The organism is Nitrospira sp. Vd2, assembly GCF_979581665.1.
Map to the genome: position 1 here is coordinate 1 of NZ_CEFZSK010000004.1, position 57,671 is coordinate 57,671.

The window sequence follows — 57,671 nt, forward strand, 5'->3', positions numbered from 1 at the left end:
GAGGACACCACCAATGCACAACTTATTCCACGTACTTCAGAGACAGGACACTAGTATGAGAGGGCCGTGCGCTCCTCCTGGGCACGGATGGTCTTCCAGAGTTTCTCGCTGAGTTTCTGTGCCTCGTGGCGTCCCGCCTCGGTGTTCGGCATCTCGCCGATGATTTCAAAAAGAGTCGTTAAATCGGCGTTGATTCGGTCTTGGTCCCCTTTACCGAGGTCCGCCCGAAGCTGCTTGAGTTGGGCGAGGAAGTGTTCCTTTCCAGTATGGTGTGAGTCGCCGCCGGGTGTCGTGGCGTTCGCCGGACTTCCTGCATGCCCGCGGCCCACGCCTGCCATAAGCATGAGCGAAATCGTTAGCAAAGCCGCGACCCACCCTATGGTTTGTTTCGCGGACGCTGTGTTCATCCCTCACCTTTGATCATCCTCATCCCGTGGCGTGCTTAATAATGAGGAGGTGTGTCCCATGGCGGACACACCTCCTGCTCCTACAGTTAAAAGGAAGTTCCGGCACGCTCATCTTGAAGCCGAATCACTTGCATCATCTCCTCGCTCAGTGACATGTCTTTGGTGTCCGGCGCACTCATCGGTCGCTCTTCAAGAATGCCGAGCAAGGTGACCACTTCATGGTTGACCTTTCTCTGATCGCCCGCACCGATCGCGGCGCGAATCTTGTCAAGCTGTGCACGGTAGGTTGGAGAATCGTTTTGCGCGACAATCATTGACCCTGTTGGTTTCTGGTCCTGCCCAGCGGCATGGGCCACTGTTATCCCAAGAGCGCCGATGACCGCAATCGCGGTGATTGTGATGTGTCTCATAACGCCTCCATTTGCCTAATGCTGATGGTCATCTTATGCGTCCTTATAGTGAGGGAGGCTTCAACATGCGTGCCAACAGCAAAACGGGCCATTCATCTGAGCACAAGAGTTAAATCTCACCCGTGAAGGGGACGCCCTCTACTCCATACAGGGCATCCTTCGATGTGTGGGGAACCAGGAAGCCAAGAATAGCTTCACCAAGGCGTATCAAAGTCGATACTGCCTGTATCCTTTGAGAGTCATCTCGGCGTGGGGACCTTGGCCTTACGTCTCTTGAAGCATAGCGGTCGTTGCCGTTCTCACCGTAATGTGGCCGGTATTGATCGAGAGCCCCATATTCTTGCCCAAGGAGGAGACCATGCACAATGCTGGACGGGCCGCCACAACTTCCATGGTCGATTTCCTGCGCACGTGGGATATTGAAATTTTCCTCGTCAAGGTCCTTGCCGTCGCTCTTCTTCTCTCAGCTCTTCTCACCGCAACCGGCGTCGTCTACACTGCAGCGCTCTATGCTCGCCACTTCTTGAGATTCGGCTAACACGCACGGCATCGTCTCGGCGTCCCCCTGAAACGAAAGGGACTTGGGTCGATGACTGGAACGGCCACCGGGCCGGCTGATGCCCGTGGGGGCAGAGCTTGCTCGCTGCGGGATGTGTCGTCTTCCCAATGGCGACCTCCATAGATTGAAAAAATGAGGGAAAGGCGCTCCGCCGCGCCTTGGCGCCCGAGGGAACTGCTCGCTACTCCGAACCCGAGGAGTAAGGCGAGGAGTAAGGATGGGGGCGGGGCGTAGGGCCCGAGGGTTAGAGAAACTTTTTAATTGAAGAGCGTTCCTTGACTTTTTGATAGGCCTGGGCTGACAATGACAAGTGGTTCCTGGGACGCAACGGCGCCTGGACCCGGTGCTCGGGTGGTGTCTTGCGGCCTAAGAGGAATTTGACGCCCAGTTCCACGTTCTTGGCTCACCTTCCTTCCTACTCGCCTCATGGCACCTCATGATCCTTAGCCTAACGGCGCACCCGTCCCCTTGGTTCAGACGAATTGGTCGGTAGTCGCTTAAAACGCAATCAGGCATACCACGTCCAATACTCAGAGAAACGGTGAGAACCACGACAAGGAGCAGCCATGGCTATCGACCGAGCAGACCATCGAGCGAAAAAGCGAATGCAGAAGCCAAAGATCAAATGGCAGCAATTAGGGCTGCTGGCGCCGAAGAAGGACTCGGTGTCCATCGAGGAAGTCCGTCGGCAAGTGGCGTGTGTCGCGAGCCGAGGGTTGGTTACGTACTGAGCAGGGAGATTCATCCCAAGGAGGTGTCGATGCACGCTGCAGTGACGACAGACGGCATGTCATGGCGGCGGATTCCGGATGGTGTTCGAGTCCGGCATCTGGCGCACGGCGAGGAAGGCCTCATCGACGGGCTGACGGAGATCGTAGAAGGACGAAGGCGCAATCCTGATGGGGCGACCCAATATCGCATCGACACGGGAACCGACATGCGGAGCTTGGCTGCGGAAGAAGAGTTATTGATCCTTGTCGACGAGGAAGGCCTCGTCATCATGCGGAAGGAGCCGGTCGAATACCGGAAATTTGTGACCGATCGCCTGCATGGCACGTTTCCCCATGACCGTTTTGTCCCACGCAAGAAGAAAAACGCACCGGAGACAAATAGCCGCGCACAGTCGTCGCCACATGCCGAGGGCGGCCCTCCCCCGGATACGAAGAGCTGATGCTCTAGCGGTCCGTTCGGGGCCCCATCAACAGATTGCGTTGAGCTTTTCCCTTTCCTATGATAGGGTCGGTTCACGTAACTCCACGAGTCAGGAACATCACCCGCACAGCTCGCCGCTTTCTTGCGGGGTGAAAGGAGATTGGTTATTCCAAGGCCAAGCAAAACAACCGCCCTCAAACGTGCCCGCGAAGTCGCCAAGCAAACGAAGCAGAAAGAGAAAGAGGCGCGCCGGAAACAGCGCAAAGAGGAGAAGGCGACGCTCACTCCGCCCCGGGAGGGAGAGGATCCCGATCTTGCCGGGATGCGCTGGGGCCCTCAACCCCCGCTCTACTGATGGTAGCTCAGTACCTGCGAGCGCTCAAGGAGCGCTCGCCTGCCGATTGCTGACGGCAAAATCACGTCATGGCAAATCAGTTCCTCCACCTTCTGAATCGGCACCGCCCCATCCTTGCTGGCGGCCTTTAGGGCGCGAAAGGCCGCGATCTCTTTTGCATCCAAATTCAGTTCATCGCCAGGTTCCGCCTCCAGGTAGCGTCGCGCTTCCTTTTGTCCGTTTGGAGCCAGCTTTACCCCTGCAAAGTCCGCCACCGATCCCTCGCCCTCAATCTTGCCATACGCAATGATCGAGGAGACCTTCTTGAACGCGGCCGCCTCACGAAACAGCGCCGCAAGACTTTCAGATTGCACCTTTGCCAACATCACCATGCCGAGGGCAAGTTCTCGCTCCGATCCCTCGGTGCTGCTCCACGAGACAATGTTGCCCTCTCGGATGCTGTGGCGGTCGCTGTCCGACAGTTCCAACTCCTGCATCAGTTCCTCGGCAGACGGCAACGCCGCTGCCTGGACCACGGGACAACAGAAGGGCAGGCCCACTAAAAGGCTCACCAGGGTACGGGTGATACCCCGAAGGGTGATGACACGCTGAGGGAGGCCGGCAGACCGGGATATGGTTGTTGGCATTCTTAGTTCCATAGAGTCCTCATCTTGGGCTGCCCTCACCGCTGGTCGTTGCGACCAAAAGGACGGCTTTTTGGATCGAGGATGACACAAGCCCATGCGATGAAAGCGGCAACCTCATCAACAGTGTTAACCCTCATCGCACCATCTCAAAGATGCACACTCTATAAACTCCGCACTCATACGAATTAACTGTCAGTTTTGACAGTTCCAGGAAGGAGCCACCGTCCAGCGGAAGGCCAATGGCATACCAAGGCCCGAGCACCAGCCGACGCAAGGAGCCGCCGCTGCTGCTACTTGCACCATCGTTGCTGCCCGAGTGGGCAGAAACACGATAGAGGAGCGACAATTGGGATAATGGTTGATACGGTTGACCAAGCACGTCTTCGCGCTCGTCGTGTAGCAAAATACAGAGTCGGTACAAGAGAAATAATCAACACGAGAAAGAGAATGATGAGGACGACAGACGCCATATCAGCTCTTAGGGTCCTGCCACATCGACCACGAAAACTGAACCCCACGAATGACCAATGCACTCATTCGCGCATGGCTCAGCGAACACCAATTTCATACTCGGCGGGCCTCAGCCCTGGCGTGGCGATTCGGTTACGCAGGAGCCGGCACTGAACGCAGGAAACGCGCGGTGAGGAGCATCGTGGAAGGCAGGTACAGCATCACGCCCAGGCTCCCAAGGAACGGTTCGCCGATCCAGAATGTGACGCCCAGCATGAAAATCACCACGCCATAGTACAGGCCGCAGCCCGACAGGAGTCCACTCACCCGGCTGCTCGCCGGGTAATCCTCGCCCCTTGCAAGAAGCCGGCGGTCGATTGCGAAAAACACAGAGAGCGCGATGATCGCGACCGTCGCCCAGCCGACGAAATTGACGAGGGGGACTCCAAAATAGAGACCCGGATGTGGGTAGCCGTAAATTAGGCCGAGAAACCAACGATCGCCTCGTAAGGTCACCGGATCGATGACAACGTCAATGAAGGTATGAAACAGCACGGCGAGCGTGAAGACCGCGGGGGATGTGCGGACGACTGGGTCGAAGATGAGGGTGACGTGCTTTCGGTGGTCCCGCGCGGATGGCAGGACAAACGCGAGTGCCACGCAATAGCTGGCGAAGAGCAAGAACGTAAATGACAGGGACGCCATAAGGGGTATGTTCAGAAGATACAGCTCCTGCCCGACTGTCGACCCATTGTAGTAGTAGTCGCCGAACGGCACGCCGATATGCGTGGAGGAGAACTCACAGACAAAGCCGGTGATCCACGCGATGAGGAAGAACAGGACGGTGCGCCGCCAGCCAAGAAGTAATCGGCTGGCGATCACAAAGACGGTTAGAAATGCGAACACATAGGGCCGAAGGAGGATGGTATTGACCAGCAGTACCGGCAAGTGGTCGATCATCACTCTGGAGGCTCGCGCTGAGTCAGTCCGGTACGAGGTCTTCCTTCCCTTATTCCCTCTTGAAGCACTCTTATCACCCGCGTCTATGCTCGTTCAAGTCCATGCACCTGCGACTAGCTTTGCGAACGTCATGGTCGCCGGACGTTGCTGAAACGTTCGACAGGTCTATCAGACACTCCGGAAGCTGGACCATGCCACGGCAAATAAATACTACAGCAACGTAATTGGTCCCAGGCAAAGGGGACTGACGCTAAAAACGTCGTGCCTGATAAGCGGTCGGCTTATTAGTGCGTTGAACTCTGGAGACCCACGTCGATGTATGATCTGCCATGGCTCACCTCGCTTACAGCGAGGTGAAGCACGTAGCAGGCCAAGGAATCGAGACGAGGAAAGTCTTGTCGTTTCAGCACACCCTATTTTGGTCATCGTACTCGTTTTGATACGGTCTCTTCAAAAAGAGATACAGTCGCCGTTGTTATGGCTACAAGCAAGCCACCGTGGGCGAGAGTGGCGCCATACATTCCGACTAAAGGGGACTACCGCTACGGCGAACCGAGACCCGTCTTGTTGTCGTCGCTGTTGCCAGCCCTGTCAACAGTGACAGTGCATGACCATTTTACAATTTAGTAGTGTATGACTTAGCCACGGTCTGAAGGGGCGGCAGCAGGGGCCATATCAGCTGAGAGCTAGGCACGGTAGGAACGACCACTTCTCGCGCGCTTGAGGCAGCGATCTGATCGTCTGCCCGGTCGGTGGAAACAAGTGTCGCTCTAAAAGGGGAGAAGCGCCCCGAACGGAAACTGATATGGGATGGTTTGACTTGTTCGTTCTCACAGCGCACGTTTGGCGCGAATGGGTTTTGGGTTTCTTGATCCCAATATTCTTTATCTGCCTTGCGTCTGTCTTCTATGCTACCTGGAAGGCCCACAAGCAGAGGCCGCGACATCGGTAGGCCGAGTGACGTGAGCCTTCAGCCAGCATGAGTAATTCGCTCCGAATGAGCCTGTTGTGATCTTCGAACTGCTGCTGAAAATAGTCTTCGCACCCGATGAGCGGGTCACGGTTCCGTCACGGTTTCGAGCAGGATCAGGGATGAAAAAGTCAATCGCTGCCTGTCTTACTCCCATCCTTTGATTTCTCTGCCATTCGTGCGGCGTTTATAGCACTAATCGCAGTTCCCTTCACGGTCCCTCATATCCTCAATAAATAGTGCTACTCATCCGTGGACTGCGTCGTCGTGTGGCCCTTGTCAAAGCCTCAACCTTTATCGAGAAAGGAAGCCCGTGATCAACCTAAGCACTCATTGTCGGCGGACCAAGATGGCGACGGCATCCTCGGTCCATTCCAACTCGCTGAGGACCAGGCGGCGCATCAGATTCAGGAAGGAGATTGTTGGAGGGGCTGAGCGTGAGTGAGAAGCTGTGCGCATCTCTTTGGTCTCGGATTGCAACGAGGGTGGCAGCGGCGTCTTCGACGCGACGACGCGCATCAGTTCGGCGGAGATCTGCGTGCTGGCGGGAAGTCGCGCGACCGCGTGGATGCCGCGCTCTCGTAGGGATTGCGAGGGATACGACCACGGGATGCCGGCTCTTAGCAAATTGTCCTGATTGTAGTCGTTTGGGAATAACCATACCGCATTCGAATTCAGATCGACGTTGTAGAGATAGATATAGGCGTCGCGAGACGTCGTGACCGTAATGATCGCTTCATCGCCGTCGACATAATTAGACCGATTGAGGGACAGGTGAACCCGAAAACTTCTGTCATGCTCGTCGCGTTCGGAGGCGATGCACGTTCTGATCTTGGGCGTGTATCGGCACGCCGTACAGCGGACATCATCGGTCAATTCGCTGAAGATCACCTCTTCCTTGACTTGTCGGCCCTGATGGCTTGCGCGGAGCAACGTTTCTGTCAGGCTGGTTTCGCCGCGCAGGGATTGCTCCTGCTGAAAATCGAGAAACCGGTGTTCGAGCCGAACGCCTAGGACCTGTTCCATTGCCGTTCGCCGGGCATCCGCGATTGTCTGCGCTCTTGCTTGATGTTTGGTGTCCTGGTCTCAGCTCGTCCATGGTCACTACCACTACGTAACGTTGATTTTGGAGTCGGCGTGGAACTAGCGGAAGAAAAGATAATTTGGTGGTGCCCCCGACACGAATTGAACGTGCGACACGCGGTTTAGGAAACCGCTGCTCTATCCGACTGAGCTACGGGGGCCCTGCGGGAACGATAACCGACAGGGTTAGGAAAGTCTAGAGAGCGGCAGTCGACGTGCGGCACGGGACGGCCGGAACGGCCGTCCCGTGTTCGCTCGGATACGCGACGGCTAGAAGCCTTTACGCGCTTCTTCGTCGCGACGGCAGCTTTGCTCGGCGATCATCCGCTGGCCGGCACTGGCCTCGCTCGGGATGCGGGCCAAGCAGGCTTGCAGCGTATCTCCCGGCGCGCCAACGGCGACCGACCGCGTATCGCTCTTGCCAAAGTCGCGCTGACAGGTCAGCTCGGCGAGCGCGCGCTGCCCGGGCGTTGCGTTCTGCGAGATGCTCGCCATGCAGGCGGACAGCGGGTCGGTGGTCACCGCCGGTGGCTTCATGGATTGTTTGCCAGCTGGTGTTCCCGGCGTCGACGTCGACATCTCGGTTTTCTCGCTGCTGGCACATCCAGCCACGATAAGCGCCGCGCACACGATCGGTAAAAATGTAATAGATCGTAGAATCATCTGTCCCTCCTTCAACGAGTCCCACCACTATAGGTGATGCCTTGCGACGTTGGCAATAGGACGAGTACTTACGCGCCCTCACGCCTCGCGCTGAGCTCCTGACGGCTGGGGATTTGCGTCAGGAGGTCGGCTCGGGCTTGAAACACGCCGGGTAAGCCTTTCCCCATCGCATAGACCAGCCCGCCGGTCTGTGTTCCAAGGACCAACCGACCTTTGGCCTGTCCGTCTTTGGTCGTCGCAACAAATTCGGCACTCGGCGTCGTGAGCCCGTACGGAGCCAGCGCACCGACCTGCTTGACAACGCGCAACTCCGCCGGCAGATCGACAACACGGCTCACGAACAGGGCCACCTTTTCTTGGTCCAGGGGCCGTGACGGGTCTTCTTCAAGGACCCAAGTCTGGTTTTGGCGGATCAGCGTGTAATGCTCATCTCGCGCCCGCACTTCCAACATTGCGATCTCGTCCGCCTCGACGCCCAACAGCCGCTTGTCTTGCAGGGCAAACAAGTCCTTCGTCAGGTCCTTGATCGTCATCGGATTGATCCGATAGATGGGCGCATCGGGCGACGTCACGGCAAACCCTTCGCCGCTCGTCGGGTCCGGCTGATACAGCTTGACGACATGATCGGTGTTGCCGGCATGCACGGTTACCTTGATGTCCGGCTTGGTCAGTCGTTTCATCTGCTCGTCGTAGTGCGGGCCCGGATCGATAAAGCCCAAGGCCTTTAAATCTTCGAGCTTCAAGAGCAGGGTCCGGACCTCGGGTTGATCGGCCAGCACTTCAATCGGATAGCGGATCATCCACTTGGGCTTATCCTTCGCTTCCGTGCGGTACAGGACGATCTCGGTTTTGGGGTAGGTGAGCCGTATGCGGTCGACCTGAGCGTGATCGACCGGCACCACTTCCTTTTTCCGGAAGCTGAGCAGTGACTTGTTCAAGAAGTCTTTTGGCGCGAGGTCTGTCAGCAACACTTTGTTCTCGTCATTCCGTCGAATGTAAAGCGTTGAGGAGATCGGTCCGCTGTCACCGATCGCGATGGTCTCCTGTCGACCGTCGGCGGTCAGCGTGAGCACCATCGTCGGATGCTCCAGCCCGAACGGGCTCAGAGTCGTCGCCTGCTCCTCTACCACTCGCTTCACCTTTCCTAACACGAGGGCGCGTATCAACCCCTCGACCGTCCGCGTGTCGGCATCGGCTTGAATGGGCGACACAATGCGCCAGCGTTGATCCTTGCGAGCGAGGGTGATGTCGCCAGAGGGCGCGCGGACGGTGATGGCGGTGATGTCTCGATCCGACACGGTCAGGAGCTGCGTTTCAGCGGACTCTGCGGACGTCTTCGCCTGCTCGGCCGGCAATTCGATGAAGTAGACGTAGAGGCCCAGACCGACCAGCACGAGGAGCATAGCGATCAGCGCCCAGTGGCGTCTCATGGTGACGCCTCCCGGAGGCATCGGCTTGCGAAACCGGAAGTGAAGAACACCCGCCTCATCTCGTTTTTTCGCATGGCTGCCGGACCGTCAGAGCCGGCGTCGCTTTCGCCAGATCGTCATGCCGACGAGGAAGGTCAAGGATGGGAGCAGCAGCACCTGCACATACAGCAGCGCGCGCTCCTGGACGGGGTTTGGAATGAAAGGACGGAATGCCGGTTCTTTTGGCGTGATGGAAATCAGGTCGCGTTCCTCGGCGAGCCAACCGATCACGTGCAGGAGAAAGTCCGTGTTGCCGGGAAAATTGACATAGGCATTCGTGGCGAAGGCAGAGTTGCCGATGACGACGATCGCCGGGCGAGGCTTGCCGGCTTCGGCCGGCTTCTTTGGCGTGAGCGCGAAGGCGAGTGGCAGCGGCCCTTGCACGTCCTGATCGGCGCTAAAGCTCACGACGCGGCCCTTCAAATCCGTCTCGGCCCAGCTTCGAGGCGACGTGCGGGCCAGCGGGACGTGCTCCCAGTCTTTGCCCTTCTCTTCGTTGAAGACCAAGTGGCGGGCGACGGGAATGAGCACGGCGGCGGTCAGGTCTTGCGTGATCTCATGTTCGGTGAACGTCCGCACAAGCAGGGCCGTCAGATCACCCTGCGCGATGCGATCCTGCAGATCGACCAAGATCCCTTTTCCGGGCTCCACGCCCCACTGCGCGAGCAGAGGCTCGAGATCGGTCTTCACATCGGGATCGAGCATCACGAGCACGTGGCCGCCAGCTTCGACGTATCGACTGATCCGATCCCGTTCCTCCGGCGTGACCGTGCGGCGCGGGCCGCCGATCACGAGCACGGCGGTGTTGTCGGGCACGGCAGTTTCTTGCAAGAGCGAGACGGTCGCGACGTCATAGCCTTGCTTCGTGAGGGCGTCTTTGGCGAGCGAGTACCCCGTTCGATCCGTGTCGTTGACGGCATGTTCGCCGTGGCCTTCCAAGAACACGACGCGCTTCTTCGTCGTTCGCGACACTCGGACCAGCGCGCCGGTAAGTTCCGCCTCCGATGGGGCGGACACCCGGGTCGATTGCGCGCCGCTCTCCACGATGGCCTGATCCAGCCGATTGATGCCGTATTGCCGGGCCACCGCCGGCTTGCGCTCCGGATCGACGAACTCGACCTTCACTTTCTCGCTCGCCTGCCGGTATCCCTCGAGCAGATCACGATAGCTGTTATAGGAGGGACTGCGCTCCTGAGTGAAGACCGTGAATTTCACATCGTCCTTGAGTCCGCGCAGCACTTGGAATGTTTGGGGCGCCAACGTAAAGTGTTGCGTCTCGGACCAGTCCCACCGCGCGGAATGGCGGGCGGTCAGAAAGTTGATGATGACCAGGATCCCGATGAACAGGATCACCATCAGGATGCTGTTGAACCCGAGCCGCGTCGACCGTCGCGCGGAGAAGGCCTTGACCGTCTCGAAGTGCGCGATGAAGAACGCCACGAGGCAGACCAGGGCAAGGCCTTCCAACAGTGACACCAGCCAGAGCTTCTCCGGCGCGAGCGAATAGAGGACGATTCCGCCGATGCCCAAGAGGGCCCCAATAATTCCCAACGCCGGTGTCAGCCGATTCATAAATCTTTCTTCCACCTGCTATGGAGGTAACGGTACTGGGGGAAGTCCCATTGCGCGCATCGAACGAGCACATTCCTATCGTGCGCGTTCTGCGAGCACAGGACTTTCCCCAGTGCCGTTACCTCCATCTTTCACTTTCCACCACGCGATAGGCGAGGAATAGCAGCAGCACGACTGCCGAGACGTAGTAGACGAGGTCCTTGGCTTCGATGAGTCCCCGCACGAGCCGGTCATAGTGCTCGATGAACGAGAGGTAAGAGATCGTGTTGCCGACCGGGGTATCGCCAATCACGCTGCCGAAGGCGCCCAACAACCAGACGAGGATCAGTGTCCCGAAGCTGATGAAGGCCGCCACGATCTGATTCTCGGTCATCGCCGAGGCCAGCACGCCGGCGGACAGAAAGAGGGCCCCGAGAAGCGCAAGCCCCAGGTAGCCGGTGAGGACCGGGTTCCAGTCGAAACTGCTGAAGAGGGAGAGAATGACCGGCACCAATCCCGTCAGCGAGAGCAGGCCGAGATAAATCAGGTAGACGCTCAAAAATTTGCCGACGACGATCTCGTTGAGCCCGATCGGCGACGTGAGGAGCAATTCGAACGTGCGCAGTTTTCGCTCCTCGGCGAACACCCGCATCGTAAGGATTGGCAGAATCAACAGGAGGACCAACGCCATGCTGTAGAACGTCGGCCGAAAGACGAGGTCGTTCAAGTTGAGCTGTGCGGCCGCGCCTTGGATCTGCATGAGCCGGACCGCCTGGGCACCCGCACTGACGACGGCGAGATACGAGAGCACGCCGAAGATCAACAGGAAGACCGCGCTGACGACGTAGACGATCGGCGAGACGAAGTAGGATCGCAGCTCCTTTCCAATCAAGGCGTAGACGGGCGTCATGACCGGGTCTCCTGCTGTGCGACCGCTTCGGCCACGCCTTCCTCGTGCTGCGTAAGTCGCAAGAACACGTCTTCCAGCGTCATGCTGATCGTCTTCAGCTCCAACAGCCCCCATCCGCGCGTCACAACAAGCCGGGCGATCTCGTCCCGAATGTCGCGGCCGAGCTCGCACTCGACGAGATAGTTGCCGGCTTCCGGCTGTTCAAAGACGGAGACGACACCCGGAAGACCGCGCAGCGTCTCGGCGGCTGTCACCGGTGCGCCCTTCACGGTCAGGCTGATTTTCTCCGACCGGCGGAGCCGTGCCGAGAGGCGTTCAGGAGTGTCTTCCGCGACGATGCGCCCGCCATTGATGATGACGACGCGTTGGCAGACGGCGGTGGCTTCCGGAAGAATGTGCGTGCTGAGAATCACCGTGTGCGAGCCGGCCAGGCTCTTGATCAGATCGCGAATCTCGATGATCTGTTTGGGGTCCAATCCGACGGTCGGCTCATCGAGGATCAGCACCGGAGGATCGTGCACGAGTGCCTGCGCAAGGCCCACGCGCTGCTTGTAGCCACGCGAGAGATTGGCGATGAGCCGATGCCGCACGTCGCCGAGTGACAGCCGCTCGACGACCTGATCGAGACGCGTGCGAAGGTCGGCCGCGCTCATGCCTTTGATCCGACCCACGAACGTCAAATATTCCGTGACCGTCAGCTCTTGATACAGCGGCGGCGTTTCCGGCAGGTAGCCCACACGCCGCTTGACCTCCTGCGGCTGCTCGAAGCAATCGAATCCCGCCACGCGCGCCGTGCCGTCGGTCGCCGGCATGAAGCACGTGAGAATGCGCATCGTGGTCGTTTTCCCGGCCCCGTTGGGACCCAGAAAGGCCAAGACCTCGCCTTTGCCGACCGTGAACGTAACATGCTCGATGGCGGTTAAGTCGCCGTAGCGCTTGGTGACGTCGATGACTTCGATCATCAGGAAATGGCGGCGGTCGGTCGGAAGGCGTCGTTCATAGCAGAACCCGTCCGCTCAGGATTCGGCGGACGAGTTCGGAACGGATCATAACCATCGGGTCGAAACCAGTCAAGGGCACGTGGTGCCGCTGCGGACGGAGTTGCGTCCCTAAAGGAATTTGATATAGTATCTGCCCTTAGTCTGGATGCATCGTCTTGATCGTTGACCGTTTCACGACTCGCGGAGAGCGACTCGAAAAGGAGGCGACCGTGACATTCTGCGCGCGTTATCTTGCCGGGGTTCTGGCCGTGCTGCTTTGTGCCGGCTGTGCGGCGAAAGGGGAGGTCGTGCCGATCAACCTGATACCCGTCGTCCAAACCAGTGCCGCCAAACCCGATGCGCTCGTCGTAATCAAGCCGTTCGAGGACACGCGAGCCGAGGGCGCGCGTCTCGGCACACGCGCGCACTTCTGGGGAGGACAATCGTATTTTGAAATCCCGAGCGGGAAGGCGAGTGATGCGGTCGCCAAGGCGCTTCACGACTACCTGAAGGCGAAGGGATGGAACGTGCAGATGGCTCGCGAGGGAGGGGAGAAGCCTGACGTGGTGCTGACCGGCAAGATCTTGGCGCTTTCAGTCGATGCACAGAGCAAATTCATGAAGACGGAGATGAACGCGAAGACAAAGCTCGCCGTGCAGGCGCAGAACACCGCCGATGACAGTACCGTGCGGATGACGCTGAACGGCGCCGGCTCGCAAAACGTCTTCTGGTTCGATCCCGAGGATGCCGAAAAGCTGCTCAACGACGTGTTGGCCGAAAGCCTGGAGAAGCTGACCACCGATACGAAATTCGAGCATCGCATGCTGCGGTTGAAGTAGCCAACACCGAAGAGGGCCGGCTGTTCGACAAATCGAAGGCCGGCCCTTGATCAATCAACGCCCGCTCCGGCCTTCCCCGCTTCCCGTTAATATCCGGCGCAGCCCTTCCAACGGAATACCAAGCCAGTCCGGCCGGTTGTTGAGCTCATACTCCACTTCGTAGAGGACCTTGTCGAGCAGGAACAGATGTAACAGATCGTCAAAGCGCCGCTCGGTCCGCGGCAGGAAGATGACGTGACCCGGTCGCGCCCGTTCCCGATAGCCCGAGAGGAAGGCTGCTTCCGCGTAGCCGACCCACGACTCGATCGCGCGGGTGGCTGTCGCGCTCGCCTCTCCACGCTCCCGGACAGCGACGTGGCCCGCATAGTGAAATGACCGCAGCATTCCGGCGATGTCTTTGACCGCAGGGAGCTTGGCACGCCGTTCGGGCAATGGGCGCGCAGGTTCGCCTTCAAAGTCGAGAATCGTGAAATCCGTGCCGCTTTTGATGACCTGTCCGAGATGGTAATCACCGTGGATACGGATCTTTGCCCCGTACTCGCTCGCCGTATCGGTTAGCCGATGAAGTTCCGTACGGCACGCCTCCTTGATCTCCTCGATGGGCATCGGGAGGTTCCTCCGCGAGGGCAGGGCGGCAATCAGGGTCGACAGTCGCGTCTCGACCGAACGATGCCATTCCACGAGATCGGTATCCGTAATCCTCTCGGGCAGGAAGGCCGGCGCGGCACCATCGGACGCGAGCGCAGCATGAAGGTCGGCAGTGATGGCGCCCAGTTGCCGCATGGCCTGAAAAAAGTCTTGCGACGCGGCCGCGACAACGGATTCAGCGTGACTGTCCCTCGAGCCGGGCTCCGCGACCGCGCGAAGTAAAGAGCGCGCATTATCAACTGCCAGACGCCACGCGTCTCCGTCGTTAGGAATGAACGTCTCACCCATGGCGAGCGTGCCATCGAGGAGTCCGGATGAGTCGCGCGTGGGTCCTTCATATTCGATCCAGCCGACCAAGATCGGGACGTGCCGGTAACTGGTCCGATCGGTCAAGAAGTCCAGGATCTCCCGGTCGGGATTGAGACCCGGCTGCAGTCGCCGCACGAGTTTGAGAATGATCCGATCGTCGTAGCGCAGCGACGTGTTGCTCTGCTCACCGGTCATGCGCCGTACTTCACGGGGCGGGTCGGCCAGAATCGCCCGACCCTCGTCAGTCGTGCCGCACGTTATGGTGCCCTTCGCCCCCTTCCACACGCACTCGTTCTTGATTCCGTCGAGAAGCGCCAGGGCCGCCCGCTCGTCGGCAGTGGCATCGACCAGCCGAATCGGCTCTCCGTTCACGGAGAGGCTCACCCCGGCGGTCCTGTCGCCCTCGGTATCGTCTGCTTCGACCAGCGGGACGAAATACAAATCCTCACTCTCGTCGGCATACCGGACGGCAAAGATCGGCAGGATGGTCGGCGATGGGCCGGTGGAGAGCGTTGCGCTATCGTGGAGAGACAGGCCGACGATCGTTTTGCTTTTGGCGCCGAACCAGCGCTGACAGCGGAGATAGGGGAGCAGGGCGGCCGGCTCACGGCGGAGCGCGTCGAGGATGGCGGCCGTCCGCCCCGGCATCGTCATCTCCGCCCGCCCCGCGGCGGTTCGATGCGAAACCAAAAGTAGCCGTACGGGGTGAGGCTGAGCTGGTAGGGATGCTCGGCGACCTTCGGGAACTTCGTTTCGCCCAGCAACTCGATAATCTCCGACCCGATGAAGCGGCGCAGGTCGAGCTCAACCGGCTGTGCATGTCCCGCCAAATTGTTGACGATGAGCAAGGTTTCGCCTTCGTACTTCCGCACATAGGCCAGGATCGCGCGGTTGGAGGGTTTCAAGAATTCAAGCGTGCCTCGGCCAAACGTTTTATGGCGCTTGCGGACGGCCAGAATTCGCTTCGTCCAGTTGAGCAGCGAGTTGGGCACGCGTAGCTGCGCTTCGACGTTCAACGCCTGATAGCCGTACACCGGGTCCACGTTGAGCGGTAGATAGAGCTGTGCGGTGTCCGCGCGCGAGAAGCCCGCATTGCGGTCGCCCGTCCACTGCATCGGTGTCCGGACACCGTTGCGGTCGCCCAGGTAAATGTTGTCGCCCATTCCCAGCTCGTCGCCGTAATACAGCACCGGCGTCCCGGGCATCGTGAACAACAAGCTATGGAGCAATTCGATCTTGCGCCGGTCGTTGTCCATCAGCGGCGCGAGCCGGCGTCGGATGCCGATATTGAGCCGCATCCGCGGATCCGTGCAGTACTCCCGGTACAGATAGTCGCGCTCATCGGCCGTAACCATCTCGAGGGTCAGCTCGTCATGGTTGCGGAGGAACAAGGCCCACTGGCAGTTCGGCGGAATCGGCGGCGTCTGATTGAGGATCTCCGTGATCGGATGGCGATCTTCCTTCTTGATCGCCATGAAGATCCGGGGCATCAGCGGAAAATGGAAGGCCATGTGGAATTCGTCACCGTTCGCAAAGTAGGGACGCACGTCGGCCGGCCACTGGTTCGCCTCCGCCAACAGCATGCGATCCTCGAACTCGACGTCCAGCGCTTTGCGGATGTCCTTGATGATCTCATGGGTCTCGGGGAGGTTCTCGCAGCTCGTGCCTTCGCGTTCGACGAGATAGGGCACGGCATCCACCCGTAAGCCGTCCACGCCTTTGGCCAACCAGAACTTCATGATCTTCAGAACCTCTTCCCGTACTTTCGGGTTGTCGAAGTTCAGATCCGGCTGATGGCTGAAGAAGCGGTGCCAATAATATTGTTTGGCGTCGGGGTCCCACGCCCAATTCGAGCGTTCGGTGTCCGTGAAGATGATCCGCGTATTCGCATACCGTTTGTCGGTGTCGCTCCAGACGTAGTAATCGCGATAGGGTGACCCCGCGTTCCGCCGCGCGTCCTGGAACCACGGATGTTGATCGGACGTATGGTTGATGACCAGCTCCGTGATCACCCGCAGGCCTCGGCGATGTGCCTCCTCGAGGAATCCCTCGAAGTCCTTCATCGTCCCGTAGTCCTGATGGATGTCGAGGTAATCGGAGATATCGTACCCGTCGTCCTTCAACGGCGACGGATACATCGGCAACAGCCACAGTGCGGTCACGCCCAGGTCTTGAATGTAGTCGAGTTTTTCGGTCAGGCCGCGAAAATCACCGATGCCGTTGGCGTTCGTGTCCAAGAACGCCTTGACGTGCAGTTCGTAGATGATCGCGTCCTTGTACCAGAGCGGGTCGCCCATAGGGTGAGTGATGCTGCGAGGAGTCAGTTCATGTTACATGAAGTAGTCGAAGTCGTGCTCGCGGCGACTCCATCGACGCACGGTCCAGATCGCGGCCGGCTCCGCCTGAGGATCCAATCGCACGGGATAGATCGCGCCGGTCACGAGATTGCGCTGCCCGGTAATGAGCTCATGGAGTTGATACGTCTCATCGGGCGCGATCCCGAGATCGCTGATCGGAATCGTCAGTCGTGCCGCCTGCGCTTGGAACGGGTTCAAGTTGACGGCAACCAACACGCTGTCACGCCCGTCCAGCGTCCGCTTTCCGTAGAACAGCACGTGGTCGTTGTCCGCTTCATGGAACCGCAAGTTTTCCAATTCATGCAGCGCCGGGTGCTCCCGGCGAATCGTGTTGATCGTCGCGATGTAGTCCCTGATGTGCCCCGGTCGGTCCCAGTCCCAGACCTTGTATTCATACTTCTCCGAGTTGAGGTACTCCTCGCTGCCCGGCAGCGCGCGGTTCTCGCACAATTCATAACCGTTGTAAATGCCGTATGACGGTGACAGGGTGGCGGCGAGCACGAGACGCAACTTGAAAGCGGGACGGCCGCCCTGCTGCAAAATCTCGGGGAGAATGTCCGGCGTGTTGGTGAAGAAGTTGGGACGAAAGTATTCCTTCATCTCGCTCTGAGACAGCTCGAGCAGATAGTCGGTCAGCTCCTGTTTTGAATTGCGCCACGTGAAATAGGTGTACGACTGCGTAAACCCCGCCTTGGCGAGCGCCCGCATCATCTTTGGTCGCGTGAAGGCCTCGGACAAGAACAACACATCCGGGTGCCGTGATTGGATTTCCCGAATCAACCACTCCCAGAACATCACCGGCTTCGTATGCGGGTTGTCGACGCGAAAGATCTTCACCCCGTGGTCGATCCAAAACAAAATGATCCGCCGCATCTCCAGCCACAGGTTGCGCCAGTCGGGGCAATAGAAGTCGAGCGGGTAGATGTCCTGATATTTCTTCGGAGGGTTCTCGGCATATTTGATCGTGCCGTCCGGCCGGTGATAAAACCACTCGGGATGGGCCCGGACGTACGGATGGTCGGGCGAGCAGTTGATCGCAAAGTCCAGCGCCACTTCCATGCCATGGGTCTCGACGGCCGCGACGAAGCGATCGAAGTCCTCGATCGTCCCCAAGCTCGGTTCGACGGCGTCATGGCCGCCGGACTCGTTCCCGATGGCATAGGGGCTGCCGGGGTCCTTCGGTCCCGCGTTCAACGTGTTGTTCGGGCCCTTTCGGTTCGTTGTGCCGATCGGGTGAATGGGTGGGAGATACAGGACATCGAACCCCATTGCGCGGATCTCCGGCAAGCGGCGCTCGCAGTCCTGGAACGTTGCACTGCGGCCGGGGATCGTACCCTGGGATCGCGGAAACAGTTCGTACCAGGCGCCGACTCGGGCACGGGCGCGGTCGGCAATCACCTCCAGCTCAGGCTCATAGATCGTCATTCCGAGGCGCGGCTCGAAGGCCGTGACAACGGCGTGCAGGTCGTCGCTCAAGGCGAGCCCGAGCTGCGCGTCCTGCGATCCGGCCTTCCTCCATTGGCGGCACAGGTCTTCTAGCCGCCGCTGCTCGGCCGCCGGCGCCCGACGGGCTGCTTCTTCGGCCAGCGCCAGGCCCTCCAGTAATTCGCTCTGCAAGTCCGACTGGCTCGCACGTTTCTTGATGACTTCCTGGCGCCACGATTCGAAGGCCGATACCCAAGCCACGATTGTGTAGCGATACCGACTGTTCTCCGTCAAATCGAACCAGCCCATCCAGCGGTCGTTGTCAATGTGGACCAGTGATGACTCCCGCCATGCTGATTCCGCATCGGTCCGATACCGCACCGCGGCGAACACGACGTCGTGCCCCTCTTTGAAAATGTCGGCGGCGACTTCCAGCCGGTCACCGACCTCCCGCTTGACCGGGTAGCGGCCGCAGTCGATCTGCGGCCACACGCTTTCAATGATGATCGTCCCGAGGGTGGACGGGAAGGGGACGGTCGAAGAAGGGTCGAGGTTCGAGGATCGCTGTTCCGAAGGCGAAGGACGTTCGAGGTTCGAAGTTCGATGTTTACGATCCATGATCGTCTAGTCCTGACTTGTCAGATCCGATCCGAGAACCTCAAACTTCGAACCGTTTCTAAGACCGTCCGAGCAGGATGATCAGCGACAAGTAGTCTTCGAGATGGCGCGTGATCAAGAAGCTCTGGCGGACGCGGGCATGCCCCCGCCGACCCATCTCTTCGGCGATCGTAGGGTTATTCAAGAGATATCTCGCGTAGAAGGCGGTCCCTTCCACCGAATTCGCCGTGTAGCCGGTCTGTCCGTACATAATCTGCAGCGTGATGCCGCCGGTTTCGCTCCCGATCACCGGCTTGCCCTTCCACATCGCCTCGGCCACTGCGAGTCCGAACCCTTCCCGGAACGATTTCTGGATGACGATGGTCGCGGCCCGCTGGAGCGCGTTGATTTCCAGCGACGCGTTTGGAGCCAGCAGGACGATGTGGACGTCCTCGTCCTTCGCGGCGGTCTCGCGCACTTCACCGAGGATCACCTGTTCGTCGAGGTCGTCGCTCGCCACGCGCCCCGCCAGCACCAGTCGACAATCGTAGTGTGACTTGATCAGCCGGTAGGCGGCGAGCACGCCGCGGGTGTCGGTGAATCGGGTGAAGCCGCCGACCTGCAGCAGGATCGGCTTGTCGCGGGGAATGTGCAGCCGGTCCAGCACGCTTTGGATTTCCTCGGGCGCAAGCTCCCGGTTTCGTTCGCTCAGCGGGTCGATCGATGGATAGATGAGAAACTGCGGCAGCGGCAGCGGCTGCGCGAATTGCGGGAGCGAGAACACCGCGGCGTCATACCGCGCGATGTACGGCCGGATGAAGTTCCAGGCGCGACGGTGCGGCCGCGAGACGTCCAAATAGCACCGCCACACCCACCGGGAGTCGGTCGGGGCGTAATCGATGAGGCCCAACGGGTGCGGGTCGTGGGTCATCACGACATCGGCGGCCAGATCGATCGCCGGGACTTGCAGACGGATCGCTTCGCGGTAGGCCTCCATCAGGGTATCGGGAATCTTGGTGTCTTCGCCTTGGAGCCCGTTCCTGAACGCCCGGACGGCATCGAGAAACGACTCGCTCGATTTCATGACGTCGCATCGCGCGTTGACGCCGACCTCCCGCAACAAGGGGATCAGCGCGTGGAGCATTTCAGCCGCTTCGCCGGCGTCCGGGTCGGAGACGACATGGAGCATGCGTTTCCCCGCCGCCTGCGCACTGAGGCGGTAGAGCAGGTCGACTCGTCCGGGCGGTGCAATCGCGCGGTAAGCGTTCAGTGACACGGTCATGTCATGCAGGTTTCCGCTCGGCGAGCCACTGATCGACGATGGCAAGCATCCGCGCGCGAATGCCTTCGAGCGTGAGTCCGATAGGTTGAATGGCGGCGAGTTGCCGTGCGAGCTCTGGCAGATTGAGTCCGTCTTCCGATCCGACCCAGATCACGAAGTCCCCGCCCTGGCGGCCCTTGCGGATCTTGGCCTCGCAAATGTGGTTGAACAAGACGCTCCGGTCGACGGACGCGAGCAAGCTGCGAAATTCGCCAAGGCTCGTGGCCGAGAGCCCGAGATCCACTTCGAGGATGTGCGAGCTGACGAACTCGAAGGGATCACCGTGCATCACGCGCGGGACATTCCACAGCGACTTCAAATGATCGTCGATGGTGCTGACGATCTCTGTGCGCAAGGCTTCGAGGTCTCGAAATTCGAACGGGTCGATCAGCCCCAGCCGTTCGCTCAAAATGCGATCGCGGACGGAGACGGCCGCCCAGGTGGCAAAGTCGCTGGGAAACAGAGTGGGGCCGGCCTCGTTCCGAAGAAAGTAACTGTGCGTGTGATAGTAAATGGAGTCGGCCGGCACTTCTTCGATGCCCCGCATGAGTTGCTCGACGTCGCCGGCCTTGCGTCCGAGCATCTCCCGCAGCTCGACACACCCGACGAAGTGAAACGGCGCGACGGTCAGTTGTTCAGTCATGCCTGGGCCCCGCGACGCGGTCTCCTTCGTGTTTTACGGCGGTGATCGTCGCATCGATCGAATCGGCCAACCGCAACGCCGTGCGCCGCAGCGTCTGACGCGCATCTTTCTTGAGCCCTTCCAGCGCGGTGCGGGTCTCCTCGACGATGTCCGATAATTCTTCTTGGGCCGTGCGTGCGCCCCGCGCCAGACGGCGGCGCACGTCGGGACCGGATTCGGGGGCGGTGAGCAGCACGGCGGCGCCCGCGAGCAGTGCCCCGGCCACGAAGGCTGCGAGCGCGGTTCCGGCGGAAAAGCCCGGTTGTGTCGCGTCGTGTGCCGACTCGCCCGGCTCTTCTACGCGTCCGTGCCGGGCCAGAGCCGCGCCCGTCCCTGCCGCCGCCGCTCCGGCGGCGAATGCGGCGACGATGGCGAGAGGCGAGCGCCAGCGAGGCGGCAGGTCCCAATCCCAGCTCGATCCCAGTTGCTGACGACGGACGTGCGCCTCACCCCCAAGCCACCGTGGTTGTTCGTCGTGCCGCCCCATGCTATGCGACGCACTCCAGCAGGGCCACGGGGCAATCGGCGAAAATCTTCGCAAGCGGCAACGCGAGGCGTGTCTCGACGGGCACCGGCTGAATCGTCTCGCCGGTGAAAACGTTGTAGTAGCCCACAGCGGGACTGACGTCGGCGGGAAGCGCCAGCCAAGTATCCGGCCAGACGGCGGTGCCGAGTGGTGGCGTCGCCGGATCAGGATTCAGACCGGCGATCAGCCGGGGGACGACGACGAGCACCGACTTGCCGCCCCGCGTACGGGCGAAGGCGCAGACGTGCTGCTTTTTTCCGCCGAGCGCTTCCAGCGGCAGGTAGTCGCCGTTGAGAAAGACGTCCGGGTGCGCACGACGGTACCGAAGTGCCGCCATGGTGAGGTAGAGCTTGATCCGACCGTCGTCCGCCGAGGCCCAGAGCTCGCGGACGACCGTGCGCCGATCCGGCTGTTCGGCCGCATCAGCCAGCGTGTCGAGGAGTCCGATGCGCCGGTCGTAATCGACCGGTCGCCGGTTGTCGGGGTCGACCAGGCTGAAGTCCCACAGTTCCGTCCCTTGATAGATGTCGGGCACTCCGGGGCCGGTGATCTTGATCAGAAGCTGGGACAAGCTGTTGCACATGCCGTACGCGGCGACCTTTCGGTGGAATACCAACAGGCTGTCGAGAAACGGGTTCGGCCGGGTGCGATCGAGAATCGCCTCGATAAACTTATGGACCGCCCGATCGTATGCGGGATGCGGATTCAGCCAGCTCGTGTGGACCTTCGCTTCGTGCAGCGCCTTCTCCATGTACTGCTGAATACGCTCCCCGAAGGCGCGATACTGATCGTCATCCATGTCTTCGAGCGGCCATGCGCCGATCAGCGTCTGATAGAGCAAGTATTCTTCGTTGCGGTCGGGCGCGGGTTGTCCCTCGACGTCGACTTTGAATTTTTTGTTGAGCTTGTGCCAGAGGGACACGTGCGCCTTCCACGCGTTCGGCATCTCCGACAGCACGTTGATCCGCGCGCGCACGTCCTCGCTTCGTTTGGTGTCGTGTGTCGAGGTCGCCGACAGGGCGAGGGGCCAGGAGGCTTGACGTTCGCGCATGCGTTCATGAAACGACGGAACGCACAAGCCGAACCGGTCCGGCTCGCCGCCCACCTCGTTGAGCGAGACCAGGCGGTTGTAGATGTACAGAGCGGTGTCCTCGACGCCCTTCGCGGTGACCGGACTGGTGATTTGCTGGAATCGCGCGATGAAGTTCAAGCGCTCCTCGCGGTCGACCCGCAGACGATCTTCCGCTCGGTTCAACAAAATGTCTTGAATGAAATCGAACACGAGTCCGCTGACCGCCGGATTGCGCCGCTTGGCCTTCGTCACCGCGAGTCGAATGTACGCGCGGTCGCGATCCGCCACGCCGTTCGCCTCGGCTCCGATATACGTCCGGTAGACCGGGAAGCAGGCGATGATTTCCCGGATGGCGTGAATCAAGCTGTTGAGGGTGAAATCACGCGAGCGCCGGTCGCGCTCCGAGAAGCCGTTGAGGAAATGACCCAGGCGGTTGACCTCGCTGGCCATCGACGCGCTCATGATGAGCTTTTTCTTTTGATAGACGAGGTCGTCGAAGGAGATACGCTCGCGGATGAACTTGGCATAGAGTTCGTCGAACGCATACTCGTGCCCGCCATCGACGAAGAGACCGTTGACCACGTTCAAAAAGTCGTAGCCAGTGGTGCCGTACACCGGCCAGGTCTCCGGCAGCGTTTCCCCTTTGCCGAGGATCTTTTCCACGACGACGTAGAGCGGCCGATCGTGATCGGGAGCTCCGGGTAGGTTCTTCTGCGCCCAGTTCTGGACCTCGCGAAGGTAGCCACCCGGACTGTACAGGCCGTCGACATGATCAATGCGCAGCCCGGTGACGTGGCCTTCCTTGACGAGACGGAAGACGAGATCGTGGACCTCGTGAAAGACCGGCGGATCTTCCATGCGGATCGCCGCCAGTTCGTTGATGTCAAAGAAACGCCGATAGTTGATTTCCTCGGCCGCCACTCGCCAGTAGGCCAGGCGATAGGCTTGATCGTTTAGGAGGCCGTCGAGGAGGTCGAAGCTTTTTGGATCCTCTTTCCGGCCGTTGAAGGCCTGCACGTTTTCTTCGAGGAAGGCCGCGATCGTCGGGCTCGCGGCGGTGAGTCGGTTCAACCGCTTCTTGACGATCTCCTTTTCGCGGTACCGCTCCTCCGATTTCGCCGGGTCCGATTCCTCGCCGGGCGGAAGGTGATTGAGCGCCGTGATGATGCTCTGCAGTTCGAGCACGTCCGGGTTATCCGCTCCCACCCGTTCGATCAATTCATCGAGCCGATACGACAGGATGCGGGTGATGGACTTCGGCGCGACCGGAAGCCGATGGTCGTAATAGTGGATCGAAAACGCGCCACGATCGTAGCTCAGGGTGATCTCCTGATTTTCCAGCACGACGCCGTACAGATCGCCGAGGATCGGCAACAGAATTTTGTTCTCGAGTTCCGGTTTCAACGGGTGCCAGTCGATGTCGAAGAACGCGGCATAGCGTGAGCTTGGACCATTCTCCAGCACGTCCAACCACCAGTCATTGCACGACCGGGAAATCCCCATGTGATTCGGAACCACGTCCAGCAGTTGCCCCATCCCATGTCCGCGAAGCGTCTCGGTGAAGGCCCGGTACTCGTCTTCCGTTCCGATTTCCGGATTCAACATCCGGGGGTCGGCGACATCGTAGCCATGCGAGCTTCCGGGTGTCGCTTTCATATAGGACGAGGCATAGCAGTCGGTGATGCCGAGGCGATCGAGATACGGTACGATCCGTGCGGCATCCTTGAACGTAAAGCGCTGGTTGAACTGGATTCGGTAGGTGGCGACGGGAATCCGGGTCGGCGTCGGGTACATGCGACCTCAAGGCAGCGCCGATGCGTGGGAGAAGCGGGCCTCTGGGCCGGTGTGTCGCTGCCCAAGGACGACGACCCCCGAGGCGCTCACCGCATAGCGTTGCCGGTCTTCGGCCGGCTCGAGTCCGATCCTCGCGCCGGCCGGAATGTCATTGAACCGGTCGACGATCACACGCCGCAGTCGCGCATGGGCGCCGATCGTCGTGCCGTCGAGAATGATGCACTCATCGAGCGACGCCCCCGGTTCGATCGTGACGTCACGGCCGATGACCGAGCGGTTGATCTCGGCCTCGAAGACGCGTGTGCCTTGTCCGACCACGCTCTGATCGACGTGCGAGCGGACGAAGCTCGACGGCGGCGCATCGTAATTTTCGGTCAAGATCGGCCAGTCCGCGTTGCACAGATTGAAGAGCGGCTCCGAGCCGAGGATGTCCATGTTGGCCTGCCAGTAGGTATCCAGGGTGCCGACATCGCGCCAATAGCCCGGCTCTTCATACGGCTTCAGGCCGGGGACCTCGTTGTCACAGAAGTTGTAGGCGAGCACCCGATGCGAACGAATGATGCGGGGCAGGATATCGCGACCAAAGTCATGGTATCCCGCCGTGGTGGCGTCGTGTTCGAGGATGTTCTGCAAGACCTCGCTGGTGAATAGGTAATTGCCCATCGACGAGAAGGCGCGATGCCGGTCGTGGGGCATTGGCTTGGGCTGCGCCGGCTTTTCCTGGAATCCGACGATGCGCGGGGCGCCGGTGGACCGCTCTTCGTTGACCTCGATGATTCCGAAGCCGCGGGCGTCTTCGACCGGCACCGGCCTTGCCGCCACCGTGACGTCGGCCCCATGGTCGATATGAAATTGCACCATCTGACCGATGTCCATGCGATAAATGTGATCCGCGCCAAACACGGCGATGAGATCAGGCGAGAAATCCCGAATCAGGTTCATGTTCTGATAGACCGCATCGGCGGTGCCTTCGTACCAGCCATCGCGGGCGCGCATTTGCGGAGGGACGACCGAGACGAATTCTGCAGGCAACCGATCCCCGATGCGCCAGGCTCGACGGAGGTGTTCGATCAGGGATTGCGACCGGTACTGCACGAGGACGTACATCGCACGGATGCCGGAATTGAAAAAATTGCTGAGCACGAAATCGACGATCCGGTATTTCGCGGCGAAGGGCACCGCGGGCTTGCTGCGATGCTCCGTCAACGGCATCAACCGTTCGCCCTTGCCTCCGGCCATGATCATGGCCAGCACCTTGACGGTCTCTCCTGTTTTCAATCGATGACGCATCAAAAATCTGCGGTGCCGAGGGCTATGCAACTGCAGGACCGATGCGCGGCGATCAACGGGTGAAGAATTCGACGGCCCGTTCCTTAAGGCACCGATCAGCGGCACCGCATACTTTCGCACCGAAGCCTGGCCGTCGCCTACTCACCACGGGAGGAAGAGCCTGTAGGATTCACGCGCAATGGAAAGCCAGTTTGTCCAAGCGAGGACAAACTGTCCTTGTCAGAATGAGGCGGACGACGGGCGGTCTGTCGAAAGGGGATGGAGGTGGACCGTCCGCTGCGGGAAGGGAATCTCGATCCGTTCTTCGCGGAATCGGCGAAAAATCCGTTTCCGAAGCTCATGCTGAACGAGATATTGATCAGTGACTTCGCGCACGTGGCAGTTCAGCGTGAAGTCCAGGGTGGATTCGCTGAACCCTGGAAGAAAGCGCACGCTCGGGGCGGGATCCGTCAATAATCCAGGTACTGTTTCGGCGGCTTTCGCCGTTTCGTCCAGCAAGACTCGCTCGACATGCTCGGGGTCGCTGTCGTACGACACGCCGACGACGATCGAGATGCCGCGGCGGGGGTCCGGCAGGTAGTAGTTCGTGACGACCGATTGCGTGAGCTTGCTGTTCGGCAAGATCACCATGTCGTTGGACAACATGCGGACACGGGTCGTCCGCCACCCGATATCCTCAACGTATCCCTCTTGTCCCGTCTCCAAGCGAATGAAATCCCCGACGCGAATCGGTTGTTCGATGAGGAGATGGATGCCGGCGAAGAAATTGGAGAGCGTGTCTTGGAGCGCGAGCGCGACCGCAAGGCCACCGACGCCGAGCGCGGTCAACACTGGAGTGACGGAGATGCCCAAGCCGCCGAGCAGAACGAGCGCGCCGGTGATCCAGATCGTGACCGTCACGAACGTGAGCGACAACCCGGTCGCAGGAAAGCCGATCTGATTGCGGCGCAGTCCGAGCCGAAGGGCGGCACTCGACAGATTCGCCACAGCGAACGTGACCGAGACGACCAGCAAGCTGAACAATGATTTGAGCGTCGCCGCCGCCGGGCGCGGCGGTAGGTCCGCGGTATCGACGGCGATGTACAGCCCGATGAGCAGACACCACATCAGCGACGGCAGGCGAAGGCTGTCAAGGATGACGGCGCTGAACGGCGAGGCGCTGGCCGTACCCCAGCGGCGTACCGCACGGATGGCGACGTGCCGGACCGCAAGGGCGATGGTCGTGACGGCAACGAAGGCGGCGAGCGCAGTGGCGAGGTGCGAGGCGAGTGGCGACAGTGGGGGCATCGGAGTCGCCGAACTATAGCGAATTCTTCGGAGTGCGGCTAGCCCGCATTATTCATGGCGGTTCGTGGCGAACTTCGGGAGGGGGCGCCCAACGGGAAAGAGCCGTCTTGGCAGCTCGGGGTTGGGTGGGTGAGATAAGCGCCTGGGGCGGGCGGGGTAAAGGCAGAACCGCGTGCGAGACGGGCAAGGGCAGCCGCGAGGGAAGAGGCATACTCACTGCGGTATGTTGACCGACCGGGTGGCGAGCACGCCCGTCGCCGCAGCGGATCGGCAATTGCAGCAGAACGGTTCATGAATGATGCGGGCTAGGTGCTTCATGGGATGGAGCTTCCTTGTCGGCCGATGACGCATTTCCAAGCGCGGCCGCAATCCTTTAAGATATCGACCCATGAAGATCACGCATACGTCTGACTTGGTGCGACTGCTCCGCGGAGAGCATTGGGATCCGTTTTCCGTCTTGGGGCCGCATCCCCCTTCCTCGGATCAGTCCGGCATGGTCGTGCGCGCTTTCTTGCCGGATGCGGTCGAGGCTGCCGTCCTGATCGAAGGCCGTCCGCCTCAGAAGATGACCAAGGTGCACGAAGATGGGCTGTATGAAACCCTTCTGACCAATGGAGCCGGGCCGCACACCTACCAGGTCCAGTCCGTCGACTCCGGGGGCCATGTGACGGTCCGGCACGATCCCTACGCGTTTCGCGACCTGATCTCGGATTTCGACCTTCATCTGTTCGGCGAGGGACGGCTCTATCGCGGCTATGACCTCCTGGGGGCCAGAATGGTCACGATCGACGGCGTTCCGGGGGTCCGGTTCGTCGTGTGGGCGCCGAACGCGATGCGTGTGAGCGTCGTGGGGGATTTCAACAACTGGGATGGCCGGCGTCACCCGATGCGAAGCCGCGGGCCATCCGGGCTGTGGGAACTCTTCATTCCCGATATCCCGGAAGGCTCCGCGTACAAATACGAAATCCGTCCCCGCAGCGGTGGCCCGCCGTTCCTCAAAGCGGACCCCCACGCGTTCGCGGCGGAGCTTCGTCCCAAAACGGCCTCGATCGTCCGCGACATTAGTCGGTATCAATGGAACGATCGCGACTGGATGGAGCGGCGCCGGAGCCGCGATCAATTGGCGAGTCCGATTTCGATCTATGAAGTCCATCTCGGCTCGTGGCGGCGTGTGCCCGAAGAAGGGAATCGGTGGCTGACGTATCGCGAATTGGCGGAGAGGCTCGTGCCCTATGCGAAAGAGATGGGCTACACGCACCTGGAGTTGTTGCCGGTCAGCGAACACCCCTTCGACGGCTCCTGGGGCTATCAGCCGACCGGCTACTTCGCGGTGACGAGCCGGTTTGGGTCACCGGAGGATTTTATGGCGTTCGTCGATGCCTGCCATCGCGCCGACCTCGGCGTGATCCTCGATTGGGTGCCCGCGCATTTTCCGGACGATCCGCACGGGCTCGCGTGGTTCGACGGGACCCATCTCTACGATCACGAAGACCCTCGCTTGGGCTACCATCCGGAATGGCATAGCCGGATATTCAACTTCGGCCGCGTCGAGGTGCGGAACTTTCTGCTCAACAGCGCGCTCTTTTGGCTGGACCGCTACCATATTGACGGGCTGCGGGTCGATGCGGTGGCCTCGATGCTCTATCTCGATTATTCCCGCAAGGCCGGCGAGTGGATCCCCAACAAGTACGGCGGGAATGAAAATCTCGAGGCCATCTCGTTCCTCAAGGAGTTCAATACGGTTGTGCATCAAGAACATCCGGGCGTGCTGACCATTGCCGAAGAATCGACGGCGTGGGCGGGCGTCTCCCGGCCCACGTATACGGGCGGTCTGGGTTTCAGTCTGAAGTGGAACATGGGGTGGATGCACGATACGCTCGAGTACTTCAGCTTTGATCCCGTCTACCGACGGTTTCACCAAAACAAGATCACGTTCGGGCTGATCTATGCGTTCAGCGAGAACTTCGTACTCGTCCTCTCGCATGACGAAGTCGTCCATGGAAAGAAGGCCCTGCTCGACAAGATGCCCGGCGATCATTGGCGGCGGTTTGCGAACCTCCGGGCGCTGTTCGGCTACATGTACGCGCACCCCGGCAAGAAGATGCTGTTCATGGGCGGCGAGTTCGGTCAGTGGTGGGAATGGAACCACGACGACAGCCTGCAATGGCACCTGCTCGAGTACGAGCCGCATCGCGGGTTGCAACGGCTGGTCCGAGACCTCAACACGGTCTACCGGAGCGAGCCGGCCTTACATGAAGTCGATTTCGAGTGGACGGGATTTCAGTGGATCGATTTCAGCGATGCGGATCATGCCGTCATCGCCTTCTTGCGGCGCGCGAAGCAGCAGCACGAGGTCGTGCTCTGCGTTTGCAACTTCACGCCCGTGCCCCGCGAAGGGTATCGAGTCGGAGTGCCCGCACCCGGGTGGTACCGCGAGGTGCTGAACACCGATGCGGCCCTGTACGGGGGATCGAATACGGGAAACGGCGGCGGGGTGCCCGCAGAGGAGCAGCCCTGGCACGGGCAGCCCTATTCACTCATGCTGACGCTGCCGCCGTTAGCGGTACTCTACTTCAAGCGGGTTGGTTGAGTAGAGGGCGACACCGAAGGCGGGCAGCGAGAGTGCCACCTGGGTCTCAGCCAACGTGACGGTGTCGGGGAGCCGCGGCTCGCCAGTCCCTCCGAACTCCTTGCTCCAGCTCGTCAGCGTAAGACGCCACCGGCCGGCGGGTTGTCGAAGGACGAAGTGTGCGGGGCGCTCTTCTAGATTCAACAGCACCAGCGCGTGCGCCTGTTCGGCGGCCCAACGGTGCAAGATCAAGACAGGTGCTCCTTCCTCCACCCAGGCCGCATGCCCGCCTTTTGCGTGAAAGGCCCCACCGCTGTTCCGCAGCGAGATGAGGCGACGGTACCAGGCCAATACGGCGCGCTGCCGATCGTCGCGCGGACCGCCATCCGAGAGTCGCGATCGTTCAAACGTTGCCTGGTCGAAAGGATCGGGCACGGCTCCCCACCCGAAAGCCGCAAACTCTTTTCGCCTGCCTTCCCGGACGGCTTTAATCAGTGCCGGATCTCCGTGATCCACGAAGTACTGGAACGGCGCGGTCTCGCCGTATTCCTCGCCCATGAACAGCAGCGGCGTCTGCGGCGCCAGGAGCAGTGCCGCGGCGGCGACTTTCAAGGCCTCCCACGGCACGAGGGCGGCCAGCCGCTCTCCCTGCGCCCGGTTCCCGACCTGATCGTGATTTTGCGTGCAAATCACGAATTGCTCCGGCAGCCGTCCGCGCGCCGAGTTGCCGTGACGGCGGCGACGGTGCCGGGAGTGCTGGCCTGAATAGACGAATCCATCTTGCAGCGCCGTCGCGATCTGCCGGGGATCGCCGAAATCTTCGTAGTAGCCCGCGCGCTCCCGCGTCAACACGGCGTGCAACGCGTGATGGAAATCATCGCTCCACTGCGCGTCGAGTCCATATCCGCCTTCCTGCGGCGGTGCAATGACGCGGACGTCGTTCAAATCACTTTCGCCGATCACGAGGATCGTTCGGTCGGATTCTTCGGCTTGTTCGTGGACTGAGTCGGCCAGCTCGCGGAGGATGTGCGTCGCGCCAAAATCGTAGATGCCGTGGATCGCATCGAGGCGCAGGCCGTCCATGTGATATTCGGTCACCCAATAGCGGGCGTTGTCGATGATGAAGCGGCGGACCTCGTCGCTGTCCGCGCCATCATAGTTCACCGCTCGGCCCCACGGCGTGTGGTAGCGGTCGGTGAAGTAGGGGCCGAAGTCGTCGAGGTAATTCCCTTCGGGGCCGAGATGGTTGTACACGACGTCCAGGATGACACCGAGTCCCTCCCGATGACAGGCGTCGACGAGCGCCTTGAGCCCATCCGGCCCTCCGTACGTGGACTGCGGCGCATAGAGAGAGACGCCGTCATAGCCCCAGTTGCGGCGCCCGGGAAATTGCGCCACCGGCATTACTTCGATCGCCGTGATGCCGAGGTCCTTCAGTGCCGGCAGGCGGCCAATTAGTGCGGCGAACGTCCCTTCGGCGGTGGCCGTTCCGACGTGAAGTTCGTAGAGCACCAATTGATCCAGCGTCACTCCACGCCAGTGCTGATCGGACCAGTGAAACGCGTCTGGATCGACCAGCGCTGACGCTCTGTGCACGCCCTCGGGTTGAGACCGAGAAGCCGGGTCTGGTCGCTCCTTGCTGCCATCAAGCAGGTAGGTGTAACGGTCGCCGGCCGACACCTGCTCGGCGTTCGCCGTGAAGTACCCGACAGCGTCTTTCGTCATCGCGACGGTTCGTTCCCCTCGGTGGAGCTGAAGGGACACGCGTTCCGCTCGCGGCGCCCACACCCGAAACGCCGCCGACGTCCCGCGCAGTCTTGCTCCCAATTCCAGCCGCCATTCCGATTGCATCGGCTCAGTCTGCCAGATCGGAGGTGAGTGCTGCACGTCTCGAGTCCGCTGACAGAGAAAACCGGTACATACCGATACTCGGAATCGCCGTGGTTCGATATGGTCTGACGGTCGAAGCAGAAATTATGGCCGTCCGCGAATCGTCGAGACGACCAACCTGCAGGACAGTGGGCAGAGCTCGAACCAGAACCAGACAGTGAGGCACGGGCGTGATGAGGGTTTGGCCAGGACGTTCATATCCCTTGGGGGCGATGTGGGACGGGCAGGGCGTGAACTTTGCCCTGTTCTCCGAAAATGCGACGAAGGTCGAACTGTGCTTGTTCGATGGCCCGGATGCCGTCCTGGAATCTCACCGGATCCCCCTTGAAGAACGGACCGATCAGGTTTGGCACGTCTATCTGCCGGAAGTCAGACCGGGCCAACACTATGGCTATCGTGTCCACGGCCCGTACGATCCCTCGGTCGGGCATCGGTTCAATTCCTCGAAGCTCCTGATCGATCCCTACGCCAAGGCGCTGTCAGGGAACATCGAGTGGTCGGATGCCATGTTCGGCTACCGGATCGGTGATCCGGCGGCCGACTTATCCAAGGATGACCGGGATAATGCGGCGAACGTGCCAAAGGGGGTCGTGATCGATTCCGCCTTCAGCTGGGGCGGCGACCAACTCCTGCGCACGCCCTGGGATCAGACGGTGATTTATGAAGTCCACGTCAAGGGCTTGACCGCCCGACACCCGGATGTGCCCGAGCAACAGCGCGGAACGTACGAAGGGCTCGCGTCCCCTGCGGTCCTGGATCATCTGAAAGCGCTGGGCGTGACGGCGGTGGAGCTGTTGCCGGTCCATCATTTCGTGCGCGACAAGCATCTGTACGACAGGGGATTGACCAACTACTGGGGCTACAACACCATCGGCTTCTTCGCCCCCGATATTCGGTATGCGACGCGTCCCATTCCCGGTGAGCATGTCCGTGAGTTCAAGACGATGGTCAAGACCCTCCACAGCGAGGGCCTGGAGGTCATCCTCGATGTGGTCTACAACCACACAGGTGAAGGAAACCATCTGGGCCCGACGCTTTCGTTTCGAGGGATCGACAACGCGGCCTATTATCGATTGGTACCGGAGAACAAGCGCTACTACATGGATTACACCGGCACCGGTAATACGCTCAACGTCACCCACCCTCGTACGCTTCAGCTCATTATGGACAGCCTGCGCTATTGGGTGCAGGAGATGCATGTTGACGGCTTTCGATTCGACCTTGCCTCGACCCTTGCACGGGAGCTACACGATGTCGATCGCTTGAGCTCGTTCTTCGACATCATCCACCAGGATCCGGTGCTCTCCCAGGTCAAGCTGATTGCCGAGCCCTGGGACCTCGGGCAAGGCGGCTATCAGGTCGGCAACTTTCCCGTTGGCTGGGCCGAATGGAACGGCCGCTACCGTGATACGATCCGTCGCTATTGGAAGGGAGACGGCGGCCAAGTAGCGGAATTGGGGTATCGGCTCACGGGCAGCAGCGACCTGTACGAAACCAGCGGGCGCCGGCCGTATGCCAGCATCAATTTCGTGACAGCGCATGACGGGTTCACGCTCAATGATTTGGTCTCATACAACGAGAAGCACAATGAGGCGAACGGCGAAGACAACAGGGATGGCACCGATGACAATTTGAGCTGGAATTGCGGGGTGGAAGGACCGACGGATAATCCGGACATCGTGACATTGCGCGAGCGGCAAAAGCGAAACTTTCTCGCCACGTTGGTGCTATCGCAAGGCGTCCCGATGATTTGCGGCGGAGACGAGATCGGCCGGACACAGCGCGGCAACAACAATGCGTATTGCCAGGACAACGAACTCAGCTGGTACGACTGGAAATTGGATCGCCGTGATCGGGACCTCTTCGCCTTCGTCCAGCGCCTGATCGCGCTTCGCCGGGAGCAGCCGGTACTCCGGCGCCGTCGTTTTTTCCAAGGGCGGCGGATTCGTGGATCAGAAGTGAAAGACATTGCGTGGTTTCGGCCGGACGGGAAGGAAATGACCGATGAAGATTGGAACAAGGGGTACGTCCGGTGTCTCGGTATTCGATTGGCGGGTGACGCGATGGAAGAAACCGATGACAAAGGCCGTCCCATTGTCGGTGATACCCTCTTGATCCTCCTCAATGCCCACCATGAATTGCTCCAATTTACGATGCCTGCCCATAAACGCGGGGTGCGCTGGGAGCATCTGCTCGACACGACAGAGCCGAGTCCCAAAGAGCTGCCCCAGTTCTTAAAGGGCGGGGAGCCGTTTCCGCTCGAAGCCCGGTCCTTGGCGGTGCTACGCCTGCGAAGCCCCGAGAAACACGAATAAGTCATTGAAACTCCTTGTCGCGCACTCACTCGATCCTTCGGAGCAACAGTGCAACGAAAGTTGGATTGACCCTCGGCCTCCCGTTTTGATACCGTCCCTGCAACATCATTTCTTGTCGTCCGCCGTCGCGTCTTCATCGATCGTCCGCCGCCCGGTTCGTGGTTGTGCCCGGTTTCCTGATCTGTAGCTTGGAGGACTGAATGGAGTCTGCGAGACGACCCTATCTCTCGACGTTCGTGCTCGGTTGCGCCCTGCTGACGGGTGGCTGCGCCGGATTGACCAAAGGGCAGGCGGATTTCGACGTGGGGATGAAGGAGCGCGGAATTGCATCATGGTATGGGGATGACTTTCACGGCTGGATTACGGCGAGTGGCGAACCCTATGACATGTACCGACTGACGGGCGCGCATCGAACGCTTCCCCTCGGCTCCGTGGTCCGGGTGACCAATGTCGTCACGGGCCGACACGTGGTCATTCGGATCAATGACCGGGGCCCCTACGTCAATGGCCGAATCCTCGATCTCTCCTACGCGGCGGCCGAACGTCTCGAAATGGTCCGGGATGGGATCTCAGCGGTTCAAATCGAGGTCGTCGGCCACCAATCGCTCGGCGCGCTGATGGACGAACGCAATGGACTCGACATGGAATTTTCAGTTACGGCCGACACTGCTGCCATGCCCCTTGGTCGCTCCGGCCTGTCCCACCCAGCCTGGCAAACTGATCGCCGGGCTGCCCGCAGCATACCAAGCGATCTCCTTCGCGAGCGGCGGGCGCGCCGCGTGGCCGATATCCTCGCCGTCGAACGGCGGGTGGATGCGGTCCCAGCACTCGCTCTGACCTAAGTCTCGGTTCGGTTGACAGCCTCCCGCGCGGTCTACTACACTGACTCACTCATTTTGTCCGCGAGGAGAGGAGAGTCGCCGTGGCGAAGAAGTCCCCGTTAGAGACTGATGTTCAACGATTGAAAGCCAAGATCACGAAGCAACGAGAGGCCGATGGCGGGGACGATGCCAGAGAGAAGCTGCGCGTGCTCCTGAAGCATTTGAAGCGGGCGCAACGGAAACGCCGCCGATTGCTGATTCGGAAGCAACATGCCGCCGGCAAGAAGGACGAGAAGGCCGGCGCGACAGCGTAACATCGTGTCATGCAGCAGGGTATTATGAACCAGGAATCCGAAAACTTTTTTGAAGACGAATCGACGCTGAAAACTGAGGAGCAGAAGGACCAGTTGGCCGACCGGCTGTCCGAGGCGATGGCCGGAGAGGCGGCGACTGCGACTGACGAAGCTGCGGTCGAGGGCCAGGAGGAAGGGGTCCTCGAAGAAGAGCGGATCAAGGATGAGATCGAAATCCAAATCGATCTCTTGAAAGATCCCGACTGGGCGGTGCGGCGGGAAGCCGTCGTGACGCTCGGCGAAATGGGCGATGAACGGTGCGTGGAGCCGCTGGTTCGCGCTCTGCAAGATGGCGATTGGCAGGTTCGGGAGGCGGCCGTCGAGGCCATCGGTCAAGTCGGCTCCCCGGCGGTCGATTCCGTGCTGCGACTCCTGCGGTCCTGGGATCACCGAAAATACGCCATCCGCGCACTGGGAAAGATCAAGGACGAGCGGGTGCTCGATCCGCTGGTGGCCCAGTTGCGGAACGATGAGTTCTACGAAGATGCGACGGAGGCGCTCGTCGACCTCGGTCCGCCGGCGGTGCCGAGGTTGGTTGAAGCGCTGAGAGACAAGGACGAGAACATCCGCAAGCAGGCGGTCATCGCGCTGGGTCGGATTCAGGACTCGTCGGCCATTGACCCGCTGATCGAGAAGCTCAGCGACAAGGACTGGTTTACACGGCTCACGGCGGCGGCGGCACTCGAGAAAATCGGGGACGAACGCGGGCGCGAGGCGATCAAGCCGCTTCTCAAGGACCCTGATCCCGTTGTCCGGATGCGCGTGGAACGCATTCTGGCCGCTTGGAAAAAGCGCGCCGCGAATGCGTAAAGATGTTCGAGGTTCGGAGTTCGAGGTTTGAAAAGAACCTTGGCCTCCGAACCTTATTTTCCCCGCTCCGCCAGCGCATCCAACTCTTTCTGAATCTCGTCGAATCGCGCCCGGGGGACAGTTTTCCCCGACGCTAACTCCTGTTGACTCGCCCGCGTTTTCGCGATCAGCGATGTCAATCTCGCCCGCCGGTCCGTCGCAGGTTCGGTTTGCGTCAAGCGCTCCAAATCGTCGGCGGCCTCGCCCAGCGCTTTGGCGGCATTGCCGAAGTTCCGGTCGAGCACATCCGATTTTGCTTGGATGACCTGTGCCTTGGCGTCGACGAGTTCCTGTCGTCCCCGCAGATTCCGTTCGAAGCTGAGCGTCGTATCCACGACGTTTCGCGAGAGATCCGTCACCGTTTTCGTCAATTCTCCGATCGAATGCCGACCAATGTAGAAACCCAAGGTGAAGCTGGTAGTGAGAAGAACGAGCATCCCGAGGAATCTCAGCATTGAGGCCTCACGACGAGGGTTTGAGGAGCTGCAGCAGGCTGCCGGCCGCCGTGACCCGAACGGCCGGATCGGAATCAGTCATGGCCTGCTTGACGAGCGGGACGGCGTCCCGACTCTCGAAGCGGCCGAGCGCGCGAGTCGCCATCAGCCGAGGTTGCGGCTGGAGGTCCTGCCGCAAGGCGTCGAGCAGCGGTAACGCCGCCTTGTTCCTCGCCTGACCGATTGCCTGTGCGAGGGCGCCGCGCACGGACGGATCGGGATGTTGTGCCAGTTCGCGCGCGACGAGGACCGCTTCTCCCTCCCCCAATCGCAGCAACGCCTCCACGGCCCCGACCCTGACAATGTCCACGCGATCTTTCGCCAACGGCCACAGCAGCGCCCGTGTGTGGGGAAGCTTGAGACGCCCCAAGCTCGCCGCCGCGATGCTTCGCACCCGTGGGTCGTCATCGCCGATGGAATGCGTGAGCTGTGCAGCGGCATCCGATGAGCCGTATTCGCCCAGTGCGCCGGCGGCAAAGGCCCGAACCGCGGGATCCGGGTCGTAGACCGATTGGGCCAACAACTTGAAGGTGCGCGGGACTCGCAAGCGCCCGAGCACGCCAAGAGCCGCCATGCGCGTATCGGGATCGGGCAACGTTGCCGCGCTCAGGATCTCATCGAGGGCTTGCTCGCGGCCTAACTTGACGAGTGCGGCGAGGGCAAACACGTGCACGGCAGTGTCGTCGGTGCGCGCAATCGTCCGAAGCAGATCAACGGCCGACACGTCCCGCGTTTCCCCCAAGCCATTGATTGCGGCAATGCGGACACCGGGCGACGGATCTTGGAGCGCTTGTTTGAAAATCGCGGTGGCCGATTTCGCCGCGCGAGGATGGAGGCTCACCGTACGGCCGAGGCCCTCGATGGCGAGAGCCCGGACGAGCATGGATCCGTCAAATCGTGCATCCTCGAGAAGGGCGAGTGTGTCCGGACCGGCGGCATCGCGGAGGGCGGTCAACGCCGCGATACGGACATGCTCGAGTGGGTCCCTGACATACGATGTGACGATCGCCTTTGCGATCTCGCGGAGCAACGGCGCGTCATCCACGCGGCCGGCTGATACGAGTCGTGTGTAGACCTTAAAGGCCGTCTCCGGGCGCCCCAGATGCAGATAGGTCCGAATGGTAGCGTTCAAAGCCTTCGGTGAGGGCTCCGTTCCCGCCGGCATCGTTTCGAACAGGCGGACCACCTCTTCAAACCGGCCTTCGCGAAACGCCGAGACGAGATCGCGGTCGATGTTCCCGGGAATGGCGTCACGGACCGGAAGGGCGACGAGGAAAAGCACCAGAGACCAGAAGAGGAGGGTTCGAACGAGACAAGCGCGAGGCACCATCATAGCGCGTCATCCTAGCACCGCTTTTCGCGCGCTCGCAATGAACGGCGATCTCGGGAAAAGAGGCACTGCTCCGTCAGATTGACATCGCCGGCTGGCCATCATACTGTCAGTCCATGCTGAGTCAGGCGTGCCGAGCGTGCAGCGGCGCATGGCCGCAAGCGGACGACCGTGTCACCGATTGCGGTACGAGCGTCCTCTATTTGTTCGAGGATCAGTTCTTTCCAGGCTGGTCGGTGCTCGTTCTGAAGAAACATGCCACAGAGCTGTTCGAACTCTCAGGCGAGGAGCGGCGGGACCTGATGGACGAGGTCAGCTGCGTGGCGCAGGCGCTTGCGATTGTCTTCAAGCCCCTGAAGATCAACTACGAACTGCTCGGCAACCAAATGCCGCACATCCATTGGCATGTGATTCCACGGCTCTCCTCAGACCCGTGTCCCCGTGAACCGGTGTGGAATCATCGGCATGAGCCTGTACCGCTGATTCCCGAAGAGCGGGGTCAGCGCATCAAGGCGATCCGGCAGGAACTCCTGAAGATACGGGCCGCTCGCTGACCGTCACTTGGCGTGGTGACGAAGACCCGCGGCAGGCGCGTACATCAAGTCGGTATATTCTTTTACCATCCGTCGAGTGCAAAACCTCGGCGCAATCGTCCGAATCGCATCCTTGACGATCTGCATCCAACCGCGCGGAATCCCGTCTCGGTCCCGCATGTAATACAGCGGCACGATATCGTGTTCCAGGATTCGATACAGCTGCTCGGCGTCCTGAGCATCCTGTGCCTGCCAATCGGATAGATGCGTGGACGGCTGAATGGGCCATCCGTTTGCGCCGTCGTACCCTTCCTGCCACCAGCCGTCCAACACGCTGAGATTCGGCACGCCATTGAGGGACGCCTTTTGCCCGCTGGTTCCGCTCGCTTCCATTGGCGGCCGAGGCGTGTTCAACCAGACGTCGACACCTTGGACGAGAAACTTCGCCATGTGCATGTCGTAGTCCTCGAGAAACGCGATATGCCCGCCCAAGCCGTGATCGCGGCAAAAGCTGTAGACCTGATGAATGAAGTACCGGCCCGGCTCATCCGCTGGGTGTGCCTTCCCCGCGAAAATGATCTGAACGGGCCGCCACCGGTCCTGTAGGAGAGTTTTCAGGCGGCCGAGCGAATGGAAGATCAAGGGCGCGCGCTTGTAGGTCGCGAAGCGCCGAGCGAACCCGATCGTCAGTGCCTCGGGATCGAGCAATGTTCCGCTGGCGAGAACTTGGGCCGCTTCAAGCCGGCGATGCATCCATCCCGCGCGTGCACGCTCCCGGATGAAACTCATCAATTTTCGTTTGAGCGCCTGACGGATCGCCCAGAGCTCGCCGTCAGGAATTTCGGCGATGCGTTGCCACATCGCCGGATCATCCTGATGGTTGGACCAATCGGGGCGGAGATACTTGCTATACAGATGGTTGAGTTCCGGCGCGACCCACGTCGGCACGTGGACGCCGTTGGTGATGCTCCGGATCGGCACATGATTGTCCGAGAGTCCCGGCCACAAGCCCGCCCACATTTTTCGTGAGACGCGACCATGCTCGCGGCTGACGGCATTGACGTGGGCCGACATGCGGATCGCCAGAGCGGTCATGTTGAACCCGGCGCTCGGCGCGTCGGGGTGTTGACCCAATTGAAAAAACTGGTCGCGCGAGAAGCCCACTTCCTCCCAATAGCGATGAAAATATCGGTCCATCAGATCGAACGGAAAGACGTCGTGGCCGGCGGGTACCGGGGTGTGGGTGGTAAAGACGGTCTGTTGACGAACCGCCTCGACCGCATCGTCATGCGTGCGGCCGCTTTGCACGTGCTCGCGGTAGAGTTCCAGCGTCAGGAAAGCCGAGTGGCCTTCGTTAGCATGCCAGGCCGCAGGTGCAAGGCCGAGCGATCGCAAGACGCGCACGCCCCCAATCCCGAGAAGAATTTCCTGGCAGAGTCGCACCTCTTGGTCGCCGCCGTACAGTCGTGCTGACAGCTCCCGATCGCGTGGCGCGTTTTCCGGCACGTCGGTATCCATCAAATACAGGGTGATCCGGCCGACCCGAATTTGCCATACCAGCACGGTCACGCGGCGATCACCCATCTCCACGACGATGTGCGGCGGCGGGCCCGACGCCGTGAGTGCGGGCGTGATGGGCGACTCGAGGCGATTGAAGGGTTCGTAATGCGCTTCCTGCCAGCCGTCCGGCGTGATCCGTTGGTGAAAGTAGCCTTGAGGATACATGAACCCCAGCCCGACCAGCGGGAGACCCAAGTCGCTCGCTTCCTTACAATGGTCGCCGGCGAGGATTCCCAAGCCACCGCTGTAGATGGGCACCGAGTTGTGCAGGCCGAATTCCGCCGAAAAGTAAGCGATGGGGGGACGGCCGGTGTCCGGGAACTGCAACGCGAACCACGTGTCGTCTGCCGTCACGTACTGGTCGAAGGCCTTCAGGACAGCAGAATATTGGCGGACGAAGACGGGGTCCTCGCTCAATGCTGCCAGGCGGTCCGGCTTGCAGTCTTGAAGGAGCCGCACCGGATTATGGTGCGATAGCCGCCACAGGGTCGGGTCGATCGTCTCAAACAACTGCCGGGCCTCGGGTTTCCAACTCCACCAGAGGTTGTGTGCCAATTCGGAAAGACGATCCAGCCCGCCGGGAAGAGACTCCGGTTCACTCTCGCTCACACGACCTCCTTAAAAAGCAGGGGTAAGGGTAAAGGGTGATGGGGTAAGATTCTTTACCCCTTGAACCCTCTATCCCTTACCCCATCGATTACGCGTGTCCGACCTGTTGCCACGCCGCCCATTTCTCGGAATAGGCGACCGCGGCATACCGTTCACCGAGAATCCGGGTGACACGATTCATCAACCGGTTCAGCTCGCGGATTTCATCTGCTGTGAGGTCCCGTCGAAACTTGGGATGCACTCCCCAGCGCGTCTCGACCGCTTCGCCGTCCAGCGCGGCCATCACGCTGACCAGCTTGATCTCATTGCCAATACCAGGGCGTGGTGCCTGGGGTTGGGCGGGAGGCGGCGCCTTGGCTTCACCGGCTGTCGGTGCAGCGGGACTTTTCCGTTCAAACGCCGCTTGCATGGCCGGGATGGCGGCGGTGACGCATAACGTTGCGGCCGAGGTCACGAGACCGTTTCCCGTCGCATTGAGCAGATGCGCGACCCGGGCGCTGAAAAAGGCCAAGAATTCTTCCTTCGCACGGCTGTCCTCGGTGGCGACAAAGGCGAAACGCTCGTAGCTCTGCCGGCTCTCCGCCACCGCCTGCCCGATCGCAATCGTCACTTCCATCTGGTCAGCATCTGGCGCCAGCGCCGGAGCCAACACGTTCTTGAGTTGGGCCGTGACGTGATCTTCGAGACTGTTCATGAATTCCGGACGGTCTTTGAGCGGCAGATGGAATGCAGCCAACCGGTCCGCCAGATTGAAGAACACCTTCAAGAATTCCAGATAGATCTTCCACTCCTGCGGCGCTTTCAGCTTCAACGCCTGCTCCGGCGCCGAGCGTTTCACCATGGTCACCGACTCGCCCGACACGGCGAGCATCAGACCGGCGACGTCGCGAAGCAGATCCGCATATGGGGACTGGGTCGCAGACATGACACCTCCAAAACGCGCTCCATTATATACAAGTCTCCAGACGCGTCCAAGTCATCGCGCTTTTTCGCTCTCTAGAAGCGCAGCTTGCACTCGATGCCAACGGTCTGTATAAGGGCGTCAGGTTTGGAGGCAACATGGAGCGGGAGGTCAAGCCGTATGTGTTGCGGCGTGCGGCCGAGCAGCCGAGCCACAAGCTCTCGCTCGATTACGCCCAGGCGCTGAACCCACAGCAACTCGCGGCCGTCACGGCGGCCGATGGTCCGTCCCTCGTGATTGCCGGCGCGGGAAGCGGAAAGACGCGGACCCTCGTCTATCGCGTCGCGTATCTCATCGATACGGGAATTGATCCCGGCACAATCCTTCTGCTCACGTTCACGCGGAAATCCGCACAGGAAATGCTGAGTCGAGCCGGGCTATTGATCGGCTCGCGGAGCGAGCATGTCTTCGGCGGGACATTTCACTCCGTCGCGAACGCCTTGCTGCGACAGTACGGGAGGCCAATCGGATTGATGCCGGGATTTACGATTCTCGATCGGGGAGATGCGGAAGACCTGATCAGTCTCTTGCGCGCGCAACTGGGTCTGAGCGAAAAGGATAAGCGTTTCCCGCGCAAAGGAACCATCGCGGAGTTGTTTAGCAAGTGCGTCAACACGCTGCAGCCCCTCGATGACGTGGTCCTGACCGAGTACGCTCACTTCTCGGAGCACCTCGAAGACCTGGATAAGTTGCGGCTCGCGTACGAGGCAGAAAAACGGCGCCGCCAGTTGCTCGACTACGATGATCTCCTCGTGAAGCTCCGCGACCTGCTCGCGGTGGACGAGGGAGCGCGGCAGGCGATATCCAGCCGATTTCGGCACATCCTGGTGGACGAGTATCAGGACACGAATCGCTTGCAGGCCGATCTGATCCGGAACTTGGCCGCGTCGCACGACAACGTCATGGTCGTCGGCGACGATTCACAGTCGATTTACGCCTTCCGGGGAGCGACGTTTCGGAACATCATGGAATTCCCTTCTCTGTTTCCGGGCTGCCGGATCTACAAACTGGAGGAGAACTACCGGAGCACTCAACCGATCTTGAATCTCGCCAATGAAGTCATTCAGCGAGCGGCCGAGAAATATACCAAGCACCTCTTCACGCGAAAGCTGGATGGTCCCTTGCCCGCGTTGGTCCAGGCGGCCGGTGAAAATGCCCAGTCCCGTTTCGTGGCGCAGAAGATTTTGGAGCTTCGTGAGGAGGGCGTGCCGTTGGATGAGATCGCTGTCCTGTTTCGGTCGAGTTTTCATTCATTCGATCTTGAAATCGAGCTCTCGCGACGCAACATTCCGTTCGTCAAGCGCGGCGGCTTCAAGTTCATCGAGACGGCCCACGTCAAAGATCTGCTCGCCCATCTCCGCGTCATCGGCAATCCATTGGATGCCGTGAGCTGGAATCGCGTGCTACTGCTCGTGGAGGGGGTCGGTCCGAAAAAAGCTCAGGACCTGATCGCGTCGTTCTTTAGGGAGGAGCGAAATGGCGGGGAACCGTTGGAATTGCTCGATAGGGTCAGCGGGCGCTCAAGTCGCGGCCTCAAGGAGCTGGCGCGTATGCTTCAAGAAGCGGGTCGAACGGGTGCGCTGACTCCCGCCGAGCAGGTCAATGAGGTGTACGGGTACTATCTGCCGATTCTCAAAGAGCACTATGACGACTATCCCAAGCGAATGCGGGACCTTGAGCACCTCTACAGCATGGCCGAGCGATACGACACCCTCGAGAGCTTCCTGGCCGACCTCGCGCTCGAGCCGCCGGATGAGAGTGTGAGCGATGTCGAAGACAGCGATCGAGACGATGAGCGCGTCGTCCTTTCTACCATTCACTCCGCCAAAGGGTTAGAATGGCAGTCGGTATTCGTGATCTGGGCCGTCGATGGCCGCTTTCCCTCCGCCTATTCGTTCGCGACGGAGGAGGAATTAGAGGAGGAGCGTCGGCTGTTTTACGTTGCGGTCACCCGCGCCAAGCACGATCTCTTTTTAACCTACCCGATCAATGTCTACGACAAAGCCACCGGCTCAGTCCTCTCAAAGCCCACGCGGTTTCTCGATGATGTGCCGTCGACGATGCTCGAGACCTGGGCGTTGGTCGAGGAGGGTGGTTTTCCCGACCGGTGGACCTAGTGTTCGCCGGACTACGCTGTTCGCATTGACGTGGTTGGTTGTCGTTTTGCTGTTGGCCTCCTGGCCCGCCCGAGCCACATCACCCACCATCTCCGGCGTGCTCGAGCGGTTCGTCAGTGAGGCGAAGAAGGCCGGACTCCCAACCCGATTCATCGAAGCGATTCCTGCCGATTTCGTCACCGTCGAGTTCGATGACCTTCACGCGTTTGCCGCCGAGTATCATCTGGACGATCACCGGCTGGTCTTAAATCAAGCCCTAAGCTTCAACGGGGCGGGCGGTACGTTGAAAGGCGTGGCCAAGCTGGCGCCGCGAGAACTTGGCACCGTGTACCATGAGTTGTTCCATGCCTACCTGGATTACCTTCTGTCGCGTCCCCAGCCGGGCATTGCCGACCCATCGGCCGCCAGACTTGTTCAGTTTGCGCATGATCAGCGGCAATGTCGCTATCAGCACGTCACGATCACGCCCATTCTTCAGCGAAAGGGGCAAACCGAAACGCGGTTTCTCACCGAGCGGGAATCATGGGAAGCGCTGCATGAAACGTGGGCGGTCTTCGTCGGATGGTCCATCCGGACAAAGACCGAGCTTCAACGTTCGCGATCTGCGGGCTCACCGAGCCAAAAGAATGGATCCTTACAGCAACAATGGATCAAGCGCCTGATCACAGCTGATCGTAACGGCGAACTGATTGGCTACTATGAGCCTGAGCAAGAGGAGGATCGCGCGGTGACACACAAACGGTATCTCGCGCCCTCTCATCGAATTGCGCCGGCCGAAGTCCAGGTCTTGTTGGAAGACGTGCTCGAATATCCGGCCGACCAGGCGGGACGGATTGCCAATCTGCTGAAGACCGACCACCGCCCACTCCCGGGGAGCGAGCCATGTCCCGTTATCCCGGCTCGGCCACAGACCGTCCGTCCGTGATGCCCTGAAAAACCTGTCATTCCCCCTTGACATCGGGAGGCGGCCTTCGTAAAATTTCTCGCTTCCAGGTCCAATGTCGTTCCCAGCCTGAACAGTAATCCCTATGAATGGTTACATCGAGGGGAAAGCTGTGACTGGGGTCGTTTGCTTTTAAAACCGCATCGGGAAATCGAACGAATTGGCGTGATGTTAGGGCAGGTACCCAAGTGGACAAAGGGGGCAGACTGTAAATCTGTTGCCATCGGCTTCCAAGGTTCGAATCCTTGCCTGCCCACCATACCAAGCTTGCTTGAGCCGTCGCGTTCGATCAACTCACGACGGCGACTGAATACCTCAAGTGATCGTGATACGCGCTTGGTTTTTCGAGTGAGAGAGTGCGGGCGTAGCTCAGTGGTAGAGTTCCAGCCTTCCAAGCTGGCTGTCGCGGGTTCAAATCCCGTCGCCCGCTCCATACCAAGCTTGTTTGAGCCGGTCGCTTCGATCAACTGCGAACCGGAGAGGTATTGTGCCTCACGTGATTTTGAACGCGGCCTACGAGTACCGATGCACTCCGGATCTGCGCAGTCGGATAATGTCTAAGGTGGCTTTTTGTTTTGTAACACGCCCACGTAGCTCAGTCGGTAGAGCACGTCCTTGGTAAGGACGAGGTCACGCGTTCGATCCGCGTCGTGGGCTCCATCAGGGAACTTCTAATCGATCTGAGCCGCTAGTGTGCAGCCCGTCTCACGGTGGCCGAACGGTTGATCACTTAACGGACGAAGGAGGAGGGTATGGCGAAGGCGAAGTTTGAGCGACGCAAGCCCCACGTGAATATTGGGACGATCGGGCACGTGGACCACGGCAAGACGACGCTCACGTCCGCGCTGACGAAGATCTGCAGCGAGCGGGGGATGGCGAAGTTCGTGAGCTACGACGAGGTGGCGAAGGCCAGTGAGTCGCAGGGGCGGCGCGATGCGACGAAGATCATGACGATTGCGATCAGCCACGTCGAGTACGAGACGGACAAGCGGCACTACGCGCACGTGGACTGCCCGGGGCACGCGGATTATGTGAAGAACATGATCACGGGCGCCGCGCAGATGGACGGGGCGATCTTGGTGGTGAGTGCGGCCGATGGGCCGATGCCGCAGACGCGGGAGCATATTTTGTTGGCGCGGCAGGTGGGGGTGCCCTACATCGTCGTGTTTCTGAACAAGGCCGACAAGGTGGATGACAAGGAGTTGCTCGATCTGGTGGAGCTGGAAGTGCGGGAGCTGCTGACCAAGTACGAGTTTCCGGGAGACAAGATTCCGATCATCACGGGGTCGGCGACCAAGGCGATGGAAGGGGATCAGAGCGAGATCGGGGTGCCGGCGATCCTGAAGCTGTTGGAGGCGATCGACACGTACATTCCGACGCCGCAGCGGGCGGTGGACAAGCCGTTTTTGATGCCGATCGAGGACGTCTTTACGATCAGCGGGCGGGGCACGGTGGTGACGGGGCGGTGCGAGCGCGGGGTCGTGAAGGTGGGCGACGAAGTGGAGATCGTGGGGTTGCGGCCGACGGCCAAGACGGTGGTGACCGGGGTGGAGATGTTCCGCAAGGTGCTCGATGAGGGGCAGGCGGGGGACAACATCGGGGTGCTGTTGCGGGGGACGAAGAAGGAAGACGTGGAGCGGGGGATGGTGCTGGCCAAGCCGGCGAGCATCACGCCGCACACGAAGTTCAAGGCGGAGATTTACGTGTTGACGAAGGAGGAGGGCGGGCGGCACACGCCGTTCTTCAACGGGTACCGGCCGCAGTTCTACTTCCGGACGACGGACGTGACGGGGGTGGTGCAGTTGACTCCGGGAGTGGAGATGGTGATGCCGGGGGACAACGTGACGATCACGGCGGAGCTGATTTCGCCGATCGCGATGGATCAGGGGTTGCGGTTTGCGGTGCGCGAGGGCGGCAAGACCGTGGGCTCCGGCATCGTGACGGAAATTCTGGCGTAGAGGGCGAAGGCGGGTCGCTGCTCCGTGCTCGCAGGACGCGCACGCTTCAGAAAGGTGCTCGTCCGATGCGCGCAGTCGAGCAGCTAAACCGCCTTGCCCTCAAAGAGGGAAGGTAAGGGGTATGCGGGAAATCATTTCAATGGCGTGTACGGTCTGCAAGCAGCGGAATTATTCGACGATGAAGAACAAGAAGAATGATCCGGATCGCCTCGAGCGCAACAAGTTCTGCCGCTTCTGCCGTAAACACACCGCCCACAAGGAAGTGAAGTGATGCGAAATCGACCACTGAAGCGGTCTGTTCAACGCGGTCGTCGCCGCGACGATGTGGCGGCGGCGCGCGTATCCGAATTATTTGACGACGGCGGGTATCTACCGCCCTGCGACCTGCGAATCAGAGGGGCATGGTGTTCAACGGCTAGCACGTCGGTCTCCAAAACCGAAGGTCCGGGTTCGATTCCTGGTGCCCCTGCCACGTCGCCGGTCCCGGGGGACAACTAAAGGAGTCCCGATGTTTCAGAAGGCATGGATGTCGACCGTTGAGTTCACCAACGAGGTCAAAAGCGAGTTTCGCAAGATCTCCTTTCCCACGCGCAGTGAAACCGTCGGCTCGACAACCGTCGTCATCGTCTTCTGCATCATCATGTCGTTGTATTTGTCGGTCGTCGACTCGTTTCTCGTATGGCTCGTGAGCAAGATCATCTGAGCAAGTGGTCGGGTGAGAGGAGAGGATGGCTAAAAACTGGTATGTGATTCATACCTATGCCGGGTTCGAAGGCCGGGTCAAGGCCAGCATCGTCGAGCGTGCCAACCAGATGGGCTTGGTCGAGCAGCTCGGGCAGGTCCTGGTGCCGACGGAAGACGTGATTGAAATCAAGGACGGCAAGCGCCGGACGTCGCGCCGCAAGTTTTTTCCCGGCTACGTCCTCGTAGAACTCGAAACCCCGCCGACCGATGAAGCGGTTCAAATGATCAAAGAGACTCCCAAAGTGACGGGCTTTGTGGGGGGAGGGACGAAGCCGTTACCCTTGACCGCCGAAGAAGCGGAATCGTTGCTGAAGCAGGTGGATTCGGGAACGGCCGCGCCACGAGAGCAGATTCGTTTTGTGAAAGGCGATAACGTGCGGATTATCGATGGGCCGTTCATGGGCTTTAATGCCTTGGTCGATGAGGTCGATACCGACCACAACCGCGTCAAGGTACTGGTCAGCATCTTTGGGCGATCGACGCCCGTGGAATTGGGCTTCATGCAGGTGGAGCGAATCTAGGCAGCGGTCCGAGCTGAGTTAAGAATCGCAAGGAGCAGGCATGGCGAAGGAAATCACGGCGCAAATTAAATTGCAGATTCCCGCCGGAAAAGCGAATCCGGCCCCGCCCGTCGGCCCGTCACTGGGCCAGCACGGCGTGAACATTATGGAGTTCTGTAAACAGTTCAACGCCAAGACCCAGAAGGACGGGGACAGCATTATCCCGGTGGTGATCACGGTCTACAAGGATCGGACCTTTACCTTCATCACCCGAACGCCGCCCGCTTCCGATCTGCTCAAGAAAGCGGCTGGGCTGATCAAAGGCTCGGGCGTACCGCATAAAGACAAGGTCGGAAAAATTTCGCGGGCACAGTTGAAAGAGATCGCGACAAAGAAAATGACCGATCTCAACGCTGCCGATGTCGAGGGCGCGATGAAGATCATCGAGGGCACTGCGCGAAGTATGGGGATCGTCATTCAGTAGCGCAGGCCCTCGTCATAGCGCTCGCCAGTGACTGATGGAAGAGGAGAGAGGACATGGGCAAGAAATATGAAGCGGCCGCCGCGAAAGTTGAGCCGAGGCAGTACGCGGTTCGCGAGGCCGTTGATGTCGTGAAGCAAGCGGCGTATGCCAAGTTTGACGAGACGGTCGACCTGGCGCTTCGACTCGGCGTAGACCCCAAGCGCGCGGATCAAATGGTTCGCGGGACGACGGTCTTGCCGCACGGGACCGGGAAAAAGGTGCGGGTCCTCGTCTTTGCGAAGGGCGAGAAGGAGCAGGAAGCCCGGGCGGCTGGCGCCGACTACGTCGGCGCGGACGACTTGATGGAGAAAATCAAGGGTGGCTGGATGGAGTTCGACCAAGCCATTGCCACGCCCGACCTCATGGGCGCGGTCGGGAAGCTCGGGAAGGTGTTGGGGCCGCGCGGTCTGATGCCGAATCCTAAGACGGGCACCGTGACGTTCGAGGTCGGCAAGGCGATCAACGAAATTCGCAAGGGCCGCGTGGAATACAAGGTGGAAAAGGCCGGCATCGTCCACGTGCCCATCGGGAAAGTATCCTTCGACGCCGCCAAACTGCATGAGAATGCCAACGCAGTCCTCGAGTCCGTCATGAAGGCCCGTCCGTCGTCGGTCAAAGGCCGGTATCTCAAAACGGCCACCATGTCGAGCACGATGGGGCCGGGCGTCAAGCTGGACACGATGGCGATAATCAAGCAGTGGAGCTAGCAGCGAGAGAAACGTTCTCGGTACCCGTTAATCCAAATGGTTGGCGCGATTGATTGCTCGGTTAACGATGAACGACTAACGAGCAGGAGAGGCGAATGAAGAAAGAAGAGAAGGCGACGGCGATTGCCGAGTTGCACGAGAAATTCGCCAAGGCGAAACTGGCGGTGATGACTGAGTGCTCGGGGCTTGAGGTCAATCACGTGACCGAACTCCGGAAGCAGTTGCGCGGGGCGAAGGCCGAGCTGAAGGTGGTGAAGAACACCCTTGCGGCCAGGGCCGTCGAGGGGACGAGCCTCGTCGGAGCCAAAGCGTATTTCAAAGGCCCGCTGGCGGTGCTGATCGGCTATGACGATCCGGCCGTCGCCACGAAGATCCTGCGTGACTTCATCAAGGCCGAAAAGCGTGAAGAGAAGATGCGCATCATGGCCGGAGTGCTCGAGGGCAAGGTGCTCCGTCCCGAGCAGTTGCTGGAAGTCGCCAGCCTCCCGTCCAAAGACGTGATGATTTCCATGCTGCTGTCGGCGTTCCAGGGGCCGGCGCGCAATCTGGTGTCCGTACTGAGCGGCGTGCTCAGAAAACTGGTCGGAGTGTTGGTCGCGATTCAGGACAAGAAGAAAGGAGAGGGAGAGATGCCTACAGCGGAGGGAAAGCTTTCTCAGGAAGAGATCATCAACGCCGTCGGCAGCATGAGCGTGCTCGAGCTGTCGGAGTTGGTCAAGGCGTTCGAGAGCAAGTTCGGCGTGACGGCGGCGGCGCCCGTGGCGATCGCGGCGATGCCGGGCGGTGCGGCGGGGGGAGCTGCAGCGGCTCCTGCGGAGGAGAAGACATCGTTCGATGTCATCTTGGCGAGCGCAGCCGCGGATAAGAAAATTCAGGTCATCAAGGTGGTCCGCGAACTGACCAGCCTGGGCCTGAAGGAAGCCAAGGATCTGGTCGAGGGAGCGCCGAAGCCGGTAAAGACCGGCGTGACGAAGGAAGAAGCCGATACGATGAAAAAGAAGTTGGAAGAGAGCGGCGCGAAGGTCGAGATCAAGTAGGATCGCCGTCATAGCGCAATAGCGAAGGCCGGACCGTCCACAATGGAATGGAGGAGCGAGGGATGTTGGAGACGTCGGTCAATGGACTGATCGAGCGGAGAGATTTCTCGAAAATCCGTGCGAACATAGACATTCCCGACCTGATCGGAATCCAGAAACGGTCCTACGAGCAGTTCCTGCAGCTTGAGATGGATCCGGATCGGCGTGAAGACAAGGGACTCCAGGCTGCCTTGGTCAGCGTGTTCCCGATCGCGGATTACAACAACACGGCTGTGTTGGAGTTCTCCAGCTATTCGCTGGGGACTCCCAAATACGACGTCCGCGAGTGTCTGGAGCAGGGCATGACGTATGCCGTGCCGCTGAAGCTGCGAGTGCGGCTCGTGGTCTTCGATAAGGAAGACAAAGGCCCGAAGAAGAAGGTTCTCGACGTCCGCGAACAGGAAGTGTACGTCGGCGAACTGCCGCTGATGACCGAGCGCGGCACGTTCATTATCAACGGGACCGAGCGCGTCGTGGTCAGCCAGCTTCACCGGTCGCCGGGCGCGTCCTTTACGCATGATAAGGGGCGCACGCATGCCAGCGGGAAAGTGCTGTATTCCGCGCGCATCATTCCCTATCGCGGCTCGTGGTTGGACTTCGAATTCGACGCGCGAGACATTCTGTACGTCCGCATCGACCGCCGGCGCAAGATGCCGGCGACCATTCTGCTGAAAGCGTTCGGCTACTCGGGCGACGATCTCCTGAAAATGTACTACCCGGTTGAGGAGATTCGGGTCACGAAGGGCAAGCTGATGCGAAAGCTCGATCCTGAGGTGCATCACGGTCTGCGGTGCCCGATTGAGATCACCGAAAAAGGCGGCAAAGAAGTCATCGTCCGCGAAGGCGCCAAGCTCACCAAGAACACGATTGCCCGGGCCAAGGCGGCCGGCGTCAAAGAGGTTCCGGTGAGTCCGGCTGATCTCATTGGGCGGGCGGTCCTGACCGAACTGATCGATCCGACGACCAAGGAGAAGCTGCTCGACAAGAACCACAAGCTGACGCAAGAGGTGCTCGACAAGGTCGTCGACAGCAACATCGACAGCTTCAAAGCGATCTACCTCGACAGTCCGACGGCGACGCCCGTCATCCTCGACACGCTCGAGATGGAGCGGACCGAGTCGAAGGAAGAGGCGATGGTCGAAATTTACAAGCGCCTTCGCCCGGGGGAAACGCCGTCGATCGAAACCGCCAAAGTGCTGTTCGAAAATCTATTCAACAATGCCAAGCGCTATGACCTGTCGCCGGTTGGTCGGCTCAAGCTCAACAAGAAGCTGGGCCTCGATCTGCCGTTGGAGCAGCGCACGCTGACCGCGCAAGACATCGTCGAAGTCATTCGCTATCTCGTGAACCTGAAGATGGGCAAAGGCGAGATCGACGACATCGACCATTTGGGCAACCGCCGCGTGCGCTCGGTGGGCGAGTTGCTCGAAAACCAGGTGCGGCTCGGGCTCGTCCGGATGGAGCGGAGCATCAAGGAGCGGATGAACCTCCTGGACATGGAGACGGTGCTGCCGCACGACTTGATCAATGCCAAGCCGGTGGTCGCCGCGATCAAGGAATTCTTCAGCAGCAGCCAGCTCTCGCAGTTCATGGACCAGACGAACCCCTTGGCCGAGATCACGCACAAACGTCGGCTGTCGGCGCTCGGGCCGGGCGGTCTGACTCGGGAGCGAGCGGGATTCGAAGTGCGCGACGTTCATCCGTCGCACTACAGCCGCATCTGCCCGATCGAAACGCCGGAAGGGCCCAACATCGGACTGATCACGTCGTTGGCGACGTATGCGCGGATCAACGACTTCGGCTTCATCGAAGCACCCTACCGCAAAGTGCGAAAGGGCAAGGTGACCGAGGAGATCGAATATTTGTCCGCGATCGAAGGCGATCAGTACACCGTCGCCCAGGCGAACTCCAAGCTCGATAACGGCGGCCGATTGGTATCGGAAACCGTCTCGGCTCGGAAGGGCGGGGATTTCGTGACCACGCCTCCGGATCGTGTGGAGTACATGGACGTGTCGCCGAAGCAGGTCGTCAGCGTGGCGACCGCGCTCATTCCGTTCCTCGAGCACGACGATGCGAACCGCGCGTTGATGGGATCGAACATGCAACGACAAGCCGTCCCCCTGATCCGGACGGAGGCACCGTTGGTGGGGACGGGCATGGAAGCGGTCGTCGCGCGGGACTCCGGGTATGTCATTCAGGCGAAACGAGCCGGCGTGGTAGAGAGTGTCGATGCGACACGGATCGTCGTGCGGGCCGAGCCGAAGAAGGGCGAGGGCGGCAAGAAGTCGGACTCGCTGTTGGATGTCTACGATCTGATCAAGTTCCAGCGATCCAATCAGAACACGTGCATCACGCAGAAGCCGGTGGTGCGGGTTGGGCAGCCGGTCAAGAAAGGCCAGGTCTTGGGCGACGGTCCCGCCATGGACAAGGGCGAACTCGCGCTGGGGCAGAACGTGTTGGTCGCGTTCATGCCGTGGGGCGGATTCAACTTCGAAGATGCCATTTTGATCAGCGAACGCCTGGTCAAGGAGGACAAGTTCACCTCGATCCACATCGAGGAATTCGAAGTCGAGGCACGGGATACCAAGCTTGGCAAGGAAGAGATCACGCGGGACATCCCGAACGTCGGAGAGGAAGCGCTCCGGAATCTGGATGAGAGCGGCATCATCCGCATCGGGGCCGAAGTGAAGCCCGGTGACATTCTCGTTGGGAAAGTGACGCCGAAGGGCGAGACCCAGTTGACGCCGGAGGAGAAGCTGCTCCGGGCGATCTTCGGTGAGAAGGCCGGCGATGTGAAGGATACGTCGCTCCAGGTCCCCCCGGGCGTCGAAGGCATCGTCGTCGACGTGAAGATTTTCTCGCGCAAGGGGCTCGATAAGGATGAGCGCTCCAAGAGCATCGAGAATGAAGACGTGCTCAAGCTCCAGCGCGACCACCAGGAAGAATTGCGGATCATCGAAGAAGAGAAGAACAAGAAAATCCGGAAGTTCTTGCTCGGCAAGGTCGTTGGTCGCGATTTGATGGATGCGGATACCGGGGAGGTGACGCTCAAGAAGAAAGGCAAGCTCACCGCCGAGGTCTTGAAGAAGCTCGGCGATGATCAGATCCGGCACATCACGCTGGCCGATCCCGACGAGCAGAAGCAGTTGGAAGAGATCGAGCGTCTGGCGAAGGAACAGATCGAGATCCTGCAGACGCTGTACGACGACAAGGTTGGCCGCCTGAAACGAGGCGATGAATTGCCCCCGGGCGTCATCAAGCTCGTCAAGGTTTACATCGCCATGAAGCGGAAAGTGTCGGTCGGCGATAAGATGGCCGGCCGCCACGGCAATAAGGGCGTGGTCTCGCGGATTCTCCCAGAAGAAGACATGCCGTATCTTCCGGATGGAACACCGGTGGAGATTGTCTTGAATCCGCTTGGCGTGCCGTCTCGTATGAATGTAGGGCAGATCCTGGAAACCCACCTCGGGTGGGCCGCGCGGGCGCTGGGACTGACTGTTGCCAGTCCGGTGTTCGACGGCGCCACGGAGACCGAGATCAAAGACCTGTTGAAGAAGGCGAAGCTGCCCTCGAGCGGGCAGTCGGCGCTGTATGATGGTCGGACCGGGGAGCCGTTCAAGAGCCCCGTGACCGTCGGCTACATGTACATGTTGAAGCTGCATCACTTGGTGGATGATAAGATTCACGCCCGGTCGATCGGCCCGTACTCCCTCGTGACGCAACAGCCGCTGGGGGGGAAGGCGCAATTCGGCGGACAGCGTCTCGGTGAAATGGAGGTGTGGGCCCTGCAGGCGTATGGGGCTGCCTCGACGCTGCAAGAGTTTCTCACGGTAAAGTCGGACGATGTGCCGGGGCGCTCACGAATCTACGAAGCCATCGTCAAGGGCGAGAACTTCCTGGAGCCGGGCTTGCCCGAATCCTTCAACGTACTCGTGAAGGAGCTCCAAAGCCTCGGCCTGGACGTGGAACTGATCAAATCTAGAGACTGAAGATCTCTCATCTCATGCAAAGTGACCGCTCAAAATCGTCGTCCAACAAGGCCGCAGGCGAAGTCAGAACCGGAGGCGTAGCCTTGCGCTACGTCGAGGATTTTGACGAGCCGAGAACGCTGTTGGCGGCGATTTTCAGCGGTTACTAGGAGGGAGAACCTTGGAAGGTATCTACACACTCTTCGAAAAACCGCGCGACTCGATGTCCTTCGATGCCATGCGCATCCGCATCGCCTCGCCGGAGAAAATTCGATCCTGGTCCTACGGAGAAGTGAAAAAACCGGAGACGATCAACTACCGGTCGTTCAAGCCGGAGAAGGACGGATTGTTCTGCGCCAAGATTTTCGGGCCGATCAAGGACTGGGAGTGCAATTGCGGCAAGTACAAGCGAATGAAGCACCGCGGCATCGTCTGCGACAAGTGCGGTGTCGAAGTCATTCAGTCGAAAGTGCGACGTGAACGGATGGGCCATATCGAACTGGCTGCGCCGGTCGCGCACATCTGGTTCCTCAAGGGGGTCCCGAGCCGGATCGGCACGCTGCTGGATATGAGCTTGAAGCACTTGGAGAAGATCCTCTACTTCGAAAGCTATGTCGTCGTCGACCCGGGGACGACCTCACTGAAAGCGCAGGAGTTGTTGACCGAGGATAAGCTCCGGAGCCTGCAGGATGAGCATGGGCCGGGCGCGTTCAAGGCGGGCATCGGCGCGGAGGCGATCCGTGAGCTACTGCGAAAAATCGACATCAACGCGCAGTGGGACGAGTTGCAGAGCAAGTCGAAGACGACGACATCCGTGGCGGTGAAGAAGAAGCTTGCGAAGCGCCTAAAAGTCCTCGAAGCGTTTCGCAAGTCCGGCAACAAGCCCGAATGGATGATTATGGACGTCATCCCGGTGCTCCCGCCCGAGTTGCGCCCGCTCGTGCCCCTGGACGGCGGCCGGTTTGCGACGTCGGACCTGAACGATCTCTATCGTCGGGTGATCAATCGCAACAATCGCTTGAAGCGACTCATGGAGCTGAAGGCGCCGGGGGTGATCATCCGCAACGAAATGCGGATGCTGCAAGAAGCCGTCGATGCCCTGTTCGACAACGGGCGTCGCGGTCGCGCAATCCGGGGGCCGAACAAGCGGCCGTTGAAGTCGTTGAGCGACATGCTCAAGGGCAAGCAGGGCCGGTTCCGTCAAAACCTGCTGGGAAAGCGCGTCGATTACTCCGGCCGTTCGGTGATCGTCGTCGGTCCGGAGCTGCGGCTCAATCAGTGCGGGCTCCCGAAGAAGATGGCATTGGAGCTGTTCAAGCCCTTCATCTTCCACAAGCTGGAAGCGCGCGGCGCGGCGACGACCATCAAGAGCGCCAAGCGGCTTGTCGAGAAAGAGCGGCCCGAGGTGTGGGATGTGCTCGATGAGGTGATTCGCGAGCACCCCGTGCTGCTGAATCGCGCGCCGACCTTGCACCGGTTGGGCATTCAGGCCTTCGACCCGGTCTTGGTCGAGGGTAAAGCGATTCGGCTCCATCCCTTGGTGTGCGCGGCGTTCAACGCCGACTTCGACGGCGACCAAATGGCGGTGCACGTGCCGCTGTCCGTCGAAGCGCAGATCGAGGCGCGCGTGCTCATGATGTCGATCAACAACATCCTCTCGCCGGCGAACGGCAAGCCGATCGCGGTCCCGTCGCAGGACATGGTGCTCGGCTGCTATTGGCTCACGAAAGAGCGCTCGGGCGCCAAGGGCGAAGGGAAGGTGTTTGCGTCGCGCGAAGAAGTGCGGATCGCCTATGACGCGGGCGAGGTCGAAGAGCACGCCAAGATCAAGGTGCGCATCGACGGCAACTTGGTCACGACGACGGTCGGCCGCGTGCTGCTGGGCGAAATCCTGCCGGCATCGATTCCGTTCTCTCAGGCGAATCAGGTGATGACGAAAAAGGAGATGACCAAGCTCATCGACACGGTGTATCGGCAAGCCGGGCACCGGGAGACCGTCATCCTGCTCGATAAGATCAAAGACATCGGCTTCTCCTATGCGACCAAAGCGGGGGCGTCGATCTGCATCGACAACATGCACATCCCGGCGAAGAAGGAAGACCTCATCAATCGCGCGCAGCGCGAGGTGAATGAGATCGAGAAGCAGTACAGCGAAGGCTTGATCACGAACGGCGAGCGCTACAACAAGGTCATCGACATCTGGGCGCACGTGACCGAGCAGGTCGCGGGCGAGATGATGAAGGAGTTGAGCGTCGGCGGCGACGGCAACGCCTTCAACCCGATCTTCATGATGGCCGACTCCGGCGCACGCGGCAGCTCCCAGCAGATCCGCCAGCTCGGCGGTATGCGGGGCCTGATGGCCAAGCCGTCCGGCGAGATCATCGAAACGCCGATCACGGCCAATTTCCGCGAAGGGTTGACGGTGTTGCAATACTTCATCTCGACCCACGGTGCGCGGAAGGGTCTGGCCGACACCGCGTTGAAGACGGCAAACTCCGGCTATCTCACGCGGCGGTTGGTCGATATTTCACAGGACGTGATCGTCACCGAGGAGGACTGCGGGACGACCGACGGCATCATGGTTACCGCGCTCGTTGAAGGCGGCGAGATCATCCAGCCGTTGGAGGATCGTATCCTGGGGCGCTTGGCGGCGGAAGACATTCGCGATCCGCTGACCGGTGAGATCATCGTCAAGGCCAACGAAGAGATCGACGAGGAGCGGGCGAAGAGCGTCGTCGAGGCGGGCGTCGATCGGGTGAGTATCCGGTCGGTGCTGACATGCCAGTCGCGGCGGGGCGTCTGCGTGAAATGCTATGGACGCGATCTCTCGCGCGGCCGGTTGGTCGAGAAGGGCGAGCCGGTGGGGGTAATCGCGGCGCAGTCGATCGGTGAGCCGGGGACTCAGCTCACGATGCGCACGTTCCACATCGGTGGCACGGCGAGCAAGGTCGTTGAGCAAACGGTCCTCGAAGCCAAGCATGCGGGTTCGCTTAAGTTCATGAGCTTCGATGCGAAGAAGAACGCGGACATCCACAATCCCTCGATGGCGGTTAAGAACAAAGAGGGCGAGTGGGTGGTGATGAACCGCAACGCGAAGATCGCGATCTATGATGAAAACGGGCGTGAACGCGAAAAGTACCCGGTTGTCTACGGGGCGCGGATCAAGGTGAAAGACGGCGGCCATGTCGAGATCGGACAAAAGCTGGTCGAATGGGATCCGTATTCGATCTCGATCTTGACGGATGTGGGCGGTCGGGTTGCCTATGGCGACATCACCGAAGGCGTCACGATGAAGGAGGAGTTCGACGAGGTCACCGGATTGTCGCGCAAGGTGATCATCGAGCACTCCGGTACGACGCTCCGGCCGCGGCTGTCGATCAAGGATGAAAGCGGGAAGACCGCAAAGGTCGCGGGCGCGACGGGCGTCGCGCGCTATCTGTTGCCCGTCGGTGCGCACATCCTCGTCGAGAAGGGCAGCACCGTGCATCCGGGCGACGTGCTGGCCAAGATTCCACGCGAGACGACCAAGACCAAGGACATCACCGGCGGCTTGCCGCGCGTCGCTGAATTGTTTGAAGCTCGCAAGCCCAAGGAGCAAGCCGTCATCAGCGAGATCGACGGCGAGGTGTCGTACGAGGGCTTTGTCAAAGGTATGCGCAAAGTGATCGTCGACAACAAGGTCGGGGATCGCAAAGAGTATTTGATTCCCAAGGGCAAGCACGTCAACGTGCACGAAGGGGATTGGGTTCGCGCGGGCGAACCGCTGATGGATGGTTCCGCGAATCCGCACGACATCCTGGACGTGTTAGGGCCCAAAGAACTCCAGAAGTATCTGGTGGACGAGGTTCAAGACGTCTACCGGCTGCAGGGCGTATCGATCAACGACAAGCACATCGAGATCATCGTGCGCCAGATGTTGCGGAAGGTTCGCATCGAAGATCCGGGCGACACCGATTTCTTGCCCGGCAGTCAGGTGAGCCGGTTCGAGTTCGAGGACAAGAACGAGCACGTCATCGCGAACGGGGGCCGGCCGGCGCTTGGCAAGCCGGTCTTGCTCGGTATCACCAAGGCGGCGTTGACGACGGACAGCTTCATCTCAGCGGCGTCGTTCCAAGAAACGACGCGGGTTCTCACCGAAGCCGCGATCAACGGGAAAGAA

45 protein-coding genes, 5 tRNA genes and 1 pseudogene (1 of these 51 running past the window's edge) are annotated in these 57,671 nt (G+C 60.3%); 26 read left to right on the plus strand and 25 right to left on the minus strand.

Features of this window, described 5'->3' with window-relative positions; all coding sequences use genetic code 11:
- Positions 1 to 50: 50 nt before the first annotated feature.
- Complete coding sequence (locus AC1U7K_RS02070; RefSeq protein ID WP_480249140.1) at positions 51 to 344, minus strand: hypothetical protein; 294 nt, start codon at positions 342 to 344, stop codon at positions 51 to 53.
- Positions 345 to 493: 149 nt separating this feature from the next.
- A complete protein-coding gene (locus tag AC1U7K_RS02075; RefSeq protein WP_480249141.1) occupies positions 494 to 817 on the minus strand; it encodes a hypothetical protein in 324 nt (107 codons plus the stop codon).
- A gap of 358 nt (positions 818 to 1,175) precedes the next feature.
- Here AC1U7K_RS02075 and AC1U7K_RS02080 point away from each other — a divergent pair, with 358 nt between their 5' ends.
- The 3 genes from AC1U7K_RS02080 (at position 1,176) to AC1U7K_RS02090 (ending at position 2,547) form a co-directional block, all read left to right on the plus strand.
- Positions 1,176 to 1,355, plus strand: coding sequence for a hypothetical protein (locus AC1U7K_RS02080; protein WP_480249142.1), 180 nt, complete (start codon positions 1,176 to 1,178; stop codon positions 1,353 to 1,355).
- Between the two features lie 587 nt (positions 1,356 to 1,942).
- Positions 1,943 to 2,107, plus strand: coding sequence for a hypothetical protein (locus AC1U7K_RS02085; RefSeq protein WP_480249143.1), 165 nt, complete (start codon positions 1,943 to 1,945; stop codon positions 2,105 to 2,107).
- A gap of 29 nt (positions 2,108 to 2,136) precedes the next feature.
- A complete protein-coding gene (locus AC1U7K_RS02090; protein ID WP_480249144.1) occupies positions 2,137 to 2,547 on the plus strand; it encodes a hypothetical protein in 411 nt (136 codons plus the stop codon).
- A gap of 329 nt (positions 2,548 to 2,876) precedes the next feature.
- On the opposite strand, the gene AC1U7K_RS02095 is transcribed toward AC1U7K_RS02090, so the two are convergent.
- From AC1U7K_RS02095 to AC1U7K_RS02135, 9 genes are all read right to left on the minus strand, one after another.
- Positions 2,877 to 3,509: a hypothetical protein gene (locus AC1U7K_RS02095; RefSeq protein WP_480249145.1), complete on the minus strand. Its 633-nt coding sequence runs from the start codon at positions 3,507 to 3,509 to the stop codon at positions 2,877 to 2,879.
- A gap of 603 nt (positions 3,510 to 4,112) precedes the next feature.
- A complete protein-coding gene (locus tag AC1U7K_RS02100) occupies positions 4,113 to 4,919 on the minus strand; it encodes a carotenoid biosynthesis protein (protein ID WP_480249146.1) in 807 nt (268 codons plus the stop codon).
- A 1,300-nt stretch (positions 4,920 to 6,219) separates the two neighbouring features.
- Positions 6,220 to 6,915: a DUF4384 domain-containing protein gene (locus AC1U7K_RS02105; RefSeq protein WP_480249147.1), complete on the minus strand. Its 696-nt coding sequence runs from the start codon at positions 6,913 to 6,915 to the stop codon at positions 6,220 to 6,222.
- 141 nt (positions 6,916 to 7,056) lie between these two features.
- Positions 7,057 to 7,133, minus strand: a tRNA-Arg gene (locus AC1U7K_RS02110).
- A gap of 109 nt (positions 7,134 to 7,242) precedes the next feature.
- The gene (locus AC1U7K_RS02115; RefSeq protein WP_480249148.1) at positions 7,243 to 7,635 is read right to left on the minus strand and encodes a hypothetical protein; all 393 of its coding nucleotides are present in this window, start codon (positions 7,633 to 7,635) and stop codon (positions 7,243 to 7,245) included.
- A 68-nt stretch (positions 7,636 to 7,703) separates the two neighbouring features.
- A complete protein-coding gene (locus AC1U7K_RS02120) occupies positions 7,704 to 9,065 on the minus strand; it encodes a DUF4340 domain-containing protein (protein WP_480249149.1) in 1,362 nt (453 codons plus the stop codon).
- 87 nt (positions 9,066 to 9,152) lie between these two features.
- Positions 9,153 to 10,676: a GldG family protein gene (locus tag AC1U7K_RS02125; protein ID WP_480249150.1), complete on the minus strand. Its 1,524-nt coding sequence runs from the start codon at positions 10,674 to 10,676 to the stop codon at positions 9,153 to 9,155.
- A gap of 118 nt (positions 10,677 to 10,794) precedes the next feature.
- Positions 10,795 to 11,565: an ABC transporter permease gene (locus AC1U7K_RS02130; protein ID WP_480249151.1), complete on the minus strand. Its 771-nt coding sequence runs from the start codon at positions 11,563 to 11,565 to the stop codon at positions 10,795 to 10,797.
- Positions 11,562 to 12,527: an ABC transporter ATP-binding protein gene (locus AC1U7K_RS02135; RefSeq protein WP_480249152.1), complete on the minus strand. Its 966-nt coding sequence runs from the start codon at positions 12,525 to 12,527 to the stop codon at positions 11,562 to 11,564. The genes AC1U7K_RS02130 and AC1U7K_RS02135 overlap by 4 nt, the downstream gene beginning before the upstream one ends.
- A 248-nt stretch (positions 12,528 to 12,775) precedes the next feature.
- On the opposite strand from AC1U7K_RS02135, the gene AC1U7K_RS02140 reads away from it, so the two are divergent.
- The gene (locus AC1U7K_RS02140) at positions 12,776 to 13,384 is read left to right on the plus strand and encodes a YajG family lipoprotein (RefSeq protein ID WP_480249153.1); all 609 of its coding nucleotides are present in this window, start codon (positions 12,776 to 12,778) and stop codon (positions 13,382 to 13,384) included.
- Positions 13,385 to 13,438: 54 nt separating this feature from the next.
- Here the strand turns inward: AC1U7K_RS02140 and AC1U7K_RS02145 are convergent, their stop codons facing one another.
- The 9 genes from AC1U7K_RS02145 to AC1U7K_RS02185 form a co-directional block, all read right to left on the minus strand.
- The gene (locus AC1U7K_RS02145) at positions 13,439 to 14,989 is read right to left on the minus strand and encodes a maltokinase N-terminal cap-like domain-containing protein (protein WP_480249154.1); all 1,551 of its coding nucleotides are present in this window, start codon (positions 14,987 to 14,989) and stop codon (positions 13,439 to 13,441) included.
- A gap of 2 nt (positions 14,990 to 14,991) precedes the next feature.
- On the minus strand, positions 14,992 to 16,638 hold the full coding sequence (gene treS, locus AC1U7K_RS02150) for a maltose alpha-D-glucosyltransferase (protein ID WP_480249155.1): 1,647 nt from the start codon (positions 16,636 to 16,638) through the stop codon (positions 14,992 to 14,994).
- Positions 16,639 to 16,671: 33 nt separating this feature from the next.
- Positions 16,672 to 18,741: an alpha-1,4-glucan--maltose-1-phosphate maltosyltransferase gene (locus tag AC1U7K_RS02155; protein WP_480249156.1), complete on the minus strand. Its 2,070-nt coding sequence runs from the start codon at positions 18,739 to 18,741 to the stop codon at positions 16,672 to 16,674.
- 58 nt (positions 18,742 to 18,799) lie between these two features.
- Positions 18,800 to 20,002, minus strand: coding sequence for a glycosyltransferase (locus AC1U7K_RS02160; protein ID WP_480249157.1), 1,203 nt, complete (start codon positions 20,000 to 20,002; stop codon positions 18,800 to 18,802).
- 1 nt (position 20,003) lies between these two features.
- On the minus strand, positions 20,004 to 20,684 hold the full coding sequence (locus AC1U7K_RS02165; protein ID WP_480249158.1) for a DUF5752 family protein: 681 nt from the start codon (positions 20,682 to 20,684) through the stop codon (positions 20,004 to 20,006).
- Complete coding sequence (locus tag AC1U7K_RS02170) at positions 20,677 to 21,210, minus strand: YtxH domain-containing protein (protein WP_480249159.1); 534 nt, start codon at positions 21,208 to 21,210, stop codon at positions 20,677 to 20,679. Before AC1U7K_RS02170 ends, AC1U7K_RS02165 begins: the two co-directional genes overlap by 8 nt.
- Position 21,211: 1 nt before the next feature.
- Positions 21,212 to 24,115, minus strand: coding sequence for a malto-oligosyltrehalose synthase (gene treY, locus AC1U7K_RS02175; RefSeq protein WP_480249160.1), 2,904 nt, complete (start codon positions 24,113 to 24,115; stop codon positions 21,212 to 21,214).
- A 6-nt stretch (positions 24,116 to 24,121) separates the two neighbouring features.
- Positions 24,122 to 25,405 (minus strand): glucose-1-phosphate adenylyltransferase, encoded by a 1,284-nt coding sequence (glgC, locus tag AC1U7K_RS02180; protein ID WP_480249161.1) that lies wholly within the window; start codon positions 25,403 to 25,405, stop codon positions 24,122 to 24,124.
- A 219-nt stretch (positions 25,406 to 25,624) separates the two neighbouring features.
- Complete coding sequence (locus AC1U7K_RS02185; RefSeq protein ID WP_480249162.1) at positions 25,625 to 26,692, minus strand: mechanosensitive ion channel family protein; 1,068 nt, start codon at positions 26,690 to 26,692, stop codon at positions 25,625 to 25,627.
- A gap of 388 nt (positions 26,693 to 27,080) precedes the next feature.
- On the opposite strand from AC1U7K_RS02185, the gene glgB reads away from it, so the two are divergent.
- On the plus strand, positions 27,081 to 29,282 hold the full coding sequence (gene glgB, locus AC1U7K_RS02190; protein ID WP_480249163.1) for a 1,4-alpha-glucan branching protein GlgB: 2,202 nt from the start codon (positions 27,081 to 27,083) through the stop codon (positions 29,280 to 29,282).
- Here glgB and treZ read toward each other — a convergent pair.
- Positions 29,250 to 31,112, minus strand: a complete 1,863-nt coding sequence (gene treZ / locus AC1U7K_RS02195) for a malto-oligosyltrehalose trehalohydrolase (RefSeq protein ID WP_480249164.1) — start codon at positions 31,110 to 31,112, stop codon at positions 29,250 to 29,252. The genes glgB and treZ overlap by 33 nt on opposite strands.
- A 212-nt stretch (positions 31,113 to 31,324) precedes the next feature.
- On the opposite strand from treZ, the gene glgX reads away from it, so the two are divergent.
- From glgX to AC1U7K_RS02215, 4 genes are all read left to right on the plus strand, one after another.
- Entirely contained in the window at positions 31,325 to 33,466 is a 2,142-nt protein-coding gene (gene glgX, locus AC1U7K_RS02200; protein ID WP_480249165.1) for a glycogen debranching protein GlgX, read from the plus strand.
- A gap of 200 nt (positions 33,467 to 33,666) precedes the next feature.
- Positions 33,667 to 34,308, plus strand: a complete 642-nt coding sequence (locus AC1U7K_RS02205) for a septal ring lytic transglycosylase RlpA family protein (RefSeq protein WP_480249166.1) — start codon at positions 33,667 to 33,669, stop codon at positions 34,306 to 34,308.
- Between the two features lie 80 nt (positions 34,309 to 34,388).
- Positions 34,389 to 34,601 (plus strand): hypothetical protein, encoded by a 213-nt coding sequence (locus tag AC1U7K_RS02210; RefSeq protein WP_480249167.1) that lies wholly within the window; start codon positions 34,389 to 34,391, stop codon positions 34,599 to 34,601.
- A 24-nt stretch (positions 34,602 to 34,625) separates the two neighbouring features.
- Complete coding sequence (locus AC1U7K_RS02215) at positions 34,626 to 35,450, plus strand: HEAT repeat domain-containing protein (RefSeq protein ID WP_480249168.1); 825 nt, start codon at positions 34,626 to 34,628, stop codon at positions 35,448 to 35,450.
- Between the two features lie 53 nt (positions 35,451 to 35,503).
- On the opposite strand, the gene AC1U7K_RS02220 is transcribed toward AC1U7K_RS02215, so the two are convergent.
- Both AC1U7K_RS02220 and AC1U7K_RS02225 read right to left on the minus strand, forming a co-directional pair.
- A complete protein-coding gene (locus tag AC1U7K_RS02220; RefSeq protein WP_480249169.1) occupies positions 35,504 to 35,944 on the minus strand; it encodes a hypothetical protein in 441 nt (146 codons plus the stop codon).
- 7 nt (positions 35,945 to 35,951) lie between these two features.
- Positions 35,952 to 37,316, minus strand: a complete 1,365-nt coding sequence (locus tag AC1U7K_RS02225; protein ID WP_480249170.1) for a HEAT repeat domain-containing protein — start codon at positions 37,314 to 37,316, stop codon at positions 35,952 to 35,954.
- 113 nt (positions 37,317 to 37,429) lie between these two features.
- On the opposite strand from AC1U7K_RS02225, the gene AC1U7K_RS02230 reads away from it, so the two are divergent.
- Positions 37,430 to 37,867 carry an HIT family protein gene (locus tag AC1U7K_RS02230; RefSeq protein ID WP_480249171.1) on the plus strand — a complete coding sequence of 146 codons (438 nt, stop codon included), beginning with the start codon at positions 37,430 to 37,432 and terminating at the stop codon, positions 37,865 to 37,867.
- Positions 37,868 to 37,870: 3 nt separating this feature from the next.
- On the opposite strand, the gene glgP is transcribed toward AC1U7K_RS02230, so the two are convergent.
- Positions 37,871 to 40,015 carry an alpha-glucan family phosphorylase gene (glgP, locus tag AC1U7K_RS02235; protein ID WP_480249172.1) on the minus strand — a complete coding sequence of 715 codons (2,145 nt, stop codon included), beginning with the start codon at positions 40,013 to 40,015 and terminating at the stop codon, positions 37,871 to 37,873.
- Between the two features lie 88 nt (positions 40,016 to 40,103).
- Positions 40,104 to 40,940 (minus strand): hypothetical protein, encoded by an 837-nt coding sequence (locus AC1U7K_RS02240; protein ID WP_480249173.1) that lies wholly within the window; start codon positions 40,938 to 40,940, stop codon positions 40,104 to 40,106.
- Between the two features lie 134 nt (positions 40,941 to 41,074).
- On the opposite strand from AC1U7K_RS02240, the gene AC1U7K_RS02245 reads away from it, so the two are divergent.
- From AC1U7K_RS02245 to rpoC, 16 genes and pseudogenes are all read left to right on the plus strand, one after another.
- The gene (locus tag AC1U7K_RS02245) at positions 41,075 to 43,093 is read left to right on the plus strand and encodes an ATP-dependent helicase (RefSeq protein ID WP_480249174.1); all 2,019 of its coding nucleotides are present in this window, start codon (positions 41,075 to 41,077) and stop codon (positions 43,091 to 43,093) included.
- 34 nt (positions 43,094 to 43,127) lie between these two features.
- Entirely contained in the window at positions 43,128 to 44,018 is an 891-nt protein-coding gene (locus AC1U7K_RS02250) for a hypothetical protein (protein WP_480249175.1), read from the plus strand.
- Between the two features lie 192 nt (positions 44,019 to 44,210).
- Positions 44,211 to 44,295, plus strand: a tRNA-Tyr gene (locus AC1U7K_RS02255).
- Positions 44,296 to 44,394: 99 nt separating this feature from the next.
- Positions 44,395 to 44,469 (plus strand) — tRNA-Gly (locus AC1U7K_RS02260).
- Positions 44,470 to 44,620: 151 nt separating this feature from the next.
- Positions 44,621 to 44,696 (plus strand) — tRNA-Thr (locus tag AC1U7K_RS02265).
- A gap of 92 nt (positions 44,697 to 44,788) precedes the next feature.
- Positions 44,789 to 45,994 carry an elongation factor Tu gene (gene tuf, locus AC1U7K_RS02270; RefSeq protein ID WP_480249176.1) on the plus strand — a complete coding sequence of 402 codons (1,206 nt, stop codon included), beginning with the start codon at positions 44,789 to 44,791 and terminating at the stop codon, positions 45,992 to 45,994.
- A gap of 121 nt (positions 45,995 to 46,115) precedes the next feature.
- A complete protein-coding gene (gene rpmG, locus AC1U7K_RS02275; protein WP_480249177.1) occupies positions 46,116 to 46,265 on the plus strand; it encodes a 50S ribosomal protein L33 in 150 nt (49 codons plus the stop codon).
- Between the two features lie 124 nt (positions 46,266 to 46,389).
- Positions 46,390 to 46,466 (plus strand) — tRNA-Trp (locus tag AC1U7K_RS02280).
- A gap of 36 nt (positions 46,467 to 46,502) precedes the next feature.
- Positions 46,503 to 46,697, plus strand: a complete 195-nt coding sequence (gene secE / locus AC1U7K_RS02285; protein WP_480249178.1) for a preprotein translocase subunit SecE — start codon at positions 46,503 to 46,505, stop codon at positions 46,695 to 46,697.
- A gap of 25 nt (positions 46,698 to 46,722) precedes the next feature.
- Positions 46,723 to 47,259 (plus strand): transcription termination/antitermination protein NusG, encoded by a 537-nt coding sequence (gene nusG / locus AC1U7K_RS02290; protein WP_480249179.1) that lies wholly within the window; start codon positions 46,723 to 46,725, stop codon positions 47,257 to 47,259.
- Positions 47,260 to 47,299: 40 nt separating this feature from the next.
- On the plus strand, positions 47,300 to 47,722 hold the full coding sequence (gene rplK / locus AC1U7K_RS02295) for a 50S ribosomal protein L11 (RefSeq protein ID WP_480249180.1): 423 nt from the start codon (positions 47,300 to 47,302) through the stop codon (positions 47,720 to 47,722).
- A 53-nt stretch (positions 47,723 to 47,775) separates the two neighbouring features.
- On the plus strand, positions 47,776 to 48,468 hold the full coding sequence (gene rplA / locus AC1U7K_RS02300) for a 50S ribosomal protein L1 (protein WP_480249181.1): 693 nt from the start codon (positions 47,776 to 47,778) through the stop codon (positions 48,466 to 48,468).
- Between the two features lie 95 nt (positions 48,469 to 48,563).
- Positions 48,564 to 49,070, plus strand: a pseudogene (rplJ, locus tag AC1U7K_RS02305) (50S ribosomal protein L10); the annotation flags it as partial.
- Positions 49,071 to 49,097: 27 nt separating this feature from the next.
- The gene (gene rplL, locus AC1U7K_RS02310; RefSeq protein WP_480249242.1) at positions 49,098 to 49,505 is read left to right on the plus strand and encodes a 50S ribosomal protein L7/L12; all 408 of its coding nucleotides are present in this window, start codon (positions 49,098 to 49,100) and stop codon (positions 49,503 to 49,505) included.
- Positions 49,506 to 49,567: 62 nt separating this feature from the next.
- Positions 49,568 to 53,533: a DNA-directed RNA polymerase subunit beta gene (gene rpoB, locus AC1U7K_RS02315; protein WP_480249182.1), complete on the plus strand. Its 3,966-nt coding sequence runs from the start codon at positions 49,568 to 49,570 to the stop codon at positions 53,531 to 53,533.
- A gap of 160 nt (positions 53,534 to 53,693) precedes the next feature.
- A protein-coding gene (gene rpoC / locus AC1U7K_RS02320; protein ID WP_480249183.1) for a DNA-directed RNA polymerase subunit beta' crosses the window boundary here: on the plus strand, positions 53,694 to 57,671 show its 5' portion. 192 nt of this gene lie beyond the right edge of the window; the window shows 3,978 of its 4,170 coding nt (coding positions 1-3,978); it begins with the start codon at positions 53,694 to 53,696; its stop codon lies off the right edge, out of view.

Coding starts and splice junctions, on each gene's coding strand:
- AC1U7K_RS02145 (WP_480249154.1), bottom strand. CDS start 14,989: ATGCCGGGGCGGACGGCCGCCATCCTCGACGCGCTCCGCCGTGAGCCG.
- AC1U7K_RS02085 (WP_480249143.1), top strand. CDS start 1,943: ATGGCTATCGACCGAGCAGACCATCGAGCGAAAAAGCGAATGCAGAAG.
- AC1U7K_RS02070 (WP_480249140.1), bottom strand. CDS start 344: ATGCTTATGGCAGGCGTGGGCCGCGGGCATGCAGGAAGTCCGGCGAAC.
- AC1U7K_RS02230 (WP_480249171.1), top strand. CDS start 37,430: ATGCTGAGTCAGGCGTGCCGAGCGTGCAGCGGCGCATGGCCGCAAGCG.
- treY (WP_480249160.1), bottom strand. CDS start 24,115: ATGTACCCGACGCCGACCCGGATTCCCGTCGCCACCTACCGAATCCAG.
- AC1U7K_RS02220 (WP_480249169.1), bottom strand. CDS start 35,944: ATGCTGAGATTCCTCGGGATGCTCGTTCTTCTCACTACCAGCTTCACC.
- AC1U7K_RS02240 (WP_480249173.1), bottom strand. CDS start 40,940: ATGTCTGCGACCCAGTCCCCATATGCGGATCTGCTTCGCGACGTCGCC.
- rplK (WP_480249180.1), top strand. CDS start 47,300: ATGGCGAAGGAAATCACGGCGCAAATTAAATTGCAGATTCCCGCCGGA.
- glgX (WP_480249165.1), top strand. CDS start 31,325: ATGAGGGTTTGGCCAGGACGTTCATATCCCTTGGGGGCGATGTGGGAC.
- AC1U7K_RS02090 (WP_480249144.1), top strand. CDS start 2,137: ATGCACGCTGCAGTGACGACAGACGGCATGTCATGGCGGCGGATTCCG.
- AC1U7K_RS02225 (WP_480249170.1), bottom strand. CDS start 37,316: ATGATGGTGCCTCGCGCTTGTCTCGTTCGAACCCTCCTCTTCTGGTCT.
- rplA (WP_480249181.1), top strand. CDS start 47,776: ATGGGCAAGAAATATGAAGCGGCCGCCGCGAAAGTTGAGCCGAGGCAG.
- rpoB (WP_480249182.1), top strand. CDS start 49,568: ATGTTGGAGACGTCGGTCAATGGACTGATCGAGCGGAGAGATTTCTCG.
- AC1U7K_RS02170 (WP_480249159.1), bottom strand. CDS start 21,210: ATGGGGCGGCACGACGAACAACCACGGTGGCTTGGGGGTGAGGCGCAC.
- AC1U7K_RS02095 (WP_480249145.1), bottom strand. CDS start 3,509: ATGCCAACAACCATATCCCGGTCTGCCGGCCTCCCTCAGCGTGTCATC.
- glgC (WP_480249161.1), bottom strand. CDS start 25,405: ATGCGTCATCGATTGAAAACAGGAGAGACCGTCAAGGTGCTGGCCATG.
- AC1U7K_RS02120 (WP_480249149.1), bottom strand. CDS start 9,065: ATGAGACGCCACTGGGCGCTGATCGCTATGCTCCTCGTGCTGGTCGGT.
- nusG (WP_480249179.1), top strand. CDS start 46,723: ATGGCTAAAAACTGGTATGTGATTCATACCTATGCCGGGTTCGAAGGC.
- rplL (WP_480249242.1), top strand. CDS start 49,098: ATGCCTACAGCGGAGGGAAAGCTTTCTCAGGAAGAGATCATCAACGCC.
- AC1U7K_RS02130 (WP_480249151.1), bottom strand. CDS start 11,565: ATGACGCCCGTCTACGCCTTGATTGGAAAGGAGCTGCGATCCTACTTC.
- tuf (WP_480249176.1), top strand. CDS start 44,789: ATGGCGAAGGCGAAGTTTGAGCGACGCAAGCCCCACGTGAATATTGGG.
- AC1U7K_RS02080 (WP_480249142.1), top strand. CDS start 1,176: ATGCACAATGCTGGACGGGCCGCCACAACTTCCATGGTCGATTTCCTG.
- treS (WP_480249155.1), bottom strand. CDS start 16,638: ATGGGCGACCCGCTCTGGTACAAGGACGCGATCATCTACGAACTGCAC.
- AC1U7K_RS02075 (WP_480249141.1), bottom strand. CDS start 817: ATGAGACACATCACAATCACCGCGATTGCGGTCATCGGCGCTCTTGGG.
- AC1U7K_RS02100 (WP_480249146.1), bottom strand. CDS start 4,919: ATGATCGACCACTTGCCGGTACTGCTGGTCAATACCATCCTCCTTCGG.
- treZ (WP_480249164.1), bottom strand. CDS start 31,112: ATGCAATCGGAATGGCGGCTGGAATTGGGAGCAAGACTGCGCGGGACG.
- AC1U7K_RS02205 (WP_480249166.1), top strand. CDS start 33,667: ATGGAGTCTGCGAGACGACCCTATCTCTCGACGTTCGTGCTCGGTTGC.
- secE (WP_480249178.1), top strand. CDS start 46,503: ATGTTTCAGAAGGCATGGATGTCGACCGTTGAGTTCACCAACGAGGTC.
- AC1U7K_RS02165 (WP_480249158.1), bottom strand. CDS start 20,684: ATGACTGAACAACTGACCGTCGCGCCGTTTCACTTCGTCGGGTGTGTC.
- rpmG (WP_480249177.1), top strand. CDS start 46,116: ATGCGGGAAATCATTTCAATGGCGTGTACGGTCTGCAAGCAGCGGAAT.
- AC1U7K_RS02215 (WP_480249168.1), top strand. CDS start 34,626: ATGAACCAGGAATCCGAAAACTTTTTTGAAGACGAATCGACGCTGAAA.
- AC1U7K_RS02125 (WP_480249150.1), bottom strand. CDS start 10,676: ATGAATCGGCTGACACCGGCGTTGGGAATTATTGGGGCCCTCTTGGGC.
- AC1U7K_RS02160 (WP_480249157.1), bottom strand. CDS start 20,002: ATGACCGTGTCACTGAACGCTTACCGCGCGATTGCACCGCCCGGACGA.
- AC1U7K_RS02155 (WP_480249156.1), bottom strand. CDS start 18,741: ATGGATCGTAAACATCGAACTTCGAACCTCGAACGTCCTTCGCCTTCG.
- AC1U7K_RS02105 (WP_480249147.1), bottom strand. CDS start 6,915: ATGGAACAGGTCCTAGGCGTTCGGCTCGAACACCGGTTTCTCGATTTT.
- glgB (WP_480249163.1), top strand. CDS start 27,081: ATGAAGATCACGCATACGTCTGACTTGGTGCGACTGCTCCGCGGAGAG.
- AC1U7K_RS02185 (WP_480249162.1), bottom strand. CDS start 26,692: ATGCCCCCACTGTCGCCACTCGCCTCGCACCTCGCCACTGCGCTCGCC.
- AC1U7K_RS02245 (WP_480249174.1), top strand. CDS start 41,075: ATGGAGCGGGAGGTCAAGCCGTATGTGTTGCGGCGTGCGGCCGAGCAG.
- AC1U7K_RS02135 (WP_480249152.1), bottom strand. CDS start 12,527: ATGATCGAAGTCATCGACGTCACCAAGCGCTACGGCGACTTAACCGCC.
- AC1U7K_RS02115 (WP_480249148.1), bottom strand. CDS start 7,635: ATGATTCTACGATCTATTACATTTTTACCGATCGTGTGCGCGGCGCTT.